This window comes from Streptomyces sp. NPDC058145, assembly GCF_042884245.1.
Lineage (GTDB): Bacteria > Actinomycetota > Actinomycetes > Streptomycetales > Streptomycetaceae > Streptomyces.
In genome coordinates this window covers 1-46,460 of sequence record NZ_JBHVUH010000027.1, presented here as the reverse complement: position 1 = coordinate 46,460, position 46,460 = coordinate 1, and the positions used below count along the sequence as shown (strand labels likewise).

Genomic DNA, 46,460 nt, shown 5'->3' with positions numbered 1-46,460 from the left:
GACAACGCAGCGAACTCCGCCGCTGCGCGGCTCGCGCCGAGGACGAGCCAACCCCTCCCTGAAGACAGGGGCCTGCGCTCAAGAACTCCGGTCACTGGTACCGCAAGCGCCATCCGAGCCCGTCTAAGGATTAATGGGGCTGAGCCGCTCCGGTGGCCCTCGTCTCCGCTTCGCACTCCAGTGGTCTCCATCCCCGGGTCCAAGCGGCTTTCAGAGCACCTGCGGCGGCACACACGTCCCGCCCAGGCCGCGCGGAGGCAGGGCGCCCCAGCACGCCCCGGCGACTGCCGACCCACCCGGGCAGGCCCGGTCTTCCCGCCCAGTGGGACAAGCCACCGATTCGCTGACCCGGCCCTCGGGAGGTCGCGTCCTGGCGACACCAACGGCCGTACGCCAGCGCCCAGCATCGACCACGCCCCGGCAAACGCCTCGGCCTCAGCAAGGAGGTATCCATGCCCGACACCCGAACCCGGCCGCGCTCCAAGCGCCGCCTCCCGCGCATCACCGCTCTCGCCGCGACCACCCTCGTTCTGGCCGGCGGTGCGCTGGCGACCGCGCCCGCCGCTTCCGCTGCCGACTCCAGCAGCTGCAACTCGGCCTGGTACGGGCTGAACGGGCACATCACCGCGAACGGGGTCAACCTCCGCAGCGGTCCGGGAACCGGGTACTCAGTGAAAGGGGTGTTGACCAAGGGCACCCGCACGTACATGTACTGCTACAAGTACACGCTCTCCCGCGCCCAGCCCTGGGACTACATCAAGGTCACCTCGGGAGCCAACAAGGGCGTCAAGGGCTGGGTGCGCGAAGACTTCAACAGTTGGTGACATGCCGTCACCCGCTGGCACTCGCCCTTCGAAGCGGCGGTACTCCACATGGATGCCGCCGCTTCAGCGTGCTCCCAAAGGCCCCGCCTTATGGCGCCCGCCAACATGGAGCACCCGCCTTAAGGGCGCCAAGACCGCCTTCATCGCCACCCTGACCCTGGACGGCCGTGCCATGGCCGCCCAGTTGTGCTCCCGACGCAAGGCTCCCGCATGCACCGTGCGTAGAAGCTGTGTCTGAGGCCTACATGACAATACGAACGCCCTTATGATGAGCCATCTATGCTGGTCCGCAGCATCACAGGGGGAGGGGATAGCGGATGGACTGGTTCTGGTGGGTTCTCATCGTCTTTTGGACGGGTGGCTTCGCGTGGGCAGCTGACAACGTTCGCACCGCACTGCGTAATCGGCATGAGCGTAAGTTGCAGTTGCTGGAGGCGGCGAGGCAGGAACGTTTGGCCGTCGAAGCAGCGAACAAGTCTCCGGAACCAGTGTGCGGATGCACGCACCATCTCGCCAAACACGACAAGCAGGGCCAGTGCCACGAGCGCGTCGAGGTGCCAGTGGCCTGGGATGAGAACAAGAAGCCGCTGCGTTACGAGGCTGGTCAGTGCAACTGCCAGCAGTATGTGGGACCGCAGCCTCTGTCGCAGGTGTTCGCGGAGGACCTGACAGATCTCGCCTGACCAGGATGGCGAGGCCGCTTTCCGTACATGACACTGGGGACAGTTGATCGCCAGTGGGATGGGGGACTCCCGGCGGCTCTCTTCGTTCCCTACGGTGGCCGCGTGGGCAGGGACGGTGTTCTCCGGCTGCGGCTGGTCGCCGTCGCGGACGACGACGCGGGGCTGCGGTCCGCAGCTGCCTCTTCCGGGCTGCCAGCGCGGCAGGACGGCCGCGATCCGCCAACTCGTCCTCCAGGTGCGCGACACGAGTCAGCCACGACGAACCGGCTTCTCCTACCTCCAGGCACCCGTGGACACCTCCGGTGCGTGGGAGCACCACGTCCACGGCGGCGGAGACGACGCCGGCCTCACTTTTGCCTGTCGGTTTCTCTCACTTCCCTTGAAGCAACCACTGGCCGACGAGCAAGACGCATGGCTGGGCCGCATCGACCGGCGAGGGACCACCGTTGCCGGTGACAGTCAGTAATCCACCTCCGAAATCGCACACGGCATACGCGACACCCCTACATGCGAGCCCACCAGCCCCAAGGCTGTTGATGCGCCAGCCAGGCAGCGGCCGCGCACCGCGCGTGCGATCGCTGTTGCGTCCCTTGCTGCCTGGCCCGGCACCGTTCGCATCGTTCCGAGAGGCCGCAACCGTCGATCCCCTCTGGCGTCATCCGGCCTCATCCCGCACCGAACGGAGACTGCGGTGTCCAATGCTGACCTCGCTGCGCGCATCCTGCGCGCGATCACTGACCAGCCCGCCCACTACGACCAGCGTCCTGGCTCGAAGGCGTCGAGGTCCTGCGCCCTACCGACACGCTCAGCGCCGGCGCCCTCGACTGCGGCACCACGCTGTGCGTCGCCGGCTTCGCTGCCCACCTCACCGGCTACACCCTCATCGCGGCTGGGATCCCGCTCGCTCACAAGCCCGGCCGTGCTGCTGCCCCTGTCTGTGACGTGGCCCGTGATGAACTCGGGCTGACCGACTCCGACGCAGCCTGGCTCTTTTGGGGCGCGCGGCGACCCGAACACGCCCGGGCGGCCTTGGAGCAGCTCGCCCAGGGCGCTGACACGATCGATCGGGTCGCGACCGGCGCCTATCCAGGTATGACTGCCCGCTAAAGGACCCCGCACGGTACGGCCCCACCCCGCCTGGCCTGACGGCACACGAGGTGGGGCCGTACGGCATGCACACCACCGCTCCGCCCCTTTGCATCGACGCATTCCGCGCCGGGACGGTCGAGGGGCCTTGACCCCTGATCTTGGACACACGAGACACTGGATCCTGAGGATCTGAGAACGGACATCTCGTGGTCATCTGATTCCTTTCGTGGATACCCCCACCTAAAGGCGGGGGTATCCACGAAAGGAATCAGATGAAGGCGGACAAGCTCGCATTCGGTCGGTTGAAGGTCGATGAGGCCGCCCTGGCCCGGCTGTCCTCTCCGCGCGAGCGGAGGTGAGCCGTGGCAGCAGCGTGAGGCACAGCAGCACGCGGAGTCCTCTCCGCGCGAGCGGAGGTGAGCCGATCAAGAATGGTGTGAAGGCGGCGTTGGCAGAGTCCTCTCCGCGCGAGCGGAGGTGAGCCGCCGCGGGCGGTGTCGCCGTCGAACACGGCGAAGTCCTCTCCGCGCGAGTGGAGGTGAGCCGACCGAGCAGATAGCCGGCCGTGAGCGCGGCGGCCGCAGTGATGGGTGCCTGACGTCGCCGGGTTCGGTCTGGAGCGCGTGGTCGTCCAAGACGGAGGCACGCGTCAGGCCGTCCTCGACGCCCTGGCCGAACGGCACGGGGACGTCGAGCTGACCCGTGTGCCCGCGCTGGAGTTGCTGGAGACCGTACGGACGGTGCGCGCCGCCGTGGCGGCCGCCGACCCCGAGGCGGAGTTCGTGAAGGCCACCGCCTTCCTCGACGCCGCGGTGATGCCGATGGCCGGGGGCCTGCCGGACTGGAACCCCGAGCCGCCGCCCTGGGCGGCAGGCGGAGGCCCGGCGGCCTGACGGGGGTTCCCACCTGGGGGAACCCGGAATCCCGCCCTATAGTCGCACATATGGGGGTGGCGGTAAGAACCCTGCCACCAGCCGCAATCGGGAACCTGCCCACCAGCCTGGACGGGGTCGCTACCGGGTCTATTCGCAGTGCACCGGGCTTCAGCCCGGTGGTGAACTTTACGGCTCCAACACGGCAGGCGTGTTGAGGGTGCAGGTGTAGCCCTGGCCTCTGTGTCACACCTCAGTGGCAGACTGCGGCACAACGAAGCTTCGAAAGGGCAGGGCGTTGCGGCAGGGGTCACCCGTCGAGCGTCACTGTTCGGTGGTGGCTGGTGCCACGGGGGGAGATGTGCGGCTGTGATCTTCGACAGTCTTGATGTGTCGTACGGCGAGATGTGGGGTTCCTATCGGGGAATGACCCATCCGGACCCGATGTCGCGCGCGCTCGCGGCACGCAAGCATGCTGCCGGGATGGATTACGCGGTTCTGCTGTCCGCGCGGGAGCGACCGCTGGCACTGGTCGAAAGATGGCCGCGCGGGATGTGGCGTGTGTATCTGTTCGACGACAGGTCCTGGCGCATGCAGATGATCGACCTCAAGCCGCACAGCACGGGGATGTTGTTGGCTCGCTGGAACACCCGATGGCAGTTTTCCAACGAGCAGGAGTACTCGTCCGGGAAGTGGGATGTTCAGGAGACCACGACCGTCTCGGCCGACGGGCAGGTCGAGGTGAAGTCCGAGTTCGCCGGGCCGAGGGGAGCGTCGACGGAGCCACTGCACGCTCGAACATCCGGCCCGTCGAGCGTCCCCGTGCGGCGGTTCCCGGCGCCCGTCGAAAGCTTCCTCTGCCCCGTACCGGAATTCGGCGACTGGCAGGTGTTCGCGCCGTTCCTCGCCCAGCAGGGCCACGAGCCCGCCACGACCGTCGTCCTGAACGACGTGTCGGTGGACGAAGGATCGGGACCGCTGCGCGCCACCGGAATCGAGCAACTGTTCAGTCCGGGCGCGTGCGACACTCCGGATGGGCCGGCCGTCGTCGAGCCCGTTGACGCCGGCCTGCTGCGGATCACGTCAGGGCAGCTGGCGGTCTCGGACCCCGGCTGTATCGGAGAGACCCGGACCGTCGCTGTGCCACAGGGCGAGTTCCCGGTCACGCTGTCGCTATTGCGCACGACACGCGGGGTCAATGTCGCCGCGGCCAGGGTGACGTTCCTGGACGTCCCGCCCCGCGAGTGGGAAATGGCCCTCAGCCCCGACGAGGACCTCGGGCTGCTCGGCGACGGCCAGTTCTATGGGGTTGGCGTGGATACGGGCACAGCGGCTTTCATGGATGCGACTCGGACGGTGACCGAAGACCAACTGGACGAGGACCTGTTCATCCCCCTCGACAGCCGTTTCAGCGTGGAACTGCCCAGCCCGGAGCCCGAGCCGAACCTCATCGCCTTCCGTGCCGGCCAGGGCGACGGGGCCTACCCCGTCTGGATCGGCCGCACCGATGACGGACAGGTTGGTTGCGTCGTCGTCGACTTCCAGCTCCATTCCGCCGACGAGGGAGAGTAAGAGGCTGCGCGGATAGGTGCAGTTGGGGACCCCGGCAGCAGAACGGGCACAGGTCCCGGTGATCATGGAGTTCGACGCTCTGTGATCACTGAGGAGGCCTGTGCCCGCGCTTCCATCATGGCTCACCGAACCGCTCTGGGACCAATTCGTGGGCCTGCTGCCCGAGCGGCCGGAGTTCCATCCGGACCATCCGCTCGGCTGTCACCGTCGGCGCATCAGTGACCGGATCGTCTTCGGTAAGATGCTGCAACTGCTGCGCTTCGGCTGTTCTTACGAGGCGATCGCCGACACGACCTGCTCGGCCATCACGATCCGCTGCCGCCGCGACGAGTGGATCCGACTCGGCGTGTTCGCCCGGCTCAAGCAGATCGCGCTGGACTCCTACGACCGGATCGTCGGCCTCGACCCGTGCGACCCGGGAACGATCCACGCTTCCGGCACCGTCACGTCCTCCAACTCCTCCGGTGCACCGAGCTCCAGCCAGGCTGGCGGTTCCGGCACTCAGGCCGGCGGTTCGACGATGGGTGGCGGCACGTCGGCTTCAGGGAGCGGCGCTGCGAGCACTCGTTGCACGACGTCGGAACTGCGCGGGAACGTGGGCGATAACAACCCGGGGGCGGGGCAGGAGAGCTTCCCTCTCATCGTGACCAACTTCTCCGACCACACCTGCACTCTGTACGGCTATCCGGGCGCCGCTTTCGTGGATGGCTCCGGTAAGCAGCTGGGGCCGGACCCCAAGCGCGTCTCGGAGTCCGCCGGCGCCGCAAATTCTACGAAGATCACGCTGGCGCCGGGCAAGAGTGCCTGGGGCGGACTCAGCTTCGGCAACCCCGACATCAGTGGCACGTGCGCGCGGCAAGCTGAACCGCATGGTGGACGTGCTGGACGTCACCGATTCGGTGGCCCGGCCCCGGTGATCCGCTGCCTTCCACCGGATGACCAGTGGAGCGTCGTGCGGACCCGGGCCAGGACAATCGGCAGGAGCAGGGCCGGATTGCGCGGGCGTTGTCCGTAGTGCGGGTGCAGGACGGGAGTTACTGGTGGCGGATGAGGCCGAGGTCGGCGCCTGGCTCGGCGTAGATGCGGGCCAGGCGGGACTTGACGGTTCCTTCGGTGAGGTGGAGCCGGGGGTACGCAGCCGGTTTCATCAGCCGGTCCGTGACGCTGGGGACCGGTGTGGTGCGGCCCGTGGCGGTGGCGCGGGCGGCGGCTGCCGGGTCCTCGGGGTGTCCTTGAGGAGGTAGCCGGTGGTGCCGCCCGGCGTCCGGCCTGGCCCGGCACGCACATCCTCGCTGACCACAGCGCCCCCGACGCATGCTCCGCCATTGTCTGAACCGTCTCGGCCACCTGCGGAGCCGGACAAGGCGTCGAGTGGCTTCTCGCGATCCCGGGACACACCGGTCTCGCCCAGGCCGCCACACGTCTCGGCGGCAGAAGGACCTTCCTTGCGGGCCACAGCCGGCCTCTGGATTGCGTGCAGGCAGTGGCTGTCGGCCTTGTGCCCTTCGTGGCCGGCCACCGGCCGGGCGAAGCGGCCGGCAGGTGGCCCGCCGGGGGCTGCCCGGGTGTCAGGACTCGCTGGGGCCGTCGGGCAGCATGCGTTGCAGACCGGTCGCGACAACTGACGCGACATCAAGGTCCGGATCGAGGGCCGCGTTGATGATGACGCCGTCGATCAGCGTCATCGCGAGCACGCCGAGCGCTGTAGGGTCCGCCGTCGCGGGCCCGCAGAAGCGAAGGAGCACGCAGCCGAGTTCGCGATGGGTACGGCGCAGGGCGGCGAGTCGCCGCGCGGCCAGTTCCGGGTCTCGTGCTGCGACGATGGAGAACTCGGCGTTCGCGAGGAACCAGCCGCGACGCTTGCGGATGACGTCGGCGAGCCACGAGCCGATGGCCCGGCCCACCTTGTCCTGCCCTACGCTCTCCGGCTCGATGTGCCGCCACTCGTCGGGCAGGGACTCGGCCCGCTCCTCGGCCAGCACGAGGAACAGCTCCTCCTTGCTGCTGAAGTTGCCGTACACGGCGCCTTTGGTGAATCCCGCGTCTGCGGCGATGGCCTCCAGGGACGCGGCGCCGAAGCCCACGTCGCAGAACTTCTCGTACGCCGACTGCAGCAGCGCGGTCCGCGTCTCGCGGCGCCTGCGTTCCCGGCTCGATTCAGGGGCTTGACGACTCGGCGCATTCATATACTGTTCGTACCACAAATACGGTCCGTATTTGAAATACGAGTCGTACATGAGCGGTCGCGGCTGCCCGCCTTCCCCTCAATCGGAGGCTTCCGATGACAACCACCTCTTCCCCCGGCCGTACGGCCATCGCGGCGACGCTTGGCGTCGTCACCGCGGCGTTGTTCGCCTACTCGACGCTGGAGACGATGCTGTCGCCAGCCCTGCCCGCGATCCAGAAAGCGGTGGGCGCCTCGACGCCGGCGATCGCCTGGGTTTTCACCGGGTTGCTGCTGGCCGGGGCGGTCTCGACCCCGCTGGTGGGGCGCCTGGCCGACATCCGCGACAAGCGGACCGTCCTGCTGTGCGTGCTGGCGGTCGTCGCCCTCGGCACCCTGCTCGCCGCCCTCGCCACGAACGTCGCCCTGCTGACCGCCGGGCAGGTCCTGCAGGGCGTGGGGCTGAGTCTGGTCCCCCTCTCGGTGGGCATCATCCGCGATACCCAGCCCGCCCGGCGCATCGCTGCGGGCAACGGCCTGATCGTGGGGACGGCGGCGTCGAGCACCGCGGTCGGGCTCGTGATCGCGGGTCCGATCCTCGATGTCCTGCCCTACACCTGGCTGTACTGGATCCCCTTCGCCGTGATCGTCGCGGCGTTCGTGGTGGCGTGGGTCGTCGTCCCGTCCTGTCCGCCGACCCGGCGTGGCCGGATCGACTCGGCCGGGGCCGTCCTGCTCGCCTCGGGACTCGCGATGCTGCTGATCGGGATCTCGCGCTCGTCCAAGGTGGGCTGGGGATCGCCGCTGGTGCTGAGCCTGGTGGTGGCGGGTGTGGCGGTCCTGGGCGTGTTCGCCGCGGTGGAGCTGCGCACCAGCGAGCCCCTGGTGGACCTGCACCTGCTGGGCACGCGTGCGGTGCTGCTGACCTGCGCCGTGGCGTTCGTGGTCGGTTTCGGCACGTTCGCTGTCTTCGTCCTGGTGCCGATGCTGGTGGAGCTGCCGACGACGACCGGCTACGGGCTCGGCGGCTCGGCCCTGTCGACCGGGCTCTACCTCGTGCCGCTGGGCATCGTCGGTACGGCCGTCGCCCCGCTCACCGGTCGGTTCGAGCGGGCGGTCGGCACCCGGGGCGTGATGCTCACCGGCACCGCGGCGATGGTCGCCGCCGCGCTGGTGCTCCTCGCGGCTCCCGGCCGTCCGTGGCTGATCCTCCTTTCCACGGCGCTGGCGGGCCTGACCGTCGGCTTCGGGCTGACGGGCGCGATGAACATCGTGGTCGCGACTGTGCCCGAAGAGCGGACGGCCAGCGTCAGCGGACTGGCGTTCGTGGTCAAGAGTGTCGGCGGAGCTCTCGGTGCCCAGCTGGGCGCTGTCCTGCTGGCGCAGTCCACCGCTCCCGGCGCGGAGTTGCCCGCCTGGTCCGGATTCCGGTCGGCCTTCCTGCTCGCCGCCGCGGTGAGTATGGCTGCGGTGCTGCTCAGCATCGCGCTGCCCTCCCGTCTGCCCCGCGTCACACCCTCCGCCGTCACCGCGGTCGGAGAGCCGGTATGAGGACACGCCCCCACCTCACGGCCCTCGACACCGTTCTCGAACGAGCCGCCCTGGGCCACGCCGTGGCCGGAGCATCGGTGTGCCTGATCGACAGCACGACGAACTGCGCGTCGATCGGCGTGGAACGGGTGGGCACGGAGGCTCCGGTCGGCCCGCACACACTGTTCCCGCTCGGATCGGTGACCAAGATCGTCGTGGCGACCGTGGTCTGCCGACTGGTGGCGGAGGGCAGACTCGCCCTCGACGCTCCCGTGGCCGCTCTCGTACCGGAGCTGCACACGCTGGGCGCCCGCGGTGCCGCGATCACGACGCGCATGCTGCTGTCCCATACCTCGGGGCTGGCCGACGCCTGGGACGCCTCCGCCTCACTGACCGAGCTGCTGGGTACCTCCCGCGGGACTGCCGCCGCGGCCGCGCCCGGCGAGGGCTTCTCCTACAGCAACACCGGGTACGTGGTCCTGGGCCGGCTCGTCGAGAAGCTCACCGGCCTCAGCTGGGTGGGGGCCGCGCAGCGGGCGGTCCTGCGTCCGGCCGGGATCTCCTCCGCCGTCTTCACCGCACCGGCCGACGCGGCCGCCGGGCATGTCCTGGGCGATGACGGCACGCTCGTGGCCGGGGACCTCTGGCCTGCGGTCAGCCCGCTGTTCGGGCCGGCAGGCGCCACCCTGCACGCGACCGCCGCGGACACGGCACGACTCGTTCTCGCCTGCGCAACCGGCCGCACCCAGGACGGACGCAAACTGCTGCCCCGGTGGATGGTCGACGAGATGCTCCGCCTGCACGCCCCGATACCCGGCACACCGCTGCATTTCCGGGGCTGGGGACTGGGCTGGGCCCTTCCCGTCGCGGGGCCCTCCCGGTCGGTCCAGCACATCGGCGGGACCAGCGCGTTCATCCACGTCGAGGCCGACCGAGGAATCGCGCTGGCCGTGCTGACCAACTTCCCAGAGGGCTGGGCCTTCGGGGTGGACGTCCTGTGCGAGGCGCTGGGGTATCACCGGCCCGCGCTCCCACCCGGTCCGGGCCCCGGTCACACGGACCGGTACGTCGGGGAGTACGCCTCACCCGCGTTCGGCGTCACGGTGCGCGCCGCCCGGGACGGCCGGCTGCTGATCACCAGCCCCCTCACCGGCCGGGAAACCGACCTGCACCACCAACACGGCGACTGCTTCTGGGCCGATTTCGGCGCCCTGGAAACCGAGGTGAACTTCATGGACTTCGACCACGGCCGGGCCGGCCGCCTGCACACCGCGCTCCGGATGCTGCGCCGTGTCAGCTGAGCACCCCGGCACCGACGTCGTCGTGATCGGCGCGGGCATCGTCGGCGCGCTGATCGGCCGGGAGCTCGCCGGGCGGGGGCTGGGGGTCGTGCTCCTGGACCCCCAGCCCGGTCGCGGTGCCTCGATCGGCAACGCCGGCCTGCTTGTTCCCAGCTTCACCAGGCCGATGGCCGATCCCGCAACCTTGTGGGAGGGCTTCCGCGCCATGACCGGCTCGGACCCTCTGATGTCGATCGGCTCCCTGTCTCCGGCAGTCCTGACGTGGCTGGCCCGATTCGCGGCCGCGGCCCGCCCGGGCCGGGCAGGCCGCATCGCCGCGAGGCTGGTCGGCCCGGCACGCACCGCCGCGGACGCATACGCGAACCTCGCCGCGGAGACCGGCATCGACCTCGGCGTGACCGGCAGCGGCTGGCTCCAGGTGGCCCGCAGCCCGGCCGTTCTGCGACGCAAGCTGGCCCTGGCCCGCGAGCTGACGAAGAACGGCATCGACCTCGACCACGAGGTCCTCACCCAGGCCGAACTGCGGGTACGGGCCCCGGAACTCGATCCGGGCCTGGCCGGTGCGGTGTTCTTTCCCGGTGACTCCTCGCTGGATCCGGCCGCGGCGACACGCGCGGCACTGGTCGCCGCCGAGCTGCGCGGCGTCATCGTCCACAGCGCACGCGTCACCGGCCTGGTCCGCCGGCACGGCGAGGTCACCGCTGTGAGGACCGACCTCGGCGAGTTCACAGCCACCACCTACATCCTGGCCACCGGCGCCGGACGACCAGGAGGACGAGGCATTCAGCCGGGCTGGGGCTGGAGCATCGACGTGCCCGCCAAGCATCCGCTGATCAGCTCGCCGCTGATCGGGCTCGACGACCACGTTGTGTTCAACCCCCTTGCCGGCCGCATCCGGATCACCGGCGGCATGCGGATCGGCGGCACCCCGCAAGACCGCCACAACCACGCCGCCGCCACCGCGATCCGGCAGGCCGCCGAACGGCTCGCCCCCGCGCTGCACGACCTGCCCCAGGGCACCCTCACCCGCGCGGCCCGGCCCATGACCCCCGACGGCCTGCCGCAGGCGGCCAGGACCGGCCGCAACCTCGTCACGGCCACCGGGCACGGCACCCTCGGAATGACCCTCGCCCCAGCGACCGCGGCCGCAGTCGCCCAGCTGCTCGGGCACGAAGGCCGCCATCCGGAGGTCTTGCGGTGACATCGCCGACCACAGCAGGCCATCGGCTCCACACGGACGCGCTGGTTGCCGATGCCCACAACGATCTGCTCATGCTCGTCGTCCGCCGGCCACCGCAGCTGTGGGCCACCTACTTCCGCGACGTCTGGTATCCGCAACTGCGCGCAGGCGGGGTGGATCTGCAGGTCCTGCCGGTCTTCATCGACCACGAGTTCACACCCGAGGGCGCGCTGCGCGAAACCCTCCGGATGGTCGAAGCCGCACACCGCATCGCCGAAGGCAACCCGGACCTGGTCGCGCTGTGCCGCACGGGCGCCGAGATCGACACGGCCATCAGCTCCGGCCGCATCGCGCTGGTCCTGGCGCTGGAGGGATGCCCGCAGATCGACACCGACATCGAGCTCCTGCAGACCTTCGCCCGCCTCGGCGTCCGGATCGTGTCCTTCACCCATTTCGGCCGGAGCGCGCTGGCCGACGGATCCGGTGAAGACCGCACCGGCAGCCGCCTGACCCGCGCCGGCGTCGAAGCACTCGCCCTGCTGGAATCCCTCGGGGTGACGATCGACGTCTCCCACCTAGCAGCCACCGGAGTCGATCACGTGCTCGAACTGGCGACCCGGCCTGTCATCGCGACCCACTCCTGTGCCCGCAGCCTCCACGACCACCACCGCAACCTCTCCGACGACCACATACGCGGCATCGCCGCCACGGGCGGACTCATCTGCGCGAACCTCTACGCCGGGTACCTCACCACCGCAACCCCCACGCTCGACCACGTCGTCGCACACATCGAACGCCTCACCGAACTCGCCGGCCCCACCAAGGTGGGAATCGGTGCCGACTTCGTTGCCGACCTGTTCGCGGAGAAGATCCCGGCCTGCGACCGACCACTGATCATCGAGGGCACCAACACCGAAATCCTCGTCCCCGGCCTCGAAGGACCCTCGGGGCTTCCACTCGTCAGCCACGCGCTGCTCACTGCCGGACACCACGAGAACGAGGTCCGAGGAATCGCCGGCGCCAACCTGGCCCGGTTCCTCGGTGCCACGCACCACGGAACGGACAACCATGCTGCCCTACCTCGACGCTGACCTTCTGGACAGGCTGCTGCCGTTCCCGCAAGCGATCAGCGCGCTGCACAACACCCTCCAGGACGGGCCGCCCACCGTCACCGCACCACCCCGGACCACCGCCGAAGCCCCCGGCGGGCATGTCCTCATCATGCCCGCAGCGGACCGAGACCTGTTCGGCGTCAAGATCGCCGGGGTCGCGCCGGACAACCCGGCGAAAGGTCTGCCCCGGATCACCGGCACCTACCTGCTCTACGACGCTGACACCCTGCGGCCCATCCTCGCGATCGACGGCCCCGCCCTCACACTGCGACGCACGGCCGCCCTGTCCGCACTCGCGGTCGACCTCCTCGCCCCTCACGACATCTCCCGGTTGCTGATCTACGGCACCGGACCACAAGCAGCAGCACACCTCCAAGCCCTCCGCGCTGTCCGGCACTTGCCGTCCATCGCTGTCAGCGGCCGGACCCCCCAGCGGACCCGCGCGTTCGCCGACGACCACGGGATCGACGTCGCCGGATCAGACGACCTCCCCCAAGCCGACGTCGTCGCCTGCTGCACCAGCTCCACCACGCCGTTGTTCGACGGCCGGCACCTTTCGCAGCACGCGACCGTCATCGCGATGGGTTCACACACACCCGACGCCCGCGAACTCGACAGCCACACCCTCCGCGGCGCACAGGTCATCGTCGAAGACGTCCCCACCGCCACCCGCGAAGCCGCCGACATCTCCGACGCACTCACCTCCGGCGACATCACCAACCCCCTGCCCCTCCACGAGATCGTCACCGGACAAACCCCGGCACAAACCGACCGACGACGCGTCTTCAGATCCGTGGGCATGGCCTGGGAAGACCTGAGCACCGCCAAAGCAGCACTCACACAATGGAGGACCATGCCGGCGTGCACCTGAACGTTCCCACCCGTGCCCGAATGAACGCGGCCAGTTCCTGACGGCATTGAGGAGAGCTGACCGCTCTGCGGGGCTGTCCCCTCAACGACGTGACTGGGTTCTACGTTCAACGGCTGGCTATCGTCGCCAGCCGGAAACACAGACTCCGAAGCCGGAGCTGGACCATCAGATTCACTTAGCTTGATGTTTAACCTCGCACGTCACCCGACCTGCTGAGATCTCCCATTTCCGGCGGTATGTGAGACGGCCGCCCTCCACGCTTCGAGATGTCGAGTAACGCAGCGTGAAGGAGAGCGGCCGTTAAGGATGAGTCTTCCTGCCGAAGTCCCCGCCGTCGACGCGTTGGGGGTCTTGTCCCGCTTTCGAGTTGAGTTCTACGACTGCCTCTACACCCGCGCGGATGCGCTCTTCGAACTGACCGACGCGGTGCTGTGTGCGGATGGCCCGGTCAAGTCGCTGGTCGAGTTGACATTGGCGGCCGAGCACCGGCGCGGGCACGGGGCGATGTACGACGCATTGAACAGCGGCTGGCTGGAGCCTCGCCGCCAGCGCAGGCTGCTTGCCCCCACACCGCTGCCGCGTGCGGCCGACGGGCGGATCGTGCTCGCTGTCGACGTGTCGAACTGGCTGCGTCCCGACGCCTCCACCAGCCCGGACCTGCTCTTCTGTCACGTCTACGGCAGGGGCCGCAGCGCGGATCAGTTCATCCCCGGCTGGCCCTACTCCTTCGTCGCCGCGCTGGAGACGGGTCGCACGTCGTGGACCGCCGTGCTGGACGCGATTCGGCTGGGTCCGGCGGACGACGCCACCGCGGTGACCGCTACCCAGCTACGCGAGGTCGTCACCCGGCTCGTGCAGGCCGACGAACTCGACACCTACTTCGCGGTCACCCTGCTCGTCGACCTCCATCTCCCCGCCGACCATCTCCCCGCCCTGAAGGACACCATCGGGCAAGCCCTGATGGACGAGAGCGGACCGTTCTCCCACGGCTTCAACCACTTCCTGTTCGCCAAGACCGCCGACGGCACCCCCGTCGGCGCGGTCCACGTCGGCCCGGCCCGGTGGATGCTCAACCGGCGGATCCCCGCCCACACCCGGCGCGCCCTCGTCGAGCGGGTCTCCAACATCGACACCATCGCCGTCCACCCCGACCACCGCCATTAGGGCATCGGATCCACCCTCATGGCCCGCGTCGACACCGACTTCCGCAACGCCGGATACCGGGCTTTGACCCTGCGCCACGAACACGACAAGAAGCGCTTCTTCACCGCCCACGGCTACACCAGCCTTCCGCGGCTCGCCGTGGACCTTTCGCCGTTCGGGCTGTTCACCGACTACGACCCGGCCTGGAGGTACGCCGTCAAGCCGCTCGACCCCGCCGTCACCTTTGCCTCCCGGCGCGGCCTGACGACCGTCACCGGCCTCCTGGCCTGACCCCCGGCCCGCCCCTGGCACCGCCCACGGCCCCGGTCCCGGCCCCGTCCCGCGACGGGCCCGGGGCCGACGCGCACCCCCCGCTCCGCCGCCGCTTGCCGCGCTAACCGCCGAGCCCTCGACCGTGTGGCCCGCCGCGGCCCGCGCCGGCCCGCCCACCGCTCGCACGACAGGCCCCATGCCGTGACCGCTCGCGACCCGACCACCCCCGCCGGTCCGAATGCCACCGCCCCGACCACGACCGGCGCCGACGTCCTGTGGCAACACCTCACCGACGCACTGAACGCCGCCCTCACAGGCGCCGGACAGTTCCCGTACTTCCACAACCGGTACGGGCCGCGCAACGACTGGCAGCACCAGCCTCACATCACCAGCGCGCACGCCTACGCCCCCTGGGTGGTCCTAGACCTGGCCACCGGGAAGTTCACCGTGTCCAACCGGGAGCGAACCCTCGGCGGCGAGCACTCCCAGCGCCCCCGGCGTCCCCGGCGCAGCCGCCGCTGACCCCCGCCAGCGGCCACCCCGCCCCAACACCGCGAACCGCACGCCCCGCGCGGTCTGCGCCGCCGTCCCGGCAACAGCACGCCGACCCCGACCCGGAAGAAGCACCCCTTCAACTCCCCGCGCACACCACGTACGCGCTCCTCGTCCCCGGCCTGATCACCCTCCACACCACCTCCCCCACCGAGACTGCGGCCCGACAAGCACTGGCACGGGAAACGGCGCAGACACCATCGACCTCCACGACCCGCACCTGACGGTCGGCCGCCTGACCATCACCGGCCTCGACCTGATCCCGGCCGCCGCGAAACTCGACAAGATCGGCGACACCCTCGTCGACGACTCACTTCCCGACGCCGACTTCCACATCTCCGACATCGCCCGCGTCGCCGCCCGCACCCTCGGCGACAACTGGACCGCAACCGCCGGAACATACGCCGTCACCGGCTACCTGGAGAACAAGACCCGCAACACCGGCACCTACAGCCTGTCCGTGGTCGAGGGCACCCTCCAGCTCCACACGAGCAGTGGGCCGAGCCCTGCGCCGAGTTCGACGGCGACAACCTGGCTCTGCTCGGCGAATCCGTCGCGACCGCGGTCCGGGACGACCTGTGCCGCAACGAGGACTGCGGCCAGTCCACGGCCGACGGTGAAGGCTACGACGGAGAGTGCGGCAGCTGCGCCGACCGCACTGCCCGCGCCAACCGCGCCGAAGCTCAGACCGAAGGCAACTGACGCCCCCGCCCCCGCCCGTCAGGGGCGGGGGCCGCTGGCGCGTCCGCCGCGCCTTGCCGCCCTAACCCCCCAACACCTCACCGTTCATCCCGCCGCGCCCGCCCCGGCACCCGCCGCACGGGCGGCCCGCGCACCCCCGTCCATTCCCACACACGCCAGGGACCGACATGCCCAAGCACACCCCCACCACCACCGACACCCCCACCACCCCGGTCCTCATCGACAGTGCCGAGGCCGCCACGAACAACCCCGACGAGGTCAGGCGCCTCCTCACTCTCCCCGCCGACCAGCGCCCCGACTGGCTCAACACGTTCCTCGGCGACATGACCATCCCGCCCATCCCCGCCACCAGCACCAACCCCCTCGCCGACGTGATCATGGCCAACACCGCCCACGGCGAGAAGAACGCCACCCTTCACTTCCCCCTTCACCGCGTCCTCGCCGCCGCCGAACACGCCGCCTCCGCCCCCAAGCACCGGCTCAGCTACGGAGAGACCCAGGCTCAGGCCGTCCCCCGCCTGCTCTGGGGCAAGGACGGCGGCACCTACCTGATGAGCAACGGCATCGACCCCACCGGCACCCCCGACGAGACCGGCACGCACCGCCACGTCGTCTACGCCGACGGCTGGGGACCGGGCACCGACGCCCGCTCCATCCTCGGCGGTGACGACTTCAGTGAGCGCCTCGACCTCACCACCCCCACGACGACGGCACCACCACCCTGCTCAGCCTGCTCCGCGCCGCCCACGCCAACGGCGCCACCCGCTTCACCATGAACGCCGTCTTCGACGACCACCACATGACCCTCAGGTTCATCAGCGAGTACACCAGCACACACCCCACGGCCCCGCGCCCCGGACACCCCCCACGGCCCCGCGCCCCGGACACCCCCGACCGGCCCCGCACCCCGGAGACCCGTCCCCGGTGCGGGGCCGCTCTGCGTGTTTCCCGCCTGGGGCACCCGCCGTCCCAGCCCGTATCCCGCCCCCCGGCACCCCCGCACCGCACCCGCCCCACACCCCTCCCCAGCCCACCTACCGTCCCGAGCGAACCCGCGCCCAGGCCCAGACCCACAACCAGAGAAGGGGGGAGCGCTGTGAGGCACGAGACCACCATCAACGAACTCGCCCAGTTCGCCGGTCTCTTCAGCGTCGTCGACCACATCACGGTCCCCGAGACCAACCCGGACACCGACATCACCGAGGAGGTCACTCTCCCCCCACCGCTCATCCGCCGCACCCAGCGCCGCGACGACACCATCTGGTGGGTCCTCACACCGCCCGGCATCCACGAACGCATCTTCGTGGCCGACCAGGCCCCCGTCACCGTCTACTTCAAGGACGCAGGCCCCCACCGCTTCACCGGCCACCTCCCCCCGCAGGCCACACCCCAGCAGCCCGCCACCGCACCGACCGCCTGGCCCCAGCAGCCCGCCGTAGCCGCACCGACCGCCTGGCCCCAGCGGCCGGCCCCCACCGCCCCGCAACCGGCCGCCCCGCAACCAGCCGTCCCGCAGCGGCCCGCCGCTCCCTGGTCAACCCAGCAGCCCCACGGCTGAACCACCCGGCCCCAACACCCCGGCACTCCCACACCTCGCCCCCCGGCCACCGCCCCCGCGGTAGCCGGGGGGCGCTCCACACCCGCCTTGTCCTCGTTCCGTGTGCCGGCCCACCCAAACGACTACACCGGGCCCGTCCCTGCGATCAGACCGCCAGCCGCGCCGGTACGGCATCCGCCCGCCCGTAGGCGAGCACCTGAGCAAGGACCTCTCGGAAGAGGGCGACATCCTCGGCTGGTGCCTCAATGACGGCTTCCATCTCGCCATCCTCGAGACCAAGGCTCTCCAGGGATTCCGGATCCAGCACAACGCGAAGGACATTGCCCTCCAGGACGGCCTCACGTACGCACCCGTAGGCCGTCCCCTGCCCGGCCGTGACCAGACAGTGCGTATCCATCCCCAGGGCGATCTCTTGATCGTCGGGCTCCGCCTCACCCGCCATGAACAGCAAGATGAAGCCGCTGCCGTCCTCGCCCTCCGCGAGGCCCGCCTCGGTGAAGTAGCCCTCAGGATCGATCTCCGCGCCGGCGGCGCGAGCAGTGAATCGGAACGTCATGACGGGGTTGTATCAGCACGACCGGACAGAGCCCGCCCCGCGGCAGTCGGGGCCGCCTCATGCCCCCAGCACCCCCGCCGTCACCGGGACGACTCCGGCCACCCCGACCGCGCCCCGCCACCACCCGGCGCCCCCGAAGACCCCGCCGACGTACCGGGCGAGGCAACACCTGCAGGAGCAGCCGGAGCCGTCACCGGGGGAGCGGCGACCGATGCCGCGCCCGAGCCGCGCGACACCGCGCCCGCCTGCTCCCGCCCACCGTCCCGCCGCTGCTCCCCACCCAGCCCGCCCACCGTCTCCTGTGGCGACGCTTCCCCCGGGGCCGCAGCATTCCCCGGGGCGGCCGCCTTCCCCGTGTCCGACGCCGACGCCGATTCCGAGTCCTCCGCTGCCATCACCTCGCGCCCCAGCCGCCGCAGCTCCTTGACCCGCTCCACCCCCACACCCAACCGCTGCCCGCACCCGGCCACCGTCTCCCCGGCCTCACCCATCGCCAGAACCACCCGCGCCGCCTCCACCTTCGCCGCCTGGATCCGCGCCTGGCCGCGCTCCCGCACCTGACGCACTTCCTCCTCCACCTCGGCCACCACCGCCGCCTCGTCCTCCACCGCCAACTCGAAGTCGGCCACCAGCTCGTCGAACGCCGCCTCCCTGCGCAGCCGCTCGGCCTCCGCCTCCGCCGCCTCCCGCCGCCGCTCGGCCATCCGCTTCGCGGCCCGCTCCAGCGCAGCGTTCCGCCGCGCCAGCACCGCGCTGCTCTTGCCCTTGCCCTTGGTCCGGCCTGACGCCACCACAAGCCACCTCCCGGCCTTCTCGCGCCCACCCTGGTGGCGGGCCGCGCCCGGCCAGTCTCAGACGCCCGCATCCCCGCCAGCCCGGCACCAGCGCCCGCGTCCCAGGCCGTAACACGCCCGCCGCCGCGCCCGGTCCTGCTGACGGGACGACGGCGGCACCAGGTGGGGGAGAGGCCCCCGGGCAGGGACGGTCCTTGGTGAGAGGGGGTGCCGGAGGCCGGGGTGTCGGTGGGTGCTGGTGGTGTGGGCAGGCCGGGGGAGTCGGGTCGGTGGCAGGTTGGTCAGGGTGCGGGTGGGTCCGCCGGCCCGTGGCAGGTCGGTTCACGTACACCTCTGGCACTTTTGACGCCCGCCCGTGCTCGAGGGGCCTTTTCCCCTCTGGCGGGACGCGTTCGAAGGTCGTTTCTCGGGCCTTGGGAGGTTCGGGGCCTGGGGCCGGTCTGCGCCCGCGCCGCCCCTGTAGGCGGTGATCTTCTGGCCTGGTGGGGATGACAGCACACGCGTTCACCGCGGGCCGGGAGCGCTATTACCGGCTGGGTATCGCCCGTGGTGACGGTGCCCCGGGTGCTGAGCTGACGGTGTCCTCCAGCGTGCCCGGGGTGCCGCCCGGGGTGTGGCACGGGCGGGCCGCGGCTGCTTTGGGGCTGTCCGGGCTGGTGAGCGACGCGCAGATGCGGGCCCTGTTCGGGCTCGGCATGCATCCCGACGCCGTGACGATCGTCGCCCAGCACTTGAGCGAGGGCGCTTCACTCAAGCAGGCAATGAGGGCGGCCAAGCTCGGCCCGGCCGTGCCGCGCCTGACCGAAGTCTCGCCGCTCGACGCGGAGATCGAGCAGGTCCTGGAGCAGGTCGGTGAGCAGTTGTGCCGGCCGCTGACGAAGGCCGAGACGAGAGAGGTGCGGATGCGGTGCGCGGCGCGCGCCTTCGAAGCCGAATGCCACCGTGCTCCGGCTGACGGTGCCGCGCTCGGCCGGTACCTGGCCGCGCGGACCGGCCCCCAGCGCCGCGCGATCACCGGCTACGACCTCACCTTCTCCAACGAGGAGCTCTCGCTGGTGTTCGCCCTCGGCGGCTCCGACGTGCGCAGGACCGTCCTCGAGGCCTTGGCCCAGGCCCGCTCGGAAACCCTGGCCTGGATCGAGGACAACGCGCTCGCGGTGCGCACCGGCCCGGGCGGCGTGGCTCAGCAACGGGCCGAACCGGGGCTGCTGGCCACCGTCTACCTGCACTACGAATCCCGCGCGGGCGATCCGATGCTGCACGAGCACGTGGTCATCTCCCCGCGCGTGAAACGCCCCGACGGGCGCTGGCGCAACCTGGACTCCCGCCTCCTGCTGCGCGACGTCGTGGCCGTCAGCGAGCTGTTCAACCAGCGGGCCCTCGAGCTCGTCTGCTCCCGTCTTGGCGTTGCCACCGAGGAGGTCGAGGTCACCCCCGGGCAGCGGCCGGTGATGAGAATCGTCGGGATCGACCGGCGGCTGCGCGCCGTGTTCGCGCAGCGCTCCCACACGGTGCGCACCATGGCCGACACCCTCTTCGACGCCTACCGGCGCCGCCACGGCCGCCAACCCACACGGCCGGCCCGCACCCGGCTGCAGTGGCAGGCCACCGTGAAGACCCGCCCGCCCAAGCGACGAGCCCGATCCCTCGACGACCTGCTCGCCGACTGGCGGCACCGCGCGATCGCCGTCACCGACCGCACGACCGTCGACAACCTGCTCGCCACCGCCCGCGCCGCAGCCGACAACCGGCCCGCCCCAACCGCGTTCGACGTAGCCACGGCGGCCGACGAAGTCCTGGCCGCCGTGACCGAACGGCGCACGACGTTCCGCCGCCGCCACGTGCTCGCTGAGGCCCGCCGCTACCTGATGCGGACCCTGGCCGGGGCCACCACCCCGCTCCACGCGGCGGAGGAGATCACCGACAGGGTCCTCTCCCACGGTGACTGCGTGGACATCACCCCGCCCGAGATCAACCCCCCGCACCCCGAACTCACGCGCGCGGACGGCACATCCGTCTACCGGCCGATCGGCTCGCAGACCTACACCACCCACTCCCTGCTGGCCGCCGAAAACCGGGTCCTGGCCGCCGCCCGCACCAGAGTCATCCCGACCGTCGGCCGGGGCGCCTTCGCCCGCGTCGCCGCCCTGCACCGCGGCCCCATGGACGCCGGGCAGCGCGCACTGGCCTCCTTCGCATGCTCCGAGCAGCTGCTGCTCGCCGGACTCGGCCCGGCCGGCGGCGGAAAGACCACCGCGATGCGGCTGGTCGCCGCAGCCGTCGACGCAGCAGGCGGACGCCTGATCCCGCTCGCCCCGTCCTCCCGCGCGGCGAAAGTCCTCGCAGGCGACCTCCAGCTGCGCGCTCACACCCTGCACTCCTGGCTCCACCAGCGCACCCGCCTACCCGACGGGAAGCAGGGCGGTGAGGACTTCCGCCTACGGCCCGGCGACGTCGTCCTCGTCGACGAGGCAGGGATGGCGGGCACCCTCCTGCTCGACCGGGTCCTCACCGACGCGGCGGCCGCCGGGGCGGTGGTGCGCCTGCTCGGCGACCCGCACCAGCTCGCCGCCGTCGAGGCCGGGGGAGCGCTCCGGCTGATCTCCCGTGCGGGCGGGGCGGTCGAACTCGACCAGCTGCACCGCCTCCGCGTCCCCGGGGAAGCCGACGCTTCTCTCGTCCTGCGCGACGGCGACGACCACCGGGCCGCGTTCGCCTGGTACCGGGACAAGGGCCGGATCGTCGCCGGAAACCACGACGCGAAGTCCGATGCCGTCTTCACCGCCTGGGCCAGCGACCTCGAGAAGGGACTGTCCTCGTTGATGACGGCCGCCGACACAGCGACCGTGACCGCCCTCAACGCGCGCGCTCAGGCCTGGCACATCCAGGCCGGCACCGTCGACACCAGCCAGGCCGCCGCGCTGCGCGCCAGCCAGCATGCGCACGTGGGCGACGTGATCGTCACCCGTCTCAACCGGCGCCGCATGCTCGTGCGCGGCGGCCGCGACTTCGTCAAGAACGGCGATACCTGGACCGTCACCAAGATCCTGCCCGACGGCGACGCGATAGTCCGCCGCACCCGGCACTGCGGCCGCATCCGGCTGCCCGCCGACTACCTGGCCGCCCAGTGCGAGCTCGGCTACGCCTCGACCATCCACCGCGCCCAGGGCATGACGGTCGACACCTCACACGCGCTGGCCTTCGCCCGCTCCACCCGCGAGGGCGTCTACGTCCAGCTGACCCGCGGCGCCCGCACGAACCGGCTCTACGTCGCCCTCGACGACGGCGACCGCCTCGACGACGTCCTCGCATCCATCGCCGCCCGGCGCCGTGTGCAGCTGTCGGCGACCGAGTCGATCGCCGCCCTGCAGCGCGAGATCAGCGCGCCCGGGCCGCTGTCCGCCGAGTTCGTCGACGTCGCCGAACGCGCTACCACCGCCCGGCTGACCGGCCTGCTCGAGCACTGCCTCGGCCCGGACCGGGCCGCGACGTTCCTGGCCGCCGACGCCTACCCCGCCCTCATCCGCGCCCTCCACACCGCCGAACGGGCCGGGTTCGACCTGCCCCGCCTGCTGGCCCACACGGTGCCCGTGCGCGGGTTCACCGACGCCGACGATCCGGCCGCGGTGCTGTCCTGGCGGCTGCGCCAGCACCTCAAGGACGCCACCGAAACCCAACGCGACGACCGGCCGCGCCCTCTGGCCGCGCTCACGCTGACCCAGCTGCACACCCTCACCCGGCTCGCCGGCTCCCTCCGCGCCGTGGCCCGTGAAGCGCTCACAGTGGCCGACGCCGCCTTCACCCACCTGCCCGCCCCCGTCACCACCCGCGCCGGCCACACCCATCCCGCCTGGGACCAGCGGCCCCTGGGCGGCCTCTCCCGCCGCGAGCTTGCCGCCCAACTGGCCACCGTCCGCACCCAACTCCGCCACGCCCAGGCGAACAGAACCCCGCTCACCGACACCGCCCGGCACGTCATCGCCAACCTCACCCGCGAGGCCCAGCTACGCCGCGCCCTGACCTGGCGCGCCCGCCCGTGAGGACTTCCAGCGCGAGAAGGCCGCCTCCACCGCGGCCCCCGGCGCCACCTCGCTGGCCCAGGTCCGCCGCGCCCTCAATACGCGGCAGGCCGCCGTTCACCAGCGCTGGCAGTGGGCGCGTGCCGCGCTGGCCCGCGCCGACGCCGTCTCCGACAAGATCTACGCCGAACTCTGCTTCCGCGAGCGCCTGCCCGACCACCTGCCCCATCAGTCCAACCACCGCGGCGAGATACCGGGCTGGGTCGCTGACTCCCACGCCCTGACCCACCCCGACACCCCCGCCCACTGGCGCATGCACCTCGCCGAACGCCACCGCATCCTGGCCCGCTCCCTGGCCGACCGCGGCCGCACCTTGGCCACCGCCCCGCCCGCCTGGGCCCGCCCCCTCGGCCCGCCACCGCCCACCGGCACGCCCCGGCGCCGCCACGTCTGGGCCACCACGGCCGCGCTCATGGAGCTGTGGCGCACCCGCCACGCCATCACCGCTCTGCCCGGACTGGGCCCGCGCCCCGCCGACCCGGACGACGCGGCGGCCTGGGACGACCTGGACGCCCGGGTGCGCGCCCTGACCGGACGCCGCCGCCCACTGCACCTGCCGCCGCCCGACGCCCCCGCCTCCGTCATGATCGCCGCGGGCCTCGGCCACCTCGATACGCCGCCGCCCGGCGGGCCCCTGCGCGACCACCCGGCTCTGCGCGACCCCCTCGGCATCGCCCCCCTGTCCTACGGCGCACTGGACGCGCGCCTAGCGCGGCGCGACCTGGCCGCCGTCCTCGCCGGCGAGCCCCTGCCCGAAGCGTGGATGGAGGAGATCACCGCCCCCGGCGAGGACGACGAGGACGAGCAGCGGACCTACACCCGGCTGCTGACCGCCATCAGCGACTACCGGCGCCGACACCACCGCGCCGGCCCCGGCGTGCTCGGCCCGCGCCCGGCGGGCCTCGACGGAGAGGAATGGGACCAGCTCACCGACGCCATCGACCTGTACACCCACGCCCGCGTCCAGCACCGCCTGGAACAGATGCGGGCCCGAACCACCGCCGAACGCGCCACTCTGCTGCCACCCACCTCATCGCTGCGCCAGCAGCCCCCGCCCGACACGAACCGGCCCGGCCACCGGCCCCCGACCCGCTGAACAAGGTGAGCACACACCCCACATCCGGACCCGGACACATACCCAGGCTGCGGGTGAAGGGAGTAGTCAGGAGGATGAACACGCCGTTGTTGGTCTCTCGGATGGCCAGCGTGTAACGGTCGCGGTCGGAGTGGCCGGAGCCGAGCCAGGGGTAGATCGTCTTGTGCTGGGCGCCTTCTCCGGGTCAGCTCGTGAGGCGCGGCCCCTCTTATCTTGGGGGAGCGGCCTGGCAGTGCGTAGACGCCTTTCGAAGTGTGCAGGCACGTTAAGGACGGCGTCTGTGCATGAAGCACGCGCGGCTGACCGCCGCCGCCGGATGGGGCCTCCATCCAAGTGATCTGTGCGAGGAGATCGCCAAGTCGCGCAGTCTGGCAAGGCAGGGACGCATTGTGCTGGCGGGCATGAACATCGCACGGTGGCCAGGAAAGTCGCAGAAATGGGTGTGGGGCACCCTGGTGGCACTCGCCGGAATCGGCGCGGTAGGGGTGGCTCTGTGGCAAGTCCCCTGGTGGCTCGACGCGCACTACCTCCCCGACATCACCCAGCCCCAGGCCACCGCCGTCACGGGCGTGCGCACGGCACTACTGGCCATGGGCGCTGGCGGCCTGGCCGCGGTCGGCATCCTCTACACCCACCGCACCTTGCATCAAAACCGTGAAGGGCAGGTCACCGACCGGTACACCAAGGCGATCAGCCAGATCGCCTCAGATAAGCCAGTCGAGCAACTCGGGGGAATCTACGCGCTGGAGCGCATCATGCGGGACTCAGCGAAGGACCATGCCACCATCGTCGAAGTCCTCGCCGCGTTCGTGCGTGAGCACGCCACCCTAGCCATGACCGAGTCCTCCGCCCAGGGGCGATTGCGCTTTGCCCGCCAGCACCTACGGACACCAGCGTGGGCCGCCAGGGTGCTACGCGGACGTGCTGCCGAGGACAATACGGATCCACGCCTGTCGGAACCGGTCCAGGCAGCACTGACCGTACTCGCCCGACGCCCGCCCGGCCGTGACGAGCCCTTCCGACTCAACCTGGCCCGTACCGACCTGCGAGGTGCGCGTTTGAACGGTGCCCGCCTGGAGGGCGCGGACCTGGCCTCCGCCAACCTGGAGGGGGCGATCCTGGCCGGCGCCAACTTGAAGAGTGCGGCCCTAAAAGACGCCCGCCTGGAGCGTGCAGACCTGGCCCACGCCAACCTGAAGGGCGCGGCCCTGTATCGCGCCCACCTAGTGAACGCGGACCTGAACTCCGCCAACCTGGAGGGCGCGGACCTGGGCTCTGCCCACCTGGAGGGCGCGGTCCTGAATGACGCCAATTTGGAGGAGGCGATCCTCGGCGTCGCCCACCTAGAGAGCGCGATAGTGAAGGACGCCAACCTGGTGGGAGCCCTCCTGATCCGCGCCAACCTGGAGGGGACGCTACTGAATGACGCCAACCTGGAGCGTGCGGTCCTGGACCGCGCCAACCTGGAGGGGGCGTACCTGCATGGCGCCCACCTGGAGACGGCCCAAGTGACGGTCGAGCAACTGTTGTCTGCTCGGCCCGATCACAGCACGCGCCTTCCGGCTCACTTCGCCGAGGACGGCAGGGTCAAGGCCCGGATCGCCGCCGTCGAGAAGGAGGACAGGTCATAGGCATGAAAAGTCCTCGTATACCGGTGAGGCACGTGCGCTGGAGGTGCCGTGCCTAACGTGCCTTGTGCGAACTAGCCGCTTTCGCTCAGCCGGCCGTGTGCCCGAGGAATTCCTGTCACTCCTCGTCGGTCACCGCCTGGTCCTCCTCGGCGGGTCGTCGGCCGTGACGCCGGGCGATGGCCAGGGACCCCGGGCCGGAGAACTGGACGAGCCGCCGCTTGGCTGTCAGCAGCAGACTGAGGATGTCGACCTCCTCGACCGGTCCGCACGTGCCGCCGGGCAGCTGCTGCTCGATGGCGCGCTCGACCACAGCGATCAGCTGGCCGAGCCCTCTTCGCCAAGACCCGCCTGCCGGGCCCGGAACAACGAGGCGATCGTCACCGCGTCGGTGATCTGACCGGTCACAGCCATCTGCTCCGCCTCGGCGAACGCGACCACACGCGCCCGGCGGATCCCGGTGCCGTGCCCGAGCTCGCCCACTCGGTCGATGCGCGCGGCGTACAGCATCACCACCTCGGCCAGGATTGCCGGGTCCGGGTGAACCCGGCCCAGGCCGATCACGTCCGAGGCGTTCGCCCCGAGCAGGTCCTTCACCTGTCTAGCCGCGTTCTGAGCGTCGCCCACGCCCACGCCCGCGGCACCGGCACCGGCACCCCTGACGATCTCCCACTGCCAGGTGCGGGTCGCGTGCCGGAACCGGTCGACGAGCCCGACCTGGCCGTCCAGAAACGCAAGGACGGCCACCGACGGCTCCGGTCGCGCAGGGACGATCCGCAGCCGGCGGTGGTGTTGCCCGTCCGGGAGGACCACCGGGTCCTCGAGGACCATCCGCTCCTCGTCACGGTGCAGAACCTGCCCTTCGGTCATCGGCCAGCGCATGATGTCGATCGCACCGTCGCCGCGCGGGCTCGAGAACAAGGCGGGGTGGGTGTCGCGCAGATGCGCGTACGCGGACTCGGGGGTGTGGTCCATCAGGTCACCGACCTCGGCGGGCAGGATAGTAGCGAGCGTGGCCACGGCACGGCGGGCCTCACGCGGCACCTCCCCGGCCGGCGGCGGACAGACCGGCGGCGAGCTCGACGACGGCCGCGTGCGTATCGGCCTCGGAAGAGGACGGCGGCCGGCCGATGGCCGGGTCCTCAATCGGGCGGGTTCGGGGCGGTGCGGGGGCTCACGTCATCGGCTCCATACGGATCGCTCAAGCAGGTGCCACCCCATCTACGCCCGCCCAAGCCGCCGCAGACCGCCTGGGCGCCTAACACGCCGCCGGGCGGGACGATCTCCCCGAACAACCCGGCTGCGCCTCCCGTCCCACGGACTTGCCGACCAGGCGCACTACGACACCAGGCACCGGCTGGCGCCCGGCGGATGTGGCCTGCGGGGAGAGCGAGGCCACGTCGCGGAGCCGGCAGGCGGGACCGCTGCCGCTAGCAGGTGCCGTCAGCGTCGTCGGCAGGGCGGGAGCAGCGGTGCGGCCCGTCGGACCCGTGAGGCGGACCGGCGCGGGGGGATGCCGCACCAGAGGCTGCGACTGATGCCCGACACCGACCGTGGAAGGGGAAGCGGCGTTGAAGCCGCCTGCGTGCCCTGTTGGGCTGTCTCACCCAGCGGTATCCCCGTGCCGCTGCCCATCGCCCGCACGGCGTGCGCCCTGACGAGCCCGCCGTGCGGGCCCCCCCCCGCGCAACATCTCGACTCCCCATGGCAGAGGCAGGCAGGCGATGGCCCACGCGCAGGTCCGTGACGTCCCCCGCACCACCGACGCGCCGGCCCGCGCACCCCAGCCGTTCCCCCCGCCCGCACCGGCCGGCGACCCGCCGCCGCCGTCCACCCCGCCGACCTTCCTCGACGTGCTGCACCACCGATATTGCGGCCGCCTGCTGATCGCCTCGGTGACCGGGCGCCTGTCGCTGGGTATGGTGCCCGTCGGCCTGATCCTGGCGGCGCAGGCGGACGGCCACTCCCTGGCGAGCGCGAGTCTGCTGGCCGCGCTCTACGGCATCGCCCCGGCGCTCGGACTGCCGCTGCTGGGACGGCTGGCCGACCTGCGCGGCCTGCTCCTGCCCTGCTACCTGGGTGCGGCCCTGGTCGCTTCCGCGCTCGGCACTCTCGCCGTAGCGGGCACCGCCCACCTGCCGCTCGCCGCACTATGCGTCGCCCTGGCAGGAGCCGGATGCCCACCGCTGGAGGGCGCACTGCGCTCCCTGTGGCACTCCGTCCTGCCCGACGACCCACACGTACGCACCGCCTACACGCTGGACTCCTCCACCCAGCAGATCGTCTACGCAACCGGCCCCGCCCTGGCCATCGCGATCGCCACCTGGCTCTCCCCAGCCGCGGCCCTCGCCCTGGCCGCAACCGTCACCGTGGCCGGCACCTGCGCCTTCGCCACCACCCCACCGGCCTGCACCTGGCACGCCGCACCACGCCACCACGAGCGGTTCGGCGTCCTGCGCCCACCCGCCATGCGCCCCCTGCTGCTCTCCCTGATCTTCCTCGGCGCCACGGTCGGCGCCCTCGACGTCGCCGCGATCGCCGCGGCCGACCGGCAGGACGCATCCTGGCTGGCGGGCACGCTGCCCGCCGCGTTCTCCGCTGCCGGACTCCTCGGCGGCGTCCTCTTCGCCCGCTTCCAGCCCGCCACCGCCCCACGGCCGCGTCACCTGATGCTGCTGGGCGCCGCATACGCGGCCTGCTGGCTCCCCGTGCTCGCCCCGCTCCCCGCCCCCCTGGTCCTCCTCCTGACGATGCTGCCGGGCACCTTGTTCGTCCCCTTGCTCACCGTCGCCAGCCTGACCGTCACCGCGCTCACCGCGCCGGGCACGTCAACCGAGGCAGTCGGCTGGATGTCCAGCGCGATCCGCCTCGGCCTGGCCGGCGGCACAGCCCTGGCCGGCCCCCTCAACGGCCACTTCACCGTCCCGCTCATGGCCGCCGCCGGCTGCGCACTGCTGCTCTTGGCCCGCACCGCGCCCGCACCCGCGCCCGCAGCCACGCCGGCGTGAGACGAGCCGCCCCCGGCACCGCCTCGGGAGGCAGCGGAATCGGACCTGGGGCCGCAGGCGGTCAGGCCTTCCTGAAGTCGCCGCGCTCCGTCCATGCCCGCCAGTCACGGCCCTTCCGTCCCCCTTGGATCGCCCTGAAGCGCGGGGCGTTGTCATCAGGGACGTCCGCAGACGCGAAGTGGAAAGGCACGTGAAGGTGGTCGGCCAGCGCCCGGCAGACGGCAACGCCAGGAGGAGAGCCGTCACGTCGGTGGGAGACGGTCGCCAGGTGGCCCTCCCCCTCCGGGTCATCCAGGACCGCGACTAGAAGTACGAACGAGTCGTGGACGGTATCGCCGTCCCAGAACGCTTCCACGGCTGCCACACGGCCGGGGAGAGCCGCGGCGCGGCCTGCGAGTGAGGGGAGGTCCAGGGGATCGGGTGGCGTGCGCTAGGACCTCTAAAGCTTCGTGGCGGCGGGCGCTGTGTAGGCGACACCGGCCAGGGTTGCGGGCAGGGCGACGGCTTCGGTGACCGCCATGGCGACGGCGAGTCCCGTGCGCCAGTTCCTTCGTGGTCTGTCCATGTGGCTGACTCCGTTCAGCTGGGGAACTGGCCCAGCGAGTCGCCGACGTTCGCGACCATGCCGAGCGTTGTCGGGCCGAAGGAGAAGGAACCCGCGGCGGTGGCTCCCGATGAGGTGGTACGGAACACCCACACGGCACCGACGCCGTGGTTCTCCCCGAGCGCCGCCACGACGGGCTCCGCCCGGCCGTCGCTGTCACCGTCGACGAGGTGAACGCCACGGCCGAACAGGTCGACGGACTCGGCGGTGCCGGGGACATCCGCGGTGTTCTGGCTGAAGACCTTGGTGCCGGCACCGGTCGGCCCCTTCGAGCCGCCCGGGACCACGGCGAAGGTACCCGCCCAGGCCTGCTTGCCGACGGCCTCCTGCCCATTGCCTGCCAGGACGTCCCCGTACCCGTCGCCGTCGACGTCCCCGATGGAGAGCGCGGAGCCGAAACTGTCGTCTTCCTCCTGGGTGCCGGGAACACCGGGGGTGTCCTGGTCGATCACCCGGGTCGTGGTGGTGCCCGGGCCGGTTGCGGTGCCGTAGTTGATGTGGAGCGAGGTCCCCCCGACGACGAGGTCGGCTCGGCGGTCGCCGTTGAGGTCTCCGAGGCCCACCTGGGTGCCGGGCGCGAGGAGTCGTCCCTTCGCGTCCTTCAAGGTGATGGGCGGCAGCAGGCCGTCGCGGCTGCCGCGCAGGTAGTTCAGGTGGGACGGGGTGTACTCCTCGTCGTCCGGTGCGATCGCGCTGACGCCGACGACGAGGTCGGTGATCCCGTCGCCGTCCACGTCGCCGGCTGCCGCGGCGTAGAGGGGGTCGTAGCTTCCGGCGACTTTGATCCCCTGGATCGAGGCGGCGCGGCCGTCCCGTCCGAAGGGGCCGTACTCCACGCGGTCGGGCCGGACCAGGTCCTGGTGCCCGTCGCCGTTGAAGTCACCGGTGGCGGACACGCTCTCGCGGTACGCGTCACTGCCGGCAGCCCGCAGGACCGTCCCGGAGACGAAGCCGCCGGGGGCACCCCACAGCACGGTCCTGCTGCCCTCCAGATCGACGCCGTCCTGCGTCCAGTTCTCGGAATCGGCCGTGACCACCAGGTCGGTGAACCCGTCCCCGTCCAGGTCGGCTGCGTCGAGCCGGGACCCGAAGTGGTCGTTCACCTCGGGCGAACCGGGGACACCCGCGGACGCCTGCGAGTACACCTGCTTCCCACGGGTGCCGAGTCCGCTCGCGGACCCGTACAGCACGGCGACGTATCCGGCCCCGGTCTTGCCGCTCGCCGTACCGGACGAGGCGGCGACGGCCAGATCCGCGTACCCGTCCCCGTTGAAGTCCTCCCGCACCCGGATGGTCGCGGGCGCGGCATGAGCGACCGGCGCGGGAGCGACGGCGGTGGCGGACAAGAGGGCGAGGGCGACGACGAGGGTACGTCGCATTCTGGGTGCCGCAGGCTGGATCACACGAACCCCGGGAATTTGAAGGGAAGTTGACGACGGAGGGGATCAAGATCCCCCCCAGGCTGCCCAGTACGACTCGCCACGTCACCGGTTGGTTGCCCTGTTGAGTGACGGAAGTTTCCCTAGGGTTAACCTCCCCGTTTCGCTTCAAGTCGTTGAGCTGGGGTGATCGCGGAGGACTGGTGCTGTCGGCCCCTGGTCGTTGAGTGGGCATGGCTTGGGCCCGACGCTCGGGCCGGGGTCTCCAACGGGTTCCTTGGTGATGGGCGGGCAGGGACAGTGCCGCGGGCCAGGTCGCCGGTCGCGGTAGTGCGGTGAGGCGGGCGAATGCGTTGATGAGTTCGTACCGCCAGGGCCATGTCACGGCGATCCGCAGGCGAAGGCGGCGGCCGCCGCGGGTGATGCGGGCGGCTGCGTGCAGCAGCCGGTAGCGCGGCTTCTTCGGCTCAGCGGTGGCCAACTCTCCTTCCAGCAGCAGGGTCTGGGGCCAGGCGAGCAGGTCGGTGGCGACCAGGGACAGCTCCAGCCATGCTTGGTTGAGGGTGAAGTGGCGGGAGGGGGAGCGGCCGAAGCCGGTGGTCTTTCCGCAGTGGATGCGGTCCTCGACACGTGCGTGTGCGCGGTGGCGGGCCTCCAGGTGCTGCAGTGAGCCTTCGCCGTAGAGGGTGTCGGTCAGAAAGAGCTGGTGGCGCATGCCCTCGTTGAGGTCGAACACGGACAGTTGGGCGCCGGGGTGCGGACGCTAGCGGCGGACGATGATCCGGGTGCCGTCGGGGTAGCCGTCCAGGTCGACCATGCCGGTCAGCTCGGCGACCTCGGCGCCGGCGCGGAGGGTGCTGTCTTGCTCCAGTGCGGGTGGTGGTCTTCTCCGTCGGTATCGGTCAGTGGCCCGACATCGGGCGCAGGCGCACGGGGACGGAGGCGTGTCCGTTGCTGATGAGACTCGGCAGCTTCTTCAGCGCGGTTCGCTCCGTGGCGAGTTGGACGTCGGGGAAGCGTTCGAAGAGCAGGCGCAGCGCGGTGGTGACTTCGAGTCGGGCCAGCGGGGCACCGAGGCAGAAGTGAACGCCGTGTCCGAAGGCGAGGTGTTCCTTGCTGGGGCGGGTGGCGTCGAAACGGTCGGCCTCCTTGTGCCAGTCGGGGTGGCGGTTGGCGGCGGCGTAGGAGGCAAGGATCGCCTCGCCGGCCTTGATTGTCTGGCCGTCGGGGAGCGGGATGTCGGTGCGGGCGTAGCGCAGGGGAAGGTGCTTGACCGCGGGCTGGTGGCGCAGGGTCTCCTCGACGACGTCCTGCCAGGTGCAGCGGCCTTCCCGGATGTGGGCGAGCTGCTGGGGATCGGTCAGCAGGGTGGTGATGGCCTGGTCGATCACGTTGACGGTGGTCTCGTATCCGGCGCTGATCACCAACAGGAGCGTGTCGCGTAGCTCGCCGTGGCTGAGGGCGGAGCCGTCTTCCTCGTCGCGGGTGGCGATCAGCAGCGAGGCCATGTCCTCACCGGGCTCAGTGCGCTTGGTCTCGATCAGGACGTCCAGCAGGCCGTAGAGGGCGGCGGTGTTCGCGGCCTGTTCCTCGACGGAGAGATGGGTGGCGAACACGTTGTCCACCACGGTGCGGAACTCGGCGCGCTGGTCGGCGGGGACGCCCACGAGCTTGCCGATGACAGCGATCGGGAGCGGGTAGGCGAGGTGCTCGCGCAGGTCGACCGTCCCGCCGGCCGGGAGGCCGTCGAGGATGCCGTCGACGAGGGCCTCGATGTCCGCCTGGAGGGCGGCGGTACGGCGGGCGGAGAGGGCGGGGGCAACCATGCGGCGCAGGCGGCTGTGATCCTTGCCGTAGGCGGTGAACATGTTCTCCACCGCGACCCACAGGGCCAGCGGCCAGGTGGTGACGGTCTCTGCGAAGGCCGGCCAGTGGGCGCGGCCGTCCTTGGAGACGTCCTTGCTGGTCAGGAGCTGCTTGAGGAGGGCCGGGTCGGAGACGGACCAGGCACGCACGCCGAGGATGTCCACCAGCGTCGCCGGGCCGCGCTCGCGCAGGGCCTGGTGTTCGGCGTCCGAGTCGGATCCGGTCGGGTCGAGGACGAGTATCTGCTGTTCGGACACGGTGAGGTCTCTTTCAGCTCGTGACGAAGGTGACGGGCAGGGCGACCAGGCAGCGGTGGAAGATTGAGCGGGACGCCAGACGACGTCGTCCCGGTGGCCGTCGAGGTCCATCACGGGCAGAGCGTCGACGACGTGGAGGATGGCGGCTTCGGCGACGAGGTACGCGTGCGATCTGGCCGGGCAGCTGTGCGGCCGGCTCCCCAGGTGAAGTGGGCCCGATTGCCCAGCGGCCGGTGGGATCCCAGGGTGGGGTCGTTGTTGCAGGCGGCGTGACTGATGACCACCGGCTGGTCGGCCGGAAGCAGGAAGCCGCCGATGTCGACCGGCCGGGTCGGGTAGGTCATCACGAAGTTCGCCAACGGGGGGTCGCGGTGCAGGACGCTGTCCAGTGCCTCGCGGACGGAGGCATCGCCTGCGTGCAGGTCTCCGGAGAACTCGGGTTTGGTGAGGGCGCTCGCCGGCGGAGATTTCGTCGATGCTGCTTTCGGGCAGGTAGCGGCGGGGTAGGCGATGCGGGCCTCGGTGTGCTCTGTCCACTCGGCGCCGATCCGGGCCGCGGCGTCGGACTCGATCAGCTCCTGCAGCATCCGCTCGGCCACACTCCGCACGAGTTCGAGTCGGTCCGCCGAACGTAGTGACTCCAGCAGGCGGGACAAGGCCACCGCGCACCTCCTGCGTTGAACTTCCGGTTTACCATGGAGAGTTGCACGGTGGCTGCCTCATGCGCAGGGAGCGGAGACCGTCACCGGATGCACGCCCCGGGCATCCGCCCGCGCACACCCGCACGGTAATCGGCTACACCATCACGCGGGAAGCCATCTCTGAGCGTGTCGTTGCACGCGATTCGATGACGTCCAGTGCGACTACGCCCGGCTGTTCCTCGCCTCTTGGACGCCGTTTTGCCGGAGCGGCAACAGGAGTGGCGTGACCGGGCCACGATGGGTGACGTTGGGCCCGTGACCGACAACATCACAGCGGGATCGCCCGCGTCTGACGCTTCCTTGCCTGGCGACGGATACGTCGGAGACCCCGCGGTGCGGGCGGAGTGGGACAACCGATACGCCGACCGACAACAGCTGTGGAGCGGCCAGCCCAACGGTGCGCTCGTGGCCGAGGTCGCCGGGCTCACGCCCGGGCGGGTGCTCGACGTCGGCTGCGGCGAGGGCGCGGACGCCGTCTGGCTCGCGCGCGGCGGCTGGGACGTGACCGCGCTCGAGGTCTCGGGCGTGGCGCTGGAGCGGGCGGCCGGGCACGCGCGGGACGCAGGTGTCGCCGTTCGCTGGGTACACGCCGCGCTGACGGAAGCGGCGCTCCCGTCGGCCTCCTTCGACCTGGTCTCCGCGCAGTATCCAGCCCTGCTGCGCACCCCCGACGCCGCAGCCGAGCGAGTGCTGCTCACGGCCGTCGCGCCCGGCGGCGTGCTGCTGCTCGTCCACCACGCGGGGATGGACACCCAGCAGGCGCACGACGGCGGCTTCGACCCGGCTGACTACGTCTGGCCCTCGATGGTCGCCGCCCTGCTCACCGACGATTGGAAGGTGGAGGTGAACGAGCAGCGACCACGCGTGGCACCCGACGGCGGCGCCGGCGCGCACCATACCGACGACCTGGTGCTGCGTGCGCGACGGCTGCGCTGAGCCCCTCCGCCCACAGCAGGCCCGGCATCTGGGCAGACTGGATGACCGAGCCACCGAAACCGGCTGCGGCCTCTCAGAGGGTGGTATGAGAGTGCATAGGTGATTTGGCGTCATCTGAATGTGTGGCAGTGCGGTATCCCGGCCGGTCGGCGGCCATGGGCATGTTGGGCTGGTTGCTGTGAGCGAGCGCAAGTCCTACAAGACCGACCTGTCCGATGAGCAGTGGTCACTGGTCGAGCCGGTGATCACCACGTGGAAGGCCGCGCACCGCTCGGTCAGCGGTCACCAGGGCCCGTATGCGATGCGGGAGATCGTCAACGCGCTGCTCCACCAGGGCCGCACCGGCTGCCAGTGGGACCTGCTGCCGCACGACCTGCCGCCGCGCGGTGCGGTGATGTACTACTTCACCAGGTGGCGCGATGACGGCACCGACCGGACCATTCACGACCTGCTGCGCTGGCAGGTGCGGGAGAAGGCGCGGCGGAAGGCGGACCGAATCTGGTGGTGCTCGACACCCAGAGCGTGCACGCGGCGGCCGGGGTGCCCGCGCAGTCGACGGGGCGTGATGCGGCAAAAAAAGTACCGGGCCGCAAGCGCGGCCTGGCCGTTGACGTCCTGGGGCTGGTGATCGCGGTGGTCGTGGTGGCCGCGTCGGTGCACGACAACGCCGCCGGCATCGCGCTGCTGGACAAGGTCGCCGCCGACACCGACACCGTGCAGAAGGCCCTGGTCGACCAAGGCTTCAAGAACGCCGTCGTCGCGCACGGGGAGAAGGTGGGCATCGAGGTGGAGATCGTCGAGCGCAACCCGGCGCAGACCGGGTTCGTACCGATCCCCAAGCGGTGGATCGTGGAGCGCGCCTACGGGATCTTGATGCTGCACCGCAGGCTGGTGCGCGACTACGAGCACGAGCCCCGCACCTCCGAGTCGCGGGTGTACTGGGCGATGACCGCGGTGATACTGCGCCGGCTGACCGGTGCCACCGCTGCGGCCTGGCGGAGCACATGACCGGCGGGGAGCTGACGCTCGGGGCGGTGCTGGCCAGGCTGGAGGAGCGCGAGCGGGAACTCGCCGCGCAGGCCGAGGCGGCCAAGGAGCGGATCGCGGAACTCTCCGCGCAACTGGAGGAGCTTCACCAAACCGCCGAGGAGGTCCGGATCACCCGCAAAACGCTGCTGGAGCTGTCCGAGCCGACCCCGCCTGCGCCGCCGAAGCTGCGGACCATCCGGCCTACCAGCAGATCATGGCGGTGTTCACCGCGGCCTGACGGCCCGCTGCAGGCCCGGCAGGTGTGCGAGGCGATGGACCTGCCGATCGCACCCAACACCCTCAACAACACCCGCCTGAAGCTCAAGCGCCTCGCCGAGCGCGGGATCCTGGTCGAGACCGAGCAGGGCTTGTTCACCCAGCCGCGGCCGTAAGCCGCCCGGCGACGTCACGGCCAGCCCGCACACTCCTCCCGAAAGCGCGAAACGGACATCAAGTCACGTACCGCCCTCTCGGTGGGCGTTTAGGGAAAGAATGTGGTGATAAGTCGCTCCTGCAACCAACCAACAGCGGGGTGATTTGCGCCCTATTTTCGTCTTCGTGGGCTTCTGGGCGTCAGCCTGTGTGTCCGCTTGACTACTGATCGGCACTGGATTCCGTCTGCCTTAGCAATGGGGCGGAAGATTGCCATCAGTGCGGACCCTCCAGGCATCCCAGGTTGCGCGCGCTGGCGGCGAATACGGCAAAGCGGGCCGAAATGCCCATCGCGAACCAACATTAAACGCCCACTCAGAGGTCAGAGTGAGTCTGACGTCGCTCAGCCATCCCGGGTACAGGGTTTCCGGGACTTCGGATCTGCAGGGAGCAGATCCACCTCGCCGCGGGTGAGTTCCCGGTCGCCGATGATGTTGCACAGCTCGCGGTACCACCGACCTGGCGCCAGTTGGAGAGGTCCGCCGGTGCCGTCGGGGCCGACGTGGAGCACGGTGCTGCCGTCCGCCGAGGCGGCCAGGAACGAGTGCTGCCCGTCGAGTGCGCTGTCGCGCGGGCCGGTGAACGAGTAGAACGACTCGTAGCCGGGCTCGCCGATCCGGTAGACGCGTACGGTGTTGTTCGCGGCGACGAGGTAGCGGCCCTCGCCCTCAAGGAATTCGACGGCGAACGGCGTGCCCGCCGACTCGGCGAGGCTGCGCAGGGGGCCGATCTCCTTGTGCGGCGGGTCGCCACGCCGCCACAGTTCCAACACCGAGCCCCTGCGCAGGATCGCGAAGTACTCGCCCTTGGCGTCGAACTGGGTGGCGAGGATGTCGTCGCCGGTCTTCACCGTCTCGGTGACGCGCCCGGTGGTGATGTCGACGACATGGATGCCGGGCCGGTCCAGGACGATGACGGCGACGCGGTTCGCCACCGGGTAGGGGCCGATCATCACCTCCGCGTCCTTGGCTCCTCCGGCTCGGGAGCGGACCGTCGCGGCGTCGAAGCGCGCGAGTCGCCGGCCGGTGCGCGGATCCCATTGCTCGACGATGTTTCCCGAAGCCGTGATCAGTTTCCCGCCGCGGTCGAAGAAGTAGCCGAAATCGTAGTTCGGGTGCTTGCTGCTGCCCTTGTCGTCGTCGATCTCGATGTCCCCGATCGACGGGGTGGAGTCATCGAGTCGGGGAGGTTCGGCGGTGGTGACGGTGGTGGTGCGGCGCAGCGTGGTGGCGTCGCGAACGGTGACGATGTTCGCGCCCTCGCGGTCGGCGACGAGCCGTCCGGTGCGGTCGAGGGCGAGGGGTTCGGAGGCTTCGGGTACCCAGTAGGGCTTGCGGCGCGGTACATCGGCGAGCACGCGGGCGCTGTCCTCGCGTGCGTGGTGCCGTTGCATGCGCGAGCCGTCCGCCAGGACGGTGATCGTGTACTTGCCGTCGTGCGTGAGGAGTTCCTGGGCGACCTCGACGAACCAGTTTCCGGGGCGCAGTTGGACGAAACCGATCATCGACTCGTTGTGGCGGACGTAGTAGAGCCTGCCGCCGGACTCCGCGAGCCATGGGCTGCTCTTGGCGAGCGAGGAGGTCGAGTCGGGCAGGCTGTTGCGGGAGAGGACCTTGCCGTCGCGCATGTCGACGACGGTGAGGCCCTTGAGGGAGCTGAGAGCGACACGAAGGCCGGAGCTGTCGAGGGACTGCACGGAGCAGATGGTGGATGCGAAGTCCTTGTTCTTCTCCCTGTAGGCGTAGCCCTCTCGCGAGCCGTCGCGGACCCGGTGGACGGTGACCTCGGTGGTCTTGCCCCGCACGTGGCACAGGACGACTCGGGTCCGGTCGCCGGAGATGCGGATCTGGTCGGCGTCGGCGCGTACCACGAGCCAGCTCCTGCCGGTCTTGAGGTCGAGGGCGAGCAGGCTGCCCTTCTCGCCCTGCCCGAAGTCGCGGAACCGCTTGTAGACGGGGACCAGCAACGTCCGGTCGTCGGGGGCCGGCCACATCTTGAACTCGAGGCCCTTGGGCGCCGGAAGGTTCCCGGCGAGGATGCCGTGCGGGCCGTTGTCCAGGTTCCACCAGATGATGCGTTTGCGCACGTGGGCGACCATGATCGTGCCGTCGAGGGACATCGCGGGGGTTACGGTGTCGCTCCAGTTCGTGCCGATGCCGGGGGCGTCGGGGAGCCGGTGCAGCGGCCCGACGGGCTGCTTCGCGTCGGGGTGCACCTCGAACCACACGGCCTTGCCGTCGTACTGAACGTAGGCGGCGCGTCTCCCGTCGGCGGACACCATGACGTACTGGACCTTGTCGGTGGATGGCACCCGCACGGTGCGCAGCGGTCCGGTCAGGGAGTGCACGAACAGGGTGGCGCCGGAGCGCTTGGCCGCCCCGAGGACCACGTCGCCGTCACGGCTCTTGTCGAAGACGGTGTCGCCGAGCTCGCCGGAGAGCACCCGGTCGTAGTCCTTGTACTGAAGGTACTGGCGCAGCAGTTCGTTCTTGGCCTCCTGTGTGGGGGACATGTCGTACGCGGCGAGGGAGAGCAACGCGGCGCGGGCCGGGTCGGTGACAGTCGACTCCGGCGCGGCCTGGGCGAGGGCACGGGAGGCACCGAGGGCGGCGCGTTCCTGGCTGCTGCGGCGTTCGACGACATAGAGCATGCCGAGCACCAGAGCGAACGCCAGGGCCGCGGCCAGACCGGAGAACAGGGCTCGCCGCCGGCGGGCGCGGGCACGGCGGTGGGTCCGGCCGGCCCTCAGGTAGTCCCGCTCCGCCTCGCTCAGGACCGCGGCACGCTCCGGGAGCCACTGTTCGGCGCCGGCTACCGCCGCGGAGGTCGGCAGGTGTTCGGGGGCACGGTCCGCCTCCTGCCAGCGCTCCATTTCGTGCTGCACGGTCTCCCGCCAGCCGAGGAAGGACCTGTTCTCGGCCACCCACGCGGCGAGCTTGTCCCACTCGCCGATCAGCGCCTCGTGCGTGAGCTCCACGGTCTCGGTGCCTTCGGCGCTGCGGTCGGTGACGAGCAGCCGGGTGTGCGCGGCGATGCGCTGGGCGATGCGCCACTGGTCCTCGTCGAGGTCGTCGCGCCGAGCGAGGCGCCGGGTGGCCGCAGCGGCACCGAGCGGCAACCGGACGAGCTGGGTGAACAGCCGGCGGGCGGTTGCCTCGTCGTCCGGCGGCACGTGTTCGGCCCAGACCCGGTCGGCGTGGTTGCCGAGCGCGCCGGTGACACCGCCGAGTTCATCGTACGCGCGGTGGGTGAGCACGCCGTCCTCCTGCCCCTGCCAGAGCAGGTCGAGGGTGAGGGCGAGGAGCGGCAGCGCGCCTGGTTCGGTGCCAGTGTCGGCGAGGATGCGCTCGGCGAGATGGGGCTCGTAGGAGACGCCGGGGAGGCGTTCGACGGGGGTGGTGACAATGTCGCGCAGTCCGTCCTCGCCGAGCGGCCCGAGGGCGTGCAGGTGCCGACCGGTGACGGGTCCGAGGTGTGTGTGACCGAGGACGGGTTCGAGGAAGTCGGCGCGCAGGGTGGCGAGTACGCGGACGGCGGCCGGCAGGGCTTCTTCGGCGAACAGCACGTCGGCCAGTTCGCGCACGGCGTCCGGGGGCTGCGACAGCAGCTCTTCCAACTGATCGACGATCACGAGCAGTCGACTGCCACCCTGGACTTCGAGCAGGCGGTCGATCGTGTCCGCGAGGCCGCGGTGGCGCAGTTGGCCGGACAGTTCGGGCAGGCGTGCCAGTCGTCGGGTCTCGGGCAGGTCGGGTTCCAGCAGCGGCAGCAGTGCGGAGGCGAGGGCCGTGAGGGGGCTGCTCCCGGACGCGGGCCGCAGGACGACGACGCAAGCCTCACGCGCTCGCAGCCGTGGCGCCACACCGGCGAGCGCCAGCGACGACTTGCCGGAACCCGATGGGCCCACGACGGTGACCCATTGCCGGTCGTCGAGCGCCCGGGCGATGCCGTCGCTCTCGTTCCGCCTGCCGTGGAAGACCGCCGCGTCGGCCTCCTCGAAGGCGGCGAGTCCGCGGAACGGCGCGGGCGGCCGCACGAGTGGGCCCAGTTCGGGCCAGGCGGCCACCAGACCCCTGGTGGGAATCAGGTAACTGACGGGCGGCTGACCGGACTCCGCCACCGCGACCATGCCGACCACACCCGACAGACCGTCGTCCCACACCGGCCCACCGCTGAAGCCCCGCGACACCGGGTAACCGTCACCGGCGAGATCGGCCTGCATCCAGCCGTCGGCCTGCCGCCCCCTCAGCACACCCGCGTGCCACACCCCGCCGGGGCGCCCGGCCGGCAGTCCGAAGGCCCGCACCCTGTGCCCCCAAAGCCCGTCCACGGCATCGTCGGAGGAGGAGTCGGCCGACTCGTCCGCGTCGACCAACCGCACGGGTCCCGCACCGGGCAACGGAGCCGCGAACCGCAGCACGGCGACATCGGCGGTACCGGAAGCCGCACCGCCCGGCCCCCACGGCGGCACCCACAGTACGACGGTCGCGTCCGCATGCGGCACGGTGGGCACGAGAGGCAGGTCGACCGACAGGCGCGCGCCGGGTTCCGGTGGTGCGTCGGCCGACGTGCCGAGGGCGGCGGAGACCACGTGCGCGCAGGTCAGGGCGACCGTGTCGGACACCAGGAAGCCCACGCCGACGGGTTGCCGCCGTGCGTTCAGGATGCGTAGCAGCGCTCTGTCCAGGACCTTCGGGCCCATGGCCGCCGACTGCCGTTCCGGTCCCCGCGCCGACTTCATCGCGCCGCCCGGTCCGACGGACGACTCCAGGTCAGGGGCACCGTGAAGCCGGCCTGCGCGGTGGTCCGGGAGATCCCCAGGTCCGCGCCGGCGGCGAGGGCCGGGCCGCGCGGTGCGACAGCCCCGGCGCCACCGGGCGCGCACATGGGTGGTTCGACCGGATACGCCATGCGTCCCCCTCGCTCGGACCTCGTCGTCCATGCTCGCCGGTCAACACCCGGCACTACGGGCATAGTTGCCATGTCTTCGCCTCCGCCGGGAGGTTGTCGCGTTCGTCCGCCGTGAACGCGCGGTCTCCGACGATGCGGCACAACTCCCGCTTCCACAGCTCCGGGTCGAGGACGAGGGCGCTGGCGGTCTTGTCAAAGGCGGCGTGGAGCACGGTCCTGCCGTCCTCGGACACGTCCGGGAACGAGTAGTCCCCCGTCCTGAGGGTCGAATCGGCGAACAGGTACGCGTCGCCGTAGCTCCGCTCGCCGATCCGGTAGGTGCGTACGGCGTTGTCCGCGGCGATCAGGAAGCGGCCGTCGTCGAGGAAGACGGCGCGGTACGCGTCGGCGCTGCTCTCGCCGACGGTGCTCAGCGGGCCGATCACCTTGCGTCCGGGGTCGCCGCGCTGCCACACCTCGAGTCCCGTCTCACGGCGCATGACCGCGAAGTACCGTCCGTCGGGACTGAATTCGGCGGAGAGGACATCCCCCTCGGTGGGCACGCGGGCTGTGACGCGTCCGTCCGTGATGTCGACGACGCGGATGCCGCGCTGCCCCCGCACGATCACGGAGACCTGGTTCCGGTCCGGATACGGGGCGATCGTCACGAGCGCGTCCGGGTCATCGCCGGGGCGCAGCGCGCCGGCGTCGAAGCGGGCGGTCTGCCGGCCCGTTCGCGGATCCCACTGCTGGACGACGGTGCCGGAGACCGTCAGCAGGCGGCCGGTGTGGTCGAAGAAGTAGCGGAACTCGTACTGCTGGAAGTGCCAGCTGAGCGCCCCACTGACGTCCAGGTCCCGGACCCAATGGGTGCCGGGCCGGGTCTTCGGCGGCCGGACGGCGGTCACGGTGGTCACCTTCCGCAGCGTCGACGTGTCCCGGACGACCACCGTGTCGGCGGACTCGCGGTCGGCGACGAGCCTGCCGGTGCCGTCGAAGACGGGCAGGTCGGGCTGGTCGGGCACCCAGTACGGCTTCGCCCGGGACGCCTCCGCGAAGACCTGTCCTCTCCGCCCCGGGTCGGCCGGGCGCAGTTCCATGCGGGAGCCGTCCTCCAGGACGGTGATCGTCCGCTTCCCGTCGGCGGTGAGCCGCTGCTGAGCGACCTCGGGCAGTCGTCTGCCCGGTGTCAGTCCCAGGAAGGTGATCATCGACTCCTGTTGGCTCACGTAGTAGAGCCTGCCGTGCGACTCCGCAAGGAGGTCCGCGGGCATGGACTGTGCGCCGGATCGCGGCAGCGGCGACCAGGAGATCGTCTCGCTCCTGTTCAGGTCCACGACGCGCAGTCCTTCACCCCAGGGGAGCGAGACGCGCCGCCCGGTCGCGTCGACGGCGTCCACCGTACATATGTCAGTGACATACGCCTTGTCCTGCTCGCGGTAGGGGCGGCCGATCCCGGCGCCGTCGGAGGTCCGGTGACGGCTGACGACGGTGTGCTTGCCCTCCGCTCGGCACACGACCGCGGTGCGGCGGTCACCGGACACGAGGATCTCCTTGGCCTCGGAGAGGAGTTGCGTGACGCGGCCGGTGCCCATGTCCACGGACTTCAGCGCCTGCGCGCCCGACGCCGTGTAGACCTTCGTCAGCAGCGTCCGCCCGTCCGGGCCGAGCCACAGGGCGGTGTTCATGTCGTGGGGTGCGGGCACCTCACCGGCGAGGGTGCCACGGTCCAGGTTCCACCACACCAGGCGGCCTCGGACGCGCGCAGCGAGGACACGGCCGTCCGCCGACATCGCGGGGCGCACCGAGGATTCCCAGCTGACGTTGCTGCCGCCCGGCGCGTCGGGCAGCCGGTGCATCGGGCCGAGCAGGCCTGCGGCGCCGGTGTCTGCCTCGAACCACACGGCCCTGCCGTCCGCCTGGACGTAGGCGCCGCGCCTGCCGTCCGCGGACACCGCGACTCCCTGGACCTGCCCGGTTGAGGGCACCTGGGCGCTGCGCACCGGACCGGAGGTGGCGCCGACGTACAGGACGGCCCGGCCCAGTTTCGAGGTGGCCAGCACGACGTCGCCGGTCGCACTGGTGGTGACCTCCCGGACCGTGCCCAGCACACCGGACAGTACCCGGTCGTAGTCCTTGAAGCGCAGGTACTGCCGCAGGAGCGCGTTGCGGGCCTCCGGCGTCGGCGCCGTGCGGTAGGCGGCAAGTGCCTTCAGCACGCTGAGGGCGGGTTCCGTGCGTACGTCGTCCTCCGCAGCCACAGCGAGAGCGCGGGAGGCGGCTTCCGCCGCGCGTCTCCGGCTCTCCTCCCGCGTGGCGTAGAGCGACGACAGTGCCACCAGGACCAGTGCCACGACGAGACCGACGGCCGAGAGCACCGTCCGCCGCCGACGGACCCTCGCGCGGCGGTGGGCGCGGCCGGCGTCCAGGTAGCGCCGTTCGGTATCCGTCAGTTCTTCGCCGCGTTCGCTCAGCCACTGTTCGGACCGGGCGAGCTGCAGGGGCGTCGGAAGCAACTGCGAGGGACGCTCGGCGTGCTCCCAGCGGTCCATGTCCTGCTGCAGAGCGGCCCGCCACTCCAGGAAGGCACGGTCCCCGGTGGTCCAGTCGGCCAGTTTGCCCCAGTCGCTGATCAGCGCCTCGTGCGCGAGTTCCACGGTCTCGGTGCCCTCGACGTCGCGGCCGGTCACCAACAGCCTCGTCCCCGCGAGCCGTTGCGCGACCCTCCACTCCTCGGCGCGCAGTTCGGTGCGCAACGCCATCCGCCGGATGGGCGCGGGCGTGCCGACCGGGACCCGGACGAGCCGGGTGAACAGCCGCCTGGCCGCTTCTTCGTCCCCGGGCGGCACGCACGCTTCCCAGACCCGGTCGGCGTGTTCGCCCAACGCGCCGGTCACACCGCCAAGCTCCTCGTACGCCCGGTGCGTCAGCAGGCCGCCCTGCTGCCGCTGCCACAGCAGGTCGAGAGTGAGGCCAAGGAGCGGCAGCCGACCCGGCCCCGGGTCGGTGTCGGCGAGGATGCGCTCGGCGAGATGGGGTTCGTAGAACACACCCGGGACGGCCTCCACGGGCACGGTCACGATCTCGCGCAGGCATTCCGGGGCCGGCGGGGCGAGCGCGTGCAGGTGTCCGCCGATCTCCGGGCCGAACCGCGGATGGGCCAGCACCTGCTCCAGGAAGTCGGCGCGCAACGTGATCAGTACGCGGACAGTGCCGGGCAGCGAGTCGCCCGTGAGCAGGTCGGCCAGCTCGTCGACAGCGTCCGGTTCCAGGCCGAGGACCTCCTCGAATTGGTCGACCACGAGGAGCAGTCGGCTGCCGCGCCTCAGCTGGAGCAGCCGGGCCACGAGGTCCGCCGGGCCGTGGCGGCGCAGCACTTCGACGAGTTCCGTGATCCGCTGGGGGCGCTCGGCCTCGGGCAAGCCGGGCTCCAGCAGCGGCAGCACCGCCGCCGCGAAGGCAGTGAGCGGGCTACTGCCGGGAGTCGGCCTCACCACCGCCACCTGGGCGCCTTCCGCGCGCAGCCGGGGCACCACGCCGGCCAGGGCCAGCGACGATTTGCCGGATCCCGACGGCCCCACGACGGTGACCAGGCGCTCGGCGGCCAGTGCCCGCGCCACGTCGTCGCTTTCGGCCCGCCTGCCGTGGAAGATCGCCGCGTCCGTTTCCTGGAATGCCGAGAGAGCCCGGAACGGCGACGGCGGCAGCGTGACCGCGCGCAGCTCGGGCCGCGCGGCCAACAGTCCGCCGGTGGGTATCAGGTAACTGACGGGCGGTTGTCCGGACTCGGCCACCGTGACCATGCCGACGACACCTGACAGCCGATCGTCCCATACCGGGCCGCCGCTGAAGCCCCGGGACACCGGATACCCGTTGCCGGCGAGATCGGCCTGCACCCAGCCGTCGGCCTGCCGACCCCGCAACACCCCCGCGTGCCAGACCCCGCCGGGACGGCCGACGGGCAGCCCGAACGCCCGCATCGGGTGCCCCCACAACTCGTCCGCGTGCACCAAACGCACCGGTGCCGCTCCCGGAAGCGGCGTCTGCAGCCGAAGCACGGCCACGTCGGCGGGCTCGACGACATCGTCGCGCGTGGCGGGCATAGAGGACTCGGCGCGCGCGGAGGGCACCGAGGATCCCCCGTTGGGTGTCCGCGGCGGCACCCAGTGCTCGACACCGGCCGTCGTCGCAGGCGTGCCGCCGTCGGGCTGCGGAGCGGGCAGGAGGGGAAGGTCGACCTGGATCCGGGCGGAAGCGGGAGGCGCCGCGTCCCCCGTCGTGCCCAGGGCCGCATGAACCACGTGCGCGCAGGTCAGGGCGAGCGTGTCGGAGACCAGGAAGGCGACGCCGACGGGCTGCCCACGGCCGTCGAGGACACGCAGTACGGCCGCGTCCAGGGACTGCGGGCCCGTACCCACCGTACGCTCGGGCGGTAACGCGGGCACTGTCATCCCGCGGCGTCCGCTGCCGGTTCGCCGGACGACTCATTGCGCCAGGTCAGGGTGACCTTGAAGTTGGCCTGTCCGGTCGTCCGGGAGATCACCACGTCCGCCTCGGCCGACAGGGACAGGCCGAACTCGACGCCGATCTCGTCGGGTTGCCGTGCCATGTCGCGGAATCCGTCGACGAAGTTCTCCGCGACCGGCCGGATCCCGGCGAGCATGTCGTTCAGCGACCGGGTCGCCCGCGCCACGACCTGCCCGGGACGGGCGACCTGCACCAGCCCGTCCGCGACCTCGTCGATCTGGACCTTGATGATGCCGGTCGCATCCGACGGAGCGGATCCCGCCCCCTCGCCACCCGCTCCCGCGCCGCCCGCCCCGGAAACGGGCAACTCGACCAGGTACGCCATGCTTCCCCCTTCGCGACACCTGCCACGCCAGCTTCGTACACTACCGATTCGACGGCCTGTCGGGACCGGATCGTCTCGCAGCGCTGCGGATTTGACGGCACGTCAGTAGGAACTGAAATCTCACTCCCGGCAATTCGGATGAGCGCAGAACCTCACCCCGCAGGACCAGAGACCAGCACCGCGCTCCAACATCCAGCAGGCGTGCTCACGTCCAGTCGATGCCCAGTTTCCGTAGCGCGTCCAGCTGTTCTTCGGTGAGTTTGTCGCGGCGGGTCTTGGTGTTGGTGATCCATACGCCCAGTTTGACGATTACCGGCGCTGCCTCGCCCGCCATCGTGATCTCCTCCGAGTGGCCCTTGGGGATACGGTGGTGGCCTTCGCGGGCGACGTACTGTGCGAGGGCCACGAGGCCGCGTTGGAATGCCTGGTGTCTCTTGCTCGGGCTGTTCGCCGTGCGGTTGGCTGTCGGGGCGGAAGACGCGGCCTCAGTGGGCTGTACGCCCAGCGTGGACAGCCGGTCCTGCTGCTCGGGTAGAGCCGCGACCAGGTGCTCGGCTGTTTTTGCTGCTGGAGCCATCGTCCGATGTCGTCGCCGTCCATCCTGATCTTGCGTGGGTATCCCCGGCTTCAGCCGGGGAGGGGATCGCATCCTCGCACCGGAGGCGCGCAGCGCCGGAGTTCGCTCCGCCTCCGGGGTGACGGTCAGACAGGCCGCTTCTGTCCCTCGATGTACTGGCGGACGACGCTGAGCGGTGCACCGCCGCACGATGCCGCGAAGTAGGACCGGGACCAGAAGACGGAGCCCAGGCCAATGCGGTTGATGCGGCCGGTCTACTCGGCGCGCAGGTAGCGGGAGCTGACGCCTTTGAGGCTGTTGATCAGCTTGGGCAGGGCGACCTTCGGCGGGTAGTGCACGAGCAGGTGTAC

The 46,460-nt window shown here is 71.0% G+C and carries 33 protein-coding genes, 5 pseudogenes and 1 CRISPR repeat array; of the genes and pseudogenes, 23 read left to right on the top strand and 15 right to left on the bottom strand.

Going from position 1 to position 46,460, the window contains the following annotated elements; all coding sequences use genetic code 11:
• Nucleotides 1-452 precede the first annotated feature (452 nt).
• The 6 genes and pseudogenes from ACFVVO_RS36690 to ACFVVO_RS36665 all read left to right on the top strand — a co-directional run bounded on the left by ACFVVO_RS36690 (nucleotide 453) and on the right by ACFVVO_RS36665 (nucleotide 6,055).
• Nucleotides 453-824, top strand: coding sequence for a hypothetical protein (locus ACFVVO_RS36690; protein WP_390060999.1), 372 nt, complete (start codon nucleotides 453-455; stop codon nucleotides 822-824).
• Between the two features lie 317 nt (nucleotides 825-1,141).
• Nucleotides 1,142-1,507 carry a hypothetical protein gene (locus ACFVVO_RS36685; protein WP_109445550.1) on the top strand — a complete coding sequence of 122 codons (366 nt, stop codon included), beginning with the start codon at nucleotides 1,142-1,144 and terminating at the stop codon, nucleotides 1,505-1,507.
• Between the two features lie 1,422 nt (nucleotides 1,508-2,929).
• A CRISPR array of direct repeats spans nucleotides 2,930-3,142; the repeat unit is 30 nt; unit sequence AGTCCTCTCCGCGCGAGCGGAGGTGAGCCG.
• Between the two features lie 44 nt (nucleotides 3,143-3,186).
• Complete coding sequence (locus ACFVVO_RS36680; RefSeq protein WP_390060997.1) at nucleotides 3,187-3,489, top strand: hypothetical protein; 303 nt, start codon at nucleotides 3,187-3,189, stop codon at nucleotides 3,487-3,489.
• A 348-nt stretch (nucleotides 3,490-3,837) separates the two neighbouring features.
• Nucleotides 3,838-5,040, top strand: coding sequence for a DUF4241 domain-containing protein (locus ACFVVO_RS36675; RefSeq protein ID WP_390060995.1), 1,203 nt, complete (start codon nucleotides 3,838-3,840; stop codon nucleotides 5,038-5,040).
• A gap of 100 nt (nucleotides 5,041-5,140) precedes the next feature.
• Nucleotides 5,141-5,450, top strand: a pseudogene (locus ACFVVO_RS36670) (transposase); the annotation flags it as partial.
• Between the two features lie 110 nt (nucleotides 5,451-5,560).
• Complete coding sequence (locus tag ACFVVO_RS36665; RefSeq protein ID WP_390061001.1) at nucleotides 5,561-6,055, top strand: DUF4232 domain-containing protein; 495 nt, start codon at nucleotides 5,561-5,563, stop codon at nucleotides 6,053-6,055.
• A 553-nt stretch (nucleotides 6,056-6,608) separates the two neighbouring features.
• On the opposite strand, the gene ACFVVO_RS36660 is transcribed toward ACFVVO_RS36665, so the two are convergent.
• Nucleotides 6,609-7,226 (bottom strand): TetR/AcrR family transcriptional regulator, encoded by a 618-nt coding sequence (locus ACFVVO_RS36660; protein WP_390060993.1) that lies wholly within the window; start codon nucleotides 7,224-7,226, stop codon nucleotides 6,609-6,611.
• Nucleotides 7,227-7,321: 95 nt separating this feature from the next.
• Here ACFVVO_RS36660 and ACFVVO_RS36655 point away from each other — a divergent pair, with 95 nt between their 5' ends.
• The 10 genes and pseudogenes from ACFVVO_RS36655 to ACFVVO_RS36610 all read left to right on the top strand — a co-directional run bounded on the left by ACFVVO_RS36655 (nucleotide 7,322) and on the right by ACFVVO_RS36610 (nucleotide 17,426).
• Nucleotides 7,322-8,755, top strand: coding sequence for an MFS transporter (locus ACFVVO_RS36655; protein ID WP_358940646.1), 1,434 nt, complete (start codon nucleotides 7,322-7,324; stop codon nucleotides 8,753-8,755).
• Nucleotides 8,752-10,035, top strand: coding sequence for a serine hydrolase (locus tag ACFVVO_RS36650; RefSeq protein WP_390060991.1), 1,284 nt, complete (start codon nucleotides 8,752-8,754; stop codon nucleotides 10,033-10,035). Before ACFVVO_RS36655 ends, ACFVVO_RS36650 begins: the two co-directional genes overlap by 4 nt.
• Entirely contained in the window at nucleotides 10,025-11,236 is a 1,212-nt protein-coding gene (locus tag ACFVVO_RS36645; RefSeq protein WP_390060989.1) for an NAD(P)/FAD-dependent oxidoreductase, read from the top strand. Before ACFVVO_RS36650 ends, ACFVVO_RS36645 begins: the two co-directional genes overlap by 11 nt.
• A complete protein-coding gene (locus ACFVVO_RS36640) occupies nucleotides 11,233-12,306 on the top strand; it encodes a dipeptidase (protein WP_390060987.1) in 1,074 nt (357 codons plus the stop codon). The genes ACFVVO_RS36645 and ACFVVO_RS36640 overlap by 4 nt, the downstream gene beginning before the upstream one ends.
• Complete coding sequence (locus tag ACFVVO_RS36635; RefSeq protein WP_390060985.1) at nucleotides 12,284-13,198, top strand: ornithine cyclodeaminase family protein; 915 nt, start codon at nucleotides 12,284-12,286, stop codon at nucleotides 13,196-13,198. The genes ACFVVO_RS36640 and ACFVVO_RS36635 overlap by 23 nt, the downstream gene beginning before the upstream one ends.
• A 306-nt stretch (nucleotides 13,199-13,504) precedes the next feature.
• A pseudogene (locus tag ACFVVO_RS36630) lies at nucleotides 13,505-14,059 on the top strand (transposase); the annotation flags it as partial.
• 321 nt (nucleotides 14,060-14,380) lie between these two features.
• Nucleotides 14,381-14,632 (top strand): hypothetical protein, encoded by a 252-nt coding sequence (locus tag ACFVVO_RS36625; protein WP_390060984.1) that lies wholly within the window; start codon nucleotides 14,381-14,383, stop codon nucleotides 14,630-14,632.
• 183 nt (nucleotides 14,633-14,815) lie between these two features.
• Complete coding sequence (locus ACFVVO_RS36620; RefSeq protein WP_390060982.1) at nucleotides 14,816-15,136, top strand: hypothetical protein; 321 nt, start codon at nucleotides 14,816-14,818, stop codon at nucleotides 15,134-15,136.
• 899 nt (nucleotides 15,137-16,035) lie between these two features.
• The gene (locus tag ACFVVO_RS36615) at nucleotides 16,036-16,644 is read left to right on the top strand and encodes a DUF3085 domain-containing protein (RefSeq protein WP_390060981.1); all 609 of its coding nucleotides are present in this window, start codon (nucleotides 16,036-16,038) and stop codon (nucleotides 16,642-16,644) included.
• A gap of 320 nt (nucleotides 16,645-16,964) precedes the next feature.
• On the top strand, nucleotides 16,965-17,426 hold the full coding sequence (locus ACFVVO_RS36610) for a hypothetical protein (RefSeq protein ID WP_390060979.1): 462 nt from the start codon (nucleotides 16,965-16,967) through the stop codon (nucleotides 17,424-17,426).
• A 145-nt stretch (nucleotides 17,427-17,571) separates the two neighbouring features.
• Here the strand turns inward: ACFVVO_RS36610 and ACFVVO_RS36605 are convergent, their stop codons facing one another.
• Nucleotides 17,572-17,982 carry an Imm10 family immunity protein gene (locus tag ACFVVO_RS36605; protein WP_390060978.1) on the bottom strand — a complete coding sequence of 137 codons (411 nt, stop codon included), beginning with the start codon at nucleotides 17,980-17,982 and terminating at the stop codon, nucleotides 17,572-17,574.
• An 80-nt stretch (nucleotides 17,983-18,062) separates the two neighbouring features.
• Complete coding sequence (locus ACFVVO_RS36600) at nucleotides 18,063-18,773, bottom strand: hypothetical protein (protein ID WP_390060976.1); 711 nt, start codon at nucleotides 18,771-18,773, stop codon at nucleotides 18,063-18,065.
• A 491-nt stretch (nucleotides 18,774-19,264) separates the two neighbouring features.
• Between ACFVVO_RS36600 and mobF the strand changes: the two genes are divergently transcribed.
• From mobF to ACFVVO_RS36585, 3 genes are all read left to right on the top strand, one after another.
• Nucleotides 19,265-22,816: a MobF family relaxase gene (mobF, locus tag ACFVVO_RS36595; protein WP_390060975.1), complete on the top strand. Its 3,552-nt coding sequence runs from the start codon at nucleotides 19,265-19,267 to the stop codon at nucleotides 22,814-22,816.
• A 292-nt stretch (nucleotides 22,817-23,108) separates the two neighbouring features.
• The gene (locus tag ACFVVO_RS36590) at nucleotides 23,109-23,951 is read left to right on the top strand and encodes a hypothetical protein (protein WP_390060973.1); all 843 of its coding nucleotides are present in this window, start codon (nucleotides 23,109-23,111) and stop codon (nucleotides 23,949-23,951) included.
• 284 nt (nucleotides 23,952-24,235) lie between these two features.
• On the top strand, nucleotides 24,236-25,582 hold the full coding sequence (locus ACFVVO_RS36585) for a pentapeptide repeat-containing protein (protein WP_390060971.1): 1,347 nt from the start codon (nucleotides 24,236-24,238) through the stop codon (nucleotides 25,580-25,582).
• 115 nt (nucleotides 25,583-25,697) lie between these two features.
• Here ACFVVO_RS36585 and ACFVVO_RS36580 read toward each other — a convergent pair whose 3' ends face one another.
• Nucleotides 25,698-25,892: a hypothetical protein gene (locus ACFVVO_RS36580; protein ID WP_390060970.1), complete on the bottom strand. Its 195-nt coding sequence runs from the start codon at nucleotides 25,890-25,892 to the stop codon at nucleotides 25,698-25,700.
• 5 nt (nucleotides 25,893-25,897) lie between these two features.
• Nucleotides 25,898-26,623, bottom strand: a complete 726-nt coding sequence (locus ACFVVO_RS36575) for an NUDIX hydrolase (protein WP_390060968.1) — start codon at nucleotides 26,621-26,623, stop codon at nucleotides 25,898-25,900.
• Nucleotides 26,624-27,303: 680 nt separating this feature from the next.
• On the opposite strand from ACFVVO_RS36575, the gene ACFVVO_RS36570 reads away from it, so the two are divergent.
• Nucleotides 27,304-28,587 (top strand): MFS transporter, encoded by a 1,284-nt coding sequence (locus ACFVVO_RS36570; RefSeq protein ID WP_390060966.1) that lies wholly within the window; start codon nucleotides 27,304-27,306, stop codon nucleotides 28,585-28,587.
• A gap of 439 nt (nucleotides 28,588-29,026) precedes the next feature.
• Here the strand turns inward: ACFVVO_RS36570 and ACFVVO_RS36565 are convergent, their stop codons facing one another.
• From ACFVVO_RS36565 to ACFVVO_RS36545, 5 genes and pseudogenes are all read right to left on the bottom strand, one after another.
• Nucleotides 29,027-29,152, bottom strand: coding sequence for a hypothetical protein (locus tag ACFVVO_RS36565; RefSeq protein WP_390060964.1), 126 nt, complete (start codon nucleotides 29,150-29,152; stop codon nucleotides 29,027-29,029).
• Nucleotides 29,153-29,166: 14 nt separating this feature from the next.
• Nucleotides 29,167-30,570, bottom strand: coding sequence for an FG-GAP repeat domain-containing protein (locus tag ACFVVO_RS36560; protein ID WP_390060963.1), 1,404 nt, complete (start codon nucleotides 30,568-30,570; stop codon nucleotides 29,167-29,169).
• Between the two features lie 319 nt (nucleotides 30,571-30,889).
• Nucleotides 30,890-31,423: pseudogene (locus ACFVVO_RS36555) on the bottom strand (transposase); the annotation flags it as partial.
• A gap of 49 nt (nucleotides 31,424-31,472) precedes the next feature.
• Nucleotides 31,473-32,693, bottom strand: a complete 1,221-nt coding sequence (locus tag ACFVVO_RS36550; RefSeq protein WP_390060962.1) for a cytochrome P450 — start codon at nucleotides 32,691-32,693, stop codon at nucleotides 31,473-31,475.
• A 110-nt stretch (nucleotides 32,694-32,803) separates the two neighbouring features.
• Nucleotides 32,804-33,355: a hypothetical protein gene (locus tag ACFVVO_RS36545; RefSeq protein ID WP_390060960.1), complete on the bottom strand. Its 552-nt coding sequence runs from the start codon at nucleotides 33,353-33,355 to the stop codon at nucleotides 32,804-32,806.
• Between the two features lie 294 nt (nucleotides 33,356-33,649).
• Here ACFVVO_RS36545 and ACFVVO_RS36540 point away from each other — a divergent pair, with 294 nt between their 5' ends.
• The 3 genes and pseudogenes from ACFVVO_RS36540 (at nucleotide 33,650) to ACFVVO_RS36530 (ending at nucleotide 35,751) form a co-directional block, all read left to right on the top strand.
• Nucleotides 33,650-34,330, top strand: coding sequence for a class I SAM-dependent methyltransferase (locus tag ACFVVO_RS36540; protein WP_390060959.1), 681 nt, complete (start codon nucleotides 33,650-33,652; stop codon nucleotides 34,328-34,330).
• 178 nt (nucleotides 34,331-34,508) lie between these two features.
• Nucleotides 34,509-35,338: pseudogene (locus ACFVVO_RS36535) on the top strand (IS5 family transposase).
• Entirely contained in the window at nucleotides 35,335-35,751 is a 417-nt protein-coding gene (locus ACFVVO_RS36530; RefSeq protein WP_390060958.1) for a hypothetical protein, read from the top strand. The pseudogene ACFVVO_RS36535 and the gene ACFVVO_RS36530 overlap by 4 nt, the downstream one beginning before the upstream one ends.
• A 383-nt stretch (nucleotides 35,752-36,134) precedes the next feature.
• Here the strand turns inward: ACFVVO_RS36530 and ACFVVO_RS36525 are convergent, their stop codons facing one another.
• From ACFVVO_RS36525 to tnpA, 5 genes and pseudogenes are all read right to left on the bottom strand, one after another.
• A complete protein-coding gene (locus ACFVVO_RS36525; protein ID WP_390060956.1) occupies nucleotides 36,135-40,532 on the bottom strand; it encodes a trypsin-like peptidase domain-containing protein in 4,398 nt (1,465 codons plus the stop codon).
• A 223-nt stretch (nucleotides 40,533-40,755) separates the two neighbouring features.
• Nucleotides 40,756-45,132 carry a trypsin-like peptidase domain-containing protein gene (locus tag ACFVVO_RS36520; RefSeq protein WP_390060954.1) on the bottom strand — a complete coding sequence of 1,459 codons (4,377 nt, stop codon included), beginning with the start codon at nucleotides 45,130-45,132 and terminating at the stop codon, nucleotides 40,756-40,758.
• Nucleotides 45,129-45,533: a CU044_2847 family protein gene (locus ACFVVO_RS36515; protein ID WP_359556435.1), complete on the bottom strand. Its 405-nt coding sequence runs from the start codon at nucleotides 45,531-45,533 to the stop codon at nucleotides 45,129-45,131. Before ACFVVO_RS36515 ends, ACFVVO_RS36520 begins: the two co-directional genes overlap by 4 nt.
• A 205-nt stretch (nucleotides 45,534-45,738) precedes the next feature.
• Nucleotides 45,739-46,110 (bottom strand): helicase associated domain-containing protein, encoded by a 372-nt coding sequence (locus ACFVVO_RS36510; protein WP_390060952.1) that lies wholly within the window; start codon nucleotides 46,108-46,110, stop codon nucleotides 45,739-45,741.
• A gap of 125 nt (nucleotides 46,111-46,235) precedes the next feature.
• Nucleotides 46,236-46,460: pseudogene (gene tnpA / locus ACFVVO_RS36505) on the bottom strand (IS200/IS605 family transposase); the annotation flags it as partial.

Coding starts and splice junctions, on each gene's coding strand:
- ACFVVO_RS36690 (WP_390060999.1), top strand. CDS start 453: ATGCCCGACACCCGAACCCGGCCGCGCTCCAAGCGCCGCCTCCCGCGC.
- ACFVVO_RS36685 (WP_109445550.1), top strand. CDS start 1,142: ATGGACTGGTTCTGGTGGGTTCTCATCGTCTTTTGGACGGGTGGCTTC.
- ACFVVO_RS36665 (WP_390061001.1), top strand. CDS start 5,561: ATGGGTGGCGGCACGTCGGCTTCAGGGAGCGGCGCTGCGAGCACTCGT.
- ACFVVO_RS36660 (WP_390060993.1), bottom strand. CDS start 7,226: ATGAATGCGCCGAGTCGTCAAGCCCCTGAATCGAGCCGGGAACGCAGG.
- ACFVVO_RS36655 (WP_358940646.1), top strand. CDS start 7,322: ATGACAACCACCTCTTCCCCCGGCCGTACGGCCATCGCGGCGACGCTT.
- ACFVVO_RS36650 (WP_390060991.1), top strand. CDS start 8,752: ATGAGGACACGCCCCCACCTCACGGCCCTCGACACCGTTCTCGAACGA.
- ACFVVO_RS36635 (WP_390060985.1), top strand. CDS start 12,284: ATGCTGCCCTACCTCGACGCTGACCTTCTGGACAGGCTGCTGCCGTTC.
- ACFVVO_RS36625 (WP_390060984.1), top strand. CDS start 14,381: ATGGCCCGCGTCGACACCGACTTCCGCAACGCCGGATACCGGGCTTTG.
- ACFVVO_RS36615 (WP_390060981.1), top strand. CDS start 16,036: ATGCCCAAGCACACCCCCACCACCACCGACACCCCCACCACCCCGGTC.
- ACFVVO_RS36605 (WP_390060978.1), bottom strand. CDS start 17,982: ATGACGTTCCGATTCACTGCTCGCGCCGCCGGCGCGGAGATCGATCCT.
- mobF (WP_390060975.1), top strand. CDS start 19,265: ATGACAGCACACGCGTTCACCGCGGGCCGGGAGCGCTATTACCGGCTG.
- ACFVVO_RS36590 (WP_390060973.1), top strand. CDS start 23,109: ATGCACCTCGCCGAACGCCACCGCATCCTGGCCCGCTCCCTGGCCGAC.
- ACFVVO_RS36585 (WP_390060971.1), top strand. CDS start 24,236: ATGAAGCACGCGCGGCTGACCGCCGCCGCCGGATGGGGCCTCCATCCA.
- ACFVVO_RS36570 (WP_390060966.1), top strand. CDS start 27,304: ATGGCCCACGCGCAGGTCCGTGACGTCCCCCGCACCACCGACGCGCCG.
- ACFVVO_RS36565 (WP_390060964.1), bottom strand. CDS start 29,152: ATGGACAGACCACGAAGGAACTGGCGCACGGGACTCGCCGTCGCCATG.
- ACFVVO_RS36560 (WP_390060963.1), bottom strand. CDS start 30,570: ATGCGACGTACCCTCGTCGTCGCCCTCGCCCTCTTGTCCGCCACCGCC.
- ACFVVO_RS36530 (WP_390060958.1), top strand. CDS start 35,335: ATGACCGGCGGGGAGCTGACGCTCGGGGCGGTGCTGGCCAGGCTGGAG.
- ACFVVO_RS36525 (WP_390060956.1), bottom strand. CDS start 40,532: ATGAAGTCGGCGCGGGGACCGGAACGGCAGTCGGCGGCCATGGGCCCG.
- ACFVVO_RS36520 (WP_390060954.1), bottom strand. CDS start 45,132: ATGACAGTGCCCGCGTTACCGCCCGAGCGTACGGTGGGTACGGGCCCG.
- ACFVVO_RS36515 (WP_359556435.1), bottom strand. CDS start 45,533: ATGGCGTACCTGGTCGAGTTGCCCGTTTCCGGGGCGGGCGGCGCGGGA.
- ACFVVO_RS36510 (WP_390060952.1), bottom strand. CDS start 46,110: ATGGCTCCAGCAGCAAAAACAGCCGAGCACCTGGTCGCGGCTCTACCC.